This is a genomic window from Gordonia sp. NPDC127522 (genome assembly GCF_042672305.1).
GTDB classification, from domain to species: domain Bacteria; phylum Actinomycetota; class Actinomycetes; order Mycobacteriales; family Mycobacteriaceae; genus Gordonia; species Gordonia hongkongensis.
The window spans coordinates 1-54,073 of sequence record NZ_JBHXVK010000009.1; the positions used below are offsets into that span (position 1 = coordinate 1).

59 protein-coding genes and 3 pseudogenes (1 of these 62 cut by a window edge) are annotated in these 54,073 nt (G+C 65.6%); 22 read left to right on the forward strand and 40 right to left on the reverse strand.

Annotated features, from left to right (window positions below; all coding sequences use genetic code 11):
- The 3 genes and pseudogenes from ACFVHY_RS15270 to yidC form a co-directional block, all read right to left on the reverse strand.
- A pseudogene (locus tag ACFVHY_RS15270) lies at positions 1-968 on the reverse strand (Fe-S oxidoreductase); the annotation flags it as partial.
- Positions 965-1,477, reverse strand: a complete 513-nt coding sequence (locus ACFVHY_RS15275; RefSeq protein ID WP_390273251.1) for a TetR/AcrR family transcriptional regulator — start codon at positions 1,475-1,477, stop codon at positions 965-967. The gene ACFVHY_RS15275 and the pseudogene ACFVHY_RS15270, both read right to left, overlap by 4 nt.
- Positions 1,478-1,574: 97 nt before the next feature.
- Positions 1,575-2,504: pseudogene (gene yidC / locus ACFVHY_RS15280) on the reverse strand (membrane protein insertase YidC); the annotation flags it as partial.
- Between the two features lie 908 nt (positions 2,505-3,412).
- On the opposite strand from yidC, the gene ACFVHY_RS15285 reads away from it, so the two are divergent.
- Positions 3,413-4,117 (forward strand): class I SAM-dependent DNA methyltransferase, encoded by a 705-nt coding sequence (locus tag ACFVHY_RS15285; RefSeq protein ID WP_390273560.1) that lies wholly within the window; start codon positions 3,413-3,415, stop codon positions 4,115-4,117.
- Complete coding sequence (locus tag ACFVHY_RS15290; RefSeq protein WP_390273254.1) at positions 4,102-4,698, forward strand: DinB family protein; 597 nt, start codon at positions 4,102-4,104, stop codon at positions 4,696-4,698. Before ACFVHY_RS15285 ends, ACFVHY_RS15290 begins: the two co-directional genes overlap by 16 nt.
- 207 nt (positions 4,699-4,905) lie before the next feature.
- Here ACFVHY_RS15290 and ACFVHY_RS15295 read toward each other — a convergent pair whose 3' ends face one another.
- Positions 4,906-5,991, reverse strand: coding sequence for a diacylglycerol kinase (locus ACFVHY_RS15295; RefSeq protein ID WP_390273256.1), 1,086 nt, complete (start codon positions 5,989-5,991; stop codon positions 4,906-4,908).
- Positions 5,992-6,125: 134 nt separating this feature from the next.
- On the opposite strand from ACFVHY_RS15295, the gene ACFVHY_RS15300 reads away from it, so the two are divergent.
- Complete coding sequence (locus ACFVHY_RS15300; protein ID WP_055475422.1) at positions 6,126-6,860, forward strand: glucose 1-dehydrogenase; 735 nt, start codon at positions 6,126-6,128, stop codon at positions 6,858-6,860.
- On the opposite strand, the gene ACFVHY_RS15305 is transcribed toward ACFVHY_RS15300, so the two are convergent.
- Complete coding sequence (locus tag ACFVHY_RS15305; RefSeq protein ID WP_390273562.1) at positions 6,835-7,848, reverse strand: arsenic resistance protein; 1,014 nt, start codon at positions 7,846-7,848, stop codon at positions 6,835-6,837. The genes ACFVHY_RS15300 and ACFVHY_RS15305 overlap by 26 nt on opposite strands.
- 25 nt (positions 7,849-7,873) lie before the next feature.
- Between ACFVHY_RS15305 and ACFVHY_RS15310 the strand changes: the two genes are divergently transcribed.
- Positions 7,874-8,584, forward strand: a complete 711-nt coding sequence (locus ACFVHY_RS15310) for a CPBP family intramembrane glutamic endopeptidase (RefSeq protein ID WP_390273259.1) — start codon at positions 7,874-7,876, stop codon at positions 8,582-8,584.
- Between the two features lie 238 nt (positions 8,585-8,822).
- Here the strand turns inward: ACFVHY_RS15310 and upp are convergent, their stop codons facing one another.
- The 5 genes from upp to ACFVHY_RS15335 all read right to left on the reverse strand — a co-directional run bounded on the left by upp (position 8,823) and on the right by ACFVHY_RS15335 (position 14,922).
- The gene (gene upp, locus ACFVHY_RS15315; protein WP_390273261.1) at positions 8,823-9,452 is read right to left on the reverse strand and encodes a uracil phosphoribosyltransferase; all 630 of its coding nucleotides are present in this window, start codon (positions 9,450-9,452) and stop codon (positions 8,823-8,825) included.
- A gap of 25 nt (positions 9,453-9,477) precedes the next feature.
- Positions 9,478-10,722, reverse strand: a complete 1,245-nt coding sequence (locus tag ACFVHY_RS15320; RefSeq protein ID WP_390273263.1) for a URC4/urg3 family protein — start codon at positions 10,720-10,722, stop codon at positions 9,478-9,480.
- Complete coding sequence (locus ACFVHY_RS15325) at positions 10,722-11,969, reverse strand: GTP cyclohydrolase II (RefSeq protein ID WP_390273266.1); 1,248 nt, start codon at positions 11,967-11,969, stop codon at positions 10,722-10,724. Before ACFVHY_RS15325 ends, ACFVHY_RS15320 begins: the two co-directional genes overlap by 1 nt.
- Before the next feature lie 168 nt (positions 11,970-12,137).
- Complete coding sequence (katG, locus tag ACFVHY_RS15330; RefSeq protein ID WP_390273269.1) at positions 12,138-14,381, reverse strand: catalase/peroxidase HPI; 2,244 nt, start codon at positions 14,379-14,381, stop codon at positions 12,138-12,140.
- An 82-nt stretch (positions 14,382-14,463) separates the two neighbouring features.
- On the reverse strand, positions 14,464-14,922 hold the full coding sequence (locus ACFVHY_RS15335; protein ID WP_390273565.1) for a Fur family transcriptional regulator: 459 nt from the start codon (positions 14,920-14,922) through the stop codon (positions 14,464-14,466).
- A 127-nt stretch (positions 14,923-15,049) separates the two neighbouring features.
- Here ACFVHY_RS15335 and ACFVHY_RS15340 point away from each other — a divergent pair, with 127 nt between their 5' ends.
- The gene (locus ACFVHY_RS15340) at positions 15,050-15,967 is read left to right on the forward strand and encodes a hypothetical protein (RefSeq protein WP_390273271.1); all 918 of its coding nucleotides are present in this window, start codon (positions 15,050-15,052) and stop codon (positions 15,965-15,967) included.
- A gap of 54 nt (positions 15,968-16,021) precedes the next feature.
- Here the strand turns inward: ACFVHY_RS15340 and ACFVHY_RS15345 are convergent, their stop codons facing one another.
- Both ACFVHY_RS15345 and ACFVHY_RS15350 read right to left on the reverse strand, forming a co-directional pair.
- Positions 16,022-16,435 carry a hypothetical protein gene (locus tag ACFVHY_RS15345; protein WP_390273273.1) on the reverse strand — a complete coding sequence of 138 codons (414 nt, stop codon included), beginning with the start codon at positions 16,433-16,435 and terminating at the stop codon, positions 16,022-16,024.
- Positions 16,436-16,522: 87 nt separating this feature from the next.
- The gene (locus tag ACFVHY_RS15350; protein ID WP_390273274.1) at positions 16,523-17,083 is read right to left on the reverse strand and encodes a GXWXG domain-containing protein; all 561 of its coding nucleotides are present in this window, start codon (positions 17,081-17,083) and stop codon (positions 16,523-16,525) included.
- 121 nt (positions 17,084-17,204) lie between these two features.
- On the opposite strand from ACFVHY_RS15350, the gene ACFVHY_RS15355 reads away from it, so the two are divergent.
- Entirely contained in the window at positions 17,205-17,636 is a 432-nt protein-coding gene (locus tag ACFVHY_RS15355; RefSeq protein ID WP_269554829.1) for a PPOX class F420-dependent oxidoreductase, read from the forward strand.
- A gap of 52 nt (positions 17,637-17,688) precedes the next feature.
- The gene (locus ACFVHY_RS15360; protein ID WP_390273277.1) at positions 17,689-18,126 is read left to right on the forward strand and encodes a VOC family protein; all 438 of its coding nucleotides are present in this window, start codon (positions 17,689-17,691) and stop codon (positions 18,124-18,126) included.
- A 23-nt stretch (positions 18,127-18,149) separates the two neighbouring features.
- Here ACFVHY_RS15360 and ACFVHY_RS15365 read toward each other — a convergent pair whose 3' ends face one another.
- Positions 18,150-19,793, reverse strand: coding sequence for an alkaline phosphatase D family protein (locus ACFVHY_RS15365; protein ID WP_390273280.1), 1,644 nt, complete (start codon positions 19,791-19,793; stop codon positions 18,150-18,152).
- A gap of 160 nt (positions 19,794-19,953) precedes the next feature.
- Here ACFVHY_RS15365 and ACFVHY_RS15370 point away from each other — a divergent pair, with 160 nt between their 5' ends.
- Both ACFVHY_RS15370 and ACFVHY_RS15375 read left to right on the forward strand, forming a co-directional pair.
- Positions 19,954-20,253 carry a putative quinol monooxygenase gene (locus tag ACFVHY_RS15370; protein WP_390273283.1) on the forward strand — a complete coding sequence of 100 codons (300 nt, stop codon included), beginning with the start codon at positions 19,954-19,956 and terminating at the stop codon, positions 20,251-20,253.
- A gap of 63 nt (positions 20,254-20,316) precedes the next feature.
- Entirely contained in the window at positions 20,317-21,000 is a 684-nt protein-coding gene (locus tag ACFVHY_RS15375) for a DNA alkylation repair protein (RefSeq protein WP_390273286.1), read from the forward strand.
- A gap of 28 nt (positions 21,001-21,028) precedes the next feature.
- Here ACFVHY_RS15375 and ACFVHY_RS15380 read toward each other — a convergent pair whose 3' ends face one another.
- The 4 genes from ACFVHY_RS15380 to ACFVHY_RS15395 all read right to left on the reverse strand — a co-directional run bounded on the left by ACFVHY_RS15380 (position 21,029) and on the right by ACFVHY_RS15395 (position 24,509).
- On the reverse strand, positions 21,029-21,514 hold the full coding sequence (locus ACFVHY_RS15380; RefSeq protein WP_390273288.1) for a hypothetical protein: 486 nt from the start codon (positions 21,512-21,514) through the stop codon (positions 21,029-21,031).
- A 48-nt stretch (positions 21,515-21,562) separates the two neighbouring features.
- Positions 21,563-22,645: a MerR family transcriptional regulator gene (locus ACFVHY_RS15385; RefSeq protein ID WP_390273291.1), complete on the reverse strand. Its 1,083-nt coding sequence runs from the start codon at positions 22,643-22,645 to the stop codon at positions 21,563-21,565.
- Positions 22,646-22,710: 65 nt separating this feature from the next.
- Positions 22,711-24,066: an NADP-specific glutamate dehydrogenase gene (gdhA, locus tag ACFVHY_RS15390; RefSeq protein ID WP_065631644.1), complete on the reverse strand. Its 1,356-nt coding sequence runs from the start codon at positions 24,064-24,066 to the stop codon at positions 22,711-22,713.
- 185 nt (positions 24,067-24,251) lie between these two features.
- Positions 24,252-24,509 carry a hypothetical protein gene (locus ACFVHY_RS15395; RefSeq protein WP_390273293.1) on the reverse strand — a complete coding sequence of 86 codons (258 nt, stop codon included), beginning with the start codon at positions 24,507-24,509 and terminating at the stop codon, positions 24,252-24,254.
- 779 nt (positions 24,510-25,288) lie between these two features.
- Between ACFVHY_RS15395 and ACFVHY_RS15400 the strand changes: the two genes are divergently transcribed.
- Positions 25,289-26,665: an NAD-dependent succinate-semialdehyde dehydrogenase gene (locus ACFVHY_RS15400; protein WP_390273295.1), complete on the forward strand. Its 1,377-nt coding sequence runs from the start codon at positions 25,289-25,291 to the stop codon at positions 26,663-26,665.
- A gap of 94 nt (positions 26,666-26,759) precedes the next feature.
- Here the strand turns inward: ACFVHY_RS15400 and ACFVHY_RS15405 are convergent, their stop codons facing one another.
- The 3 genes from ACFVHY_RS15405 to ACFVHY_RS15415 form a co-directional block, all read right to left on the reverse strand.
- Positions 26,760-27,506, reverse strand: coding sequence for an MBL fold metallo-hydrolase (locus ACFVHY_RS15405; protein ID WP_390273298.1), 747 nt, complete (start codon positions 27,504-27,506; stop codon positions 26,760-26,762).
- Between the two features lie 187 nt (positions 27,507-27,693).
- On the reverse strand, positions 27,694-28,200 hold the full coding sequence (locus ACFVHY_RS15410) for a putative immunity protein (protein ID WP_390273301.1): 507 nt from the start codon (positions 28,198-28,200) through the stop codon (positions 27,694-27,696).
- A 24-nt stretch (positions 28,201-28,224) separates the two neighbouring features.
- Positions 28,225-28,698, reverse strand: coding sequence for a winged helix-turn-helix transcriptional regulator (locus ACFVHY_RS15415; protein WP_390273304.1), 474 nt, complete (start codon positions 28,696-28,698; stop codon positions 28,225-28,227).
- 124 nt (positions 28,699-28,822) lie between these two features.
- Here ACFVHY_RS15415 and ACFVHY_RS15420 point away from each other — a divergent pair, with 124 nt between their 5' ends.
- Positions 28,823-29,995 (forward strand): acetyl-CoA C-acyltransferase, encoded by a 1,173-nt coding sequence (locus ACFVHY_RS15420; protein ID WP_390273306.1) that lies wholly within the window; start codon positions 28,823-28,825, stop codon positions 29,993-29,995.
- 131 nt (positions 29,996-30,126) lie between these two features.
- On the forward strand, positions 30,127-30,675 hold the full coding sequence (locus ACFVHY_RS15425) for an ester cyclase (protein ID WP_390273309.1): 549 nt from the start codon (positions 30,127-30,129) through the stop codon (positions 30,673-30,675).
- A 12-nt stretch (positions 30,676-30,687) separates the two neighbouring features.
- Here the strand turns inward: ACFVHY_RS15425 and ACFVHY_RS15430 are convergent, their stop codons facing one another.
- Both ACFVHY_RS15430 and ACFVHY_RS15435 read right to left on the reverse strand, forming a co-directional pair.
- Positions 30,688-32,388: a plasmid pRiA4b ORF-3 family protein gene (locus ACFVHY_RS15430; protein WP_390273310.1), complete on the reverse strand. Its 1,701-nt coding sequence runs from the start codon at positions 32,386-32,388 to the stop codon at positions 30,688-30,690.
- A 122-nt stretch (positions 32,389-32,510) separates the two neighbouring features.
- Positions 32,511-34,616 carry an MMPL family transporter gene (locus ACFVHY_RS15435; RefSeq protein ID WP_390273312.1) on the reverse strand — a complete coding sequence of 702 codons (2,106 nt, stop codon included), beginning with the start codon at positions 34,614-34,616 and terminating at the stop codon, positions 32,511-32,513.
- A gap of 77 nt (positions 34,617-34,693) precedes the next feature.
- Between ACFVHY_RS15435 and ACFVHY_RS15440 the strand changes: the two genes are divergently transcribed.
- Entirely contained in the window at positions 34,694-35,209 is a 516-nt protein-coding gene (locus ACFVHY_RS15440; protein WP_390273567.1) for a MarR family winged helix-turn-helix transcriptional regulator, read from the forward strand.
- A 14-nt stretch (positions 35,210-35,223) separates the two neighbouring features.
- On the opposite strand, the gene ACFVHY_RS15445 is transcribed toward ACFVHY_RS15440, so the two are convergent.
- Positions 35,224-35,517, reverse strand: a complete 294-nt coding sequence (locus tag ACFVHY_RS15445) for a hypothetical protein (protein ID WP_101822705.1) — start codon at positions 35,515-35,517, stop codon at positions 35,224-35,226.
- Between the two features lie 167 nt (positions 35,518-35,684).
- On the opposite strand from ACFVHY_RS15445, the gene ACFVHY_RS15450 reads away from it, so the two are divergent.
- Positions 35,685-36,134, forward strand: a complete 450-nt coding sequence (locus tag ACFVHY_RS15450; RefSeq protein ID WP_390273314.1) for a GNAT family N-acetyltransferase — start codon at positions 35,685-35,687, stop codon at positions 36,132-36,134.
- Positions 36,135-36,240: 106 nt separating this feature from the next.
- Here the strand turns inward: ACFVHY_RS15450 and ACFVHY_RS15455 are convergent, their stop codons facing one another.
- From ACFVHY_RS15455 to ACFVHY_RS15475, 5 genes and pseudogenes are all read right to left on the reverse strand, one after another.
- On the reverse strand, positions 36,241-36,852 hold the full coding sequence (locus ACFVHY_RS15455; RefSeq protein WP_390273316.1) for an AAA family ATPase: 612 nt from the start codon (positions 36,850-36,852) through the stop codon (positions 36,241-36,243).
- A 116-nt stretch (positions 36,853-36,968) separates the two neighbouring features.
- A pseudogene (locus ACFVHY_RS15460) lies at positions 36,969-37,193 on the reverse strand (hypothetical protein); the annotation flags it as partial.
- A 101-nt stretch (positions 37,194-37,294) separates the two neighbouring features.
- Positions 37,295-37,993 carry a PE-PPE domain-containing protein gene (locus tag ACFVHY_RS15465; protein WP_390273319.1) on the reverse strand — a complete coding sequence of 233 codons (699 nt, stop codon included), beginning with the start codon at positions 37,991-37,993 and terminating at the stop codon, positions 37,295-37,297.
- A 278-nt stretch (positions 37,994-38,271) separates the two neighbouring features.
- Positions 38,272-38,916 carry an SRPBCC domain-containing protein gene (locus ACFVHY_RS15470; RefSeq protein WP_390273321.1) on the reverse strand — a complete coding sequence of 215 codons (645 nt, stop codon included), beginning with the start codon at positions 38,914-38,916 and terminating at the stop codon, positions 38,272-38,274.
- Position 38,917: 1 nt separating this feature from the next.
- Positions 38,918-39,322: an ArsR/SmtB family transcription factor gene (locus ACFVHY_RS15475; RefSeq protein WP_390273323.1), complete on the reverse strand. Its 405-nt coding sequence runs from the start codon at positions 39,320-39,322 to the stop codon at positions 38,918-38,920.
- A 242-nt stretch (positions 39,323-39,564) separates the two neighbouring features.
- On the opposite strand from ACFVHY_RS15475, the gene ACFVHY_RS15480 reads away from it, so the two are divergent.
- Positions 39,565-40,452, forward strand: a complete 888-nt coding sequence (locus ACFVHY_RS15480; protein WP_390273325.1) for a DUF5996 family protein — start codon at positions 39,565-39,567, stop codon at positions 40,450-40,452.
- A 151-nt stretch (positions 40,453-40,603) separates the two neighbouring features.
- Here ACFVHY_RS15480 and ACFVHY_RS15485 read toward each other — a convergent pair whose 3' ends face one another.
- Complete coding sequence (locus tag ACFVHY_RS15485; RefSeq protein ID WP_390273327.1) at positions 40,604-40,987, reverse strand: SRPBCC domain-containing protein; 384 nt, start codon at positions 40,985-40,987, stop codon at positions 40,604-40,606.
- Between the two features lie 344 nt (positions 40,988-41,331).
- On the opposite strand from ACFVHY_RS15485, the gene ACFVHY_RS15490 reads away from it, so the two are divergent.
- Positions 41,332-41,736, forward strand: a complete 405-nt coding sequence (locus tag ACFVHY_RS15490; protein WP_390273329.1) for a DUF1801 domain-containing protein — start codon at positions 41,332-41,334, stop codon at positions 41,734-41,736.
- 25 nt (positions 41,737-41,761) lie between these two features.
- Here the strand turns inward: ACFVHY_RS15490 and ACFVHY_RS15495 are convergent, their stop codons facing one another.
- The 6 genes from ACFVHY_RS15495 to ACFVHY_RS15520 form a co-directional block, all read right to left on the reverse strand.
- Positions 41,762-42,064, reverse strand: a complete 303-nt coding sequence (locus tag ACFVHY_RS15495; protein WP_390273332.1) for a hypothetical protein — start codon at positions 42,062-42,064, stop codon at positions 41,762-41,764.
- A 77-nt stretch (positions 42,065-42,141) separates the two neighbouring features.
- A complete protein-coding gene (locus ACFVHY_RS15500) occupies positions 42,142-42,444 on the reverse strand; it encodes a hypothetical protein (RefSeq protein WP_390273335.1) in 303 nt (100 codons plus the stop codon).
- A 67-nt stretch (positions 42,445-42,511) separates the two neighbouring features.
- Entirely contained in the window at positions 42,512-43,306 is a 795-nt protein-coding gene (locus tag ACFVHY_RS15505) for a helix-turn-helix domain-containing protein (protein WP_390273338.1), read from the reverse strand.
- 78 nt (positions 43,307-43,384) lie between these two features.
- On the reverse strand, positions 43,385-44,344 hold the full coding sequence (locus ACFVHY_RS15510; protein WP_390273341.1) for a helix-turn-helix domain-containing protein: 960 nt from the start codon (positions 44,342-44,344) through the stop codon (positions 43,385-43,387).
- A 67-nt stretch (positions 44,345-44,411) separates the two neighbouring features.
- Entirely contained in the window at positions 44,412-44,648 is a 237-nt protein-coding gene (locus ACFVHY_RS15515) for a helix-turn-helix domain-containing protein (RefSeq protein ID WP_390273343.1), read from the reverse strand.
- Between the two features lie 533 nt (positions 44,649-45,181).
- A complete protein-coding gene (locus tag ACFVHY_RS15520) occupies positions 45,182-45,460 on the reverse strand; it encodes a hypothetical protein (protein ID WP_390273345.1) in 279 nt (92 codons plus the stop codon).
- Between the two features lie 310 nt (positions 45,461-45,770).
- Between ACFVHY_RS15520 and ACFVHY_RS15525 the strand changes: the two genes are divergently transcribed.
- Positions 45,771-46,151, forward strand: a complete 381-nt coding sequence (locus ACFVHY_RS15525; RefSeq protein WP_390273348.1) for an SRPBCC family protein — start codon at positions 45,771-45,773, stop codon at positions 46,149-46,151.
- A 409-nt stretch (positions 46,152-46,560) separates the two neighbouring features.
- Here ACFVHY_RS15525 and ACFVHY_RS15530 read toward each other — a convergent pair whose 3' ends face one another.
- Positions 46,561-47,322, reverse strand: coding sequence for a hypothetical protein (locus ACFVHY_RS15530; protein WP_390273351.1), 762 nt, complete (start codon positions 47,320-47,322; stop codon positions 46,561-46,563).
- A gap of 418 nt (positions 47,323-47,740) precedes the next feature.
- Between ACFVHY_RS15530 and ACFVHY_RS15535 the strand changes: the two genes are divergently transcribed.
- The 3 genes from ACFVHY_RS15535 (at position 47,741) to ACFVHY_RS15545 (ending at position 50,471) form a co-directional block, all read left to right on the forward strand.
- Positions 47,741-47,917, forward strand: coding sequence for a hypothetical protein (locus tag ACFVHY_RS15535; RefSeq protein WP_390273353.1), 177 nt, complete (start codon positions 47,741-47,743; stop codon positions 47,915-47,917).
- Positions 47,914-48,534: a TetR family transcriptional regulator gene (locus ACFVHY_RS15540; RefSeq protein WP_390273356.1), complete on the forward strand. Its 621-nt coding sequence runs from the start codon at positions 47,914-47,916 to the stop codon at positions 48,532-48,534. The genes ACFVHY_RS15535 and ACFVHY_RS15540 overlap by 4 nt, the downstream gene beginning before the upstream one ends.
- A 731-nt stretch (positions 48,535-49,265) precedes the next feature.
- The gene (locus ACFVHY_RS15545) at positions 49,266-50,471 is read left to right on the forward strand and encodes an amidase family protein (RefSeq protein ID WP_390273358.1); all 1,206 of its coding nucleotides are present in this window, start codon (positions 49,266-49,268) and stop codon (positions 50,469-50,471) included.
- Between the two features lie 61 nt (positions 50,472-50,532).
- Here the strand turns inward: ACFVHY_RS15545 and ACFVHY_RS15550 are convergent, their stop codons facing one another.
- The gene (locus tag ACFVHY_RS15550; protein ID WP_390273361.1) at positions 50,533-50,817 is read right to left on the reverse strand and encodes a hypothetical protein; all 285 of its coding nucleotides are present in this window, start codon (positions 50,815-50,817) and stop codon (positions 50,533-50,535) included.
- On the opposite strand from ACFVHY_RS15550, the gene ACFVHY_RS15555 reads away from it, so the two are divergent.
- Positions 50,816-51,319 (forward strand): hypothetical protein, encoded by a 504-nt coding sequence (locus tag ACFVHY_RS15555; protein WP_390273363.1) that lies wholly within the window; start codon positions 50,816-50,818, stop codon positions 51,317-51,319. The two genes, ACFVHY_RS15550 and ACFVHY_RS15555, sit on opposite strands and share 2 nt — an antisense overlap.
- A 133-nt stretch (positions 51,320-51,452) precedes the next feature.
- On the opposite strand, the gene ACFVHY_RS15560 is transcribed toward ACFVHY_RS15555, so the two are convergent.
- Entirely contained in the window at positions 51,453-52,397 is a 945-nt protein-coding gene (locus tag ACFVHY_RS15560) for an NADP-dependent oxidoreductase (RefSeq protein WP_390273365.1), read from the reverse strand.
- A gap of 237 nt (positions 52,398-52,634) precedes the next feature.
- Between ACFVHY_RS15560 and ACFVHY_RS15565 the strand changes: the two genes are divergently transcribed.
- Positions 52,635-53,222, forward strand: coding sequence for a hypothetical protein (locus tag ACFVHY_RS15565; RefSeq protein ID WP_390273568.1), 588 nt, complete (start codon positions 52,635-52,637; stop codon positions 53,220-53,222).
- Positions 53,223-53,326: 104 nt separating this feature from the next.
- Here the strand turns inward: ACFVHY_RS15565 and ACFVHY_RS15570 are convergent, their stop codons facing one another.
- Positions 53,327-53,671, reverse strand: a complete 345-nt coding sequence (locus tag ACFVHY_RS15570) for a hypothetical protein (RefSeq protein WP_390273368.1) — start codon at positions 53,669-53,671, stop codon at positions 53,327-53,329.
- A 131-nt stretch (positions 53,672-53,802) separates the two neighbouring features.
- Positions 53,803-54,073, reverse strand: the 3' portion of a protein-coding gene (locus tag ACFVHY_RS15575; RefSeq protein WP_390273371.1) for a hypothetical protein. It continues 107 nt past the right edge of the window; only the last 271 of its 378 coding nucleotides appear in the window; its start codon lies beyond the right edge, outside the window; it ends in the stop codon at positions 53,803-53,805.

Genomic DNA, 54,073 nt, shown 5'->3' on the forward strand with positions numbered 1-54,073 from the left:
TTCGGGCTCAGCGGCTTGCCGGTGTTCCACGCGGGACACTGCGACTGGCAGCGACCACACTCGGTACACGTGGTGAAGTCCAGCCAGCCCTTCCACGAGAAGTCCTCGATCTTGCCGGCGCCGAACGCGTCGACATCGGGATCGGCGGTCTCCATGTCGAGGACCTTGCCCTGGCTCATCATCGGCTTGGCGGCACCGAGAGCGACGCCACCGTCGGCCTCACGCTTGAAGTAGATGTTGGGGAAAGCCGAGAAGCGGTGCCAGGCAACGCCCCAGCTGATGTTCATGCCGACCATCGCCAGCCACACCATCGCCGAAAGCAGTTTCACCACAGCCATCACCGACACCGTCCACTCCGGCGCACCCGCGAACGGGACGGCGATGTAGTGCAGTGTCGGTGAGGCCCACACCGGCGAATTGTCGATCCCGGCAGCGATTCTCAATGTCTTAACGCCGAGCATGCCGAGGCCCTCGATGACCACCACGGCTTCCACGAAATAGGCGGCGGCAAAGTTGGAACCGGAAAACCGCGACAGCCGGTCAGGTACCCGCGGATGGTCGAGTTGACGGATCAGTGCCAACGCCACGCCACCGATCACCGTGCCCCACCCCAGCAACTCCTCAGCCAGCCCATACATCGGCGACGCACCTATGACCGGCCAGTGGAAATGTGGGTCGAATGCCTGCCCATAGGCCTCGAACACGAACACAAACCCGAACAGGAATCCGACCATCACCAACCAATGCGCCCAACCGACGGTGCGGAAATTCACCATCCGAGTGTGACCGGCGAACTCCGCTACCACCCTCGCCACACGCGGCACGACCGGATGACTACGCGACCGTTCGGCTAGCTGACCCAAACCCACGATACGAACCATGCGCACCAGTCCGTACCCGAACGAGCCGAAACCGACTATCGTTGCCGCGCTTACCAGTACCGCCATCCCCGCCAGCGACACACTCACCCTCGACCCTCCAACAACTGCGCTACCAACGGCAACAATGGCTGCCCGGTCGTAACCTCAGCGAACTGAACCCCGGCCAGCAACGCCACCAACTGATCAGCCGACAAACCCACCCGTTCGGCGACACCGGCCTTGCTGGCGTAGGCCGCAAACCGCGCCCGCTGCGACGCTAACGCCGCCGCAACGACCGGTTCACGCACTCCCTCCAGCATCAGTTCCAAGCGCGCCAACGTCTGCTCGCGCCCCTCTCGTGCCCACTGGTCGAACGCGGCTGTCCCGTTCCCCTCAGCTTGCGCGGCATCCAGATCCGCCAGCTCCTGGTCGGCCATCCACTGCACAACACCCTCGATCAATGCAGACCGTGTCCGGAAGCAGTTCGAGGTTGCCCCCTCACTCAGACCCGCCTCAGCATCGACCGCGCGATGGGTCAACCCCCGTAAACCCGCCCGCGCGATCACCCGAACCGCCGCGGCGGCCACCACCGATACGCGCTCGACGTTCTCAACCACGCAGTCAGACTACAGATGTAGTGAGGTGCGCGTAGGGCGTCCTTCGAGATTCATTTCGCGTGCCCGGCCCACCCCTTGACAGGACGGTGGATTGCTACTTCCTGTTCCGTTTCGGGCGGACTCCCGGTCTGGGGGCGTTGGCGTTGAGCTTCTCCTGCTTAAGGAGCTTGGCCTCTTCCTCTTCCTTGGCGATGTGCCCGAAGACGATGTGCTGCTGACCGTAGGTCCAGATGTTGTTGCTCATCCAGTACAGGAGGATGGCGACCGGGAAGAACGGACCGGTCACGAGGATGCCGATCGGGAAGACGTACAGCGCGAGGTTGTTCATCATCCGGGTCTGCGGATTCTCCAGCGCCGCTTCGGGCTGGCGGGCAACCGACGCACGCGAGTTCAGGTGCGTCGCGATCGAGGCGACGATCATCATGGGGATGACGACGAACGCGATCTGCGGGCGCGTGAAGTCGATGGGGGAACCGGGCTCGACGAAGGCCTGGAACTCGGTCGCCGGCTCGACGAGGTACGACGACAACGGAACACCGAAGAGGCGGGCGTCGAGGAAGTTCTGCACCTGTTCGGCACTGAACACGTAGTTCCCCTGGGACCGGGTCTCTGCCGCACTCATGCCGAGCTGACCCATGCCGGTGCCCATACGGTTGAACGACCGCAGCACGTGGAACAGACCGATGAAGACCGGGATCTGCAACAGCATCGGCAGACAACCGAGCATCGGGTTGAACCCGTGCTCCTTCTGCAGCTTCTGCATCTCCTCGGTCATCTTCACCCGGTCCTTGGCGTACTTCTTACGGATCGCCTGGAGCTGCGGTTTGATCTCCTGCATCTTCTTCGTGGTGCGGATCTGCTTCACGAAGGGCTTGTAGAGAATCGCACGCAGGGTGAACACGAGGAACACCACCGACAGGGCCCACGCGACCCCGTTGCCACCCGGGGAGTCGGGTGTGACATGGCTGAAGAGCCAATGCCAGACCCACATGATCCCGGAGACCGGATAATAAATGAAGTCGAGCATGATGAGCTGCCTTCCAAGGAAAGTCGATCGACGAGTGGAATTACATGTGGCCTGGCCAGTTGTGAAGCATGCGACGACTGAGCAAACTCATGAGGGCGACGACTACACCCAAGAGTGGGGTTGAAAGTGTGTGCCAGTCGGTTCAGGCCAGGAGGGCATTGGGAGAGCGATCACCCTGCGCAGCAGTCGCTTTGACACCGGGTGTGTCGACCCCAACCGGGTCTGCGTGCTCAGCGCAGGGTGAGGCGATTGGTAGGAGCGCGTGGCTCGACTACGCAACGGGTCCGGAGCTTCTTCCGGGGGAATCTGAGCAAGTCACGTCGTCTGCGGGGATGGCAAATCCGAACAGCACGATGATGCGTACGGACCGCGCGTTGCAACAGCCGGGCAACCACACTGATGAACGCCTGGTAGACCGTTGTAGCGAGAGTGCTCTGAGCACCGATCCAAACGCCAAGAAGAACCAGCAGGGACACGAACCAGGCCGACATCAGCAGGCTTGGTAGTTCGAGTGGCACAACTGTGATCCATAGAACTGCGAACAGCGCCAGCAGCGGGGAATCGACCCGCCGCCATGGGTACGTAAACGCCATCTACCGGATCACCGCCACCTGTCTCTGTGAACGGTCACTATAGCGATAAATCGCCGAAGCGGAGTGCCTGTACGTCGGCTGCGGCCTGACGCGTGAGAATCCAGAACCCACGCAGCCTTCGAATGCCGAAGGGTCGACAGACACACGGGAACCCTCCTCGGAAACTCGAGGTAGAGTCCTCAACAATCCTGAGAGTTGACCGAAACCGGCTTAGCCCATGCATCCAATCGACGACGTCACGCTCGCGAGCTACCAAGCGCGCGCTGAACGCTACGCTGAACGAACACCCGCGCTCGGGCCGCATCTGGTGCCTACCTGGATTCCTTCACCGCCCTCCTACCGGCCGGTGCGACAGTGCTCGAGGTGGGTAGCGGTCCTGGAAGGGCAGCTACATACCTGGAGTCCAAGCACCTCAGTGTTCGGCGCACGGATGCGACGCCGGCGTTCGTACAGATGATGCATGCCGACGGTCACGACGCCAACGTGCTTGATATACGCACCGATGACCTGGGAGGGCCCTACGATGCGATCCTGGCCATAGCGGTCCTGCTACACCTGTCCCGCCGCGAGTTCGAAACCTTCATGCACCGGGCGCGTGAGGCCATCGCCCCTGGCGGCCTACTTGCCTTCACGATGAAGGAGGGCGACGGATCGGAGTGGACCACCGAAAAGCTGGCTCTGCCACGTCACTTCACCTACTGGCGCGAACGTGACTTGCGTACCCTCATGGCAAGAACCGGGTGGACACCCCTGAGCTTCAGTCAGATCCGCATGAACGAATCGTGGATCTTCGTCATCGCCCGATCCGACACCACCAACGACAGACTGCGTCGAAAGCCCCTCTCCCCGGCCGACAACAGCGCTGAACCCGGCGCCACAACAAAAAACGGGGGCCTGCAACTTGCTCCGCGTCTGAGGAGAGGTTCGAATCGGGTCCGGCGGCAGGCCCCCGGTCCCAGGCCCGGATGGTTAGGTTCTCACGAGGGAGAGGGCAGAGGGCAGACATGGACGAGGAAGTAGCTAGAAAGTCGCTTCACCACTATCTGCGAGAATCCCGTTCAGCGATGGTGTGGAAGCTCGAAGGACTTTCTGACTACGACGTCCGTCGTCCCTTGACTCCCCACGGCACGAACCTACTCGGTCTCGTCAAGCACTTGTCGGGTTGCGAGATCGGCTACTTCGGTGCCGTTTTCGGCCGACCTTTTCCCGATAGCCCTCCGTGGCTGACAAGCACGACACCGAACGTGGACATGTGGGCAGCTGCCGACGAGAGCAGAGTCTCGATCATCGACCTGTACCAACGGGCGTGTACGCACTCAGACCACACGATCGCTGAGCTCCCTCTTGATGCGACCGGCGAGGTGACACCCTGGCCGGCGCAACACCGGGTAGTCACACTGCATCAGATTCTCGTGCACATGATCGCTGAAACCTCACGCCATGCCGGCCACGCCGACATCGTTCGCGAACTCATCGATGAAACGACGGGGCGAACTCCTGGCAATGCTTCACAGTCACCGGTGGCGGACCCCACATACTGGTCCCGGCTTCACGAACAGATCGGAGACGCGGCCCGATCCGCCCGGCACCCGACGACGTAAACTACTGCGTTCATCAAACCGATCGCGCCGACGGCCCGAAGACGAGCCCAAACAGGCCCCATCCTCGCTGAACCGCCTGTTCCATCTCGATGACGAACTGCAAAACTCGGTTGACGGTACGACAGACTTGACTAGTGCAGAGAAGCTGTTCACCCGCCGGTTGGCTGCCTACCTGCCGGTTGAGCCGCCTACCTGCCGGTTGGCCGTCTACCTGCCGGTTGAGCCTGTCGAAACCCCCGGGCCCGTCACCAGCGGAAGGTCGAGTGTGGTGCGAAGTCCCGCGGGCCCGTCGACCACCGCGGGGATGGCGTTCACGATCCGGCCGGCCGCGGCGACGATGGCGGCGTGGTTGTGGTCACCCTTGCGGCTCGTCGGCATGATGTCGACGGTGTACGACGGTTCGCCCGTGATCTCTACGCGGTAACACCCGCCGGGCTGAGCCGGTTGCGCCCAGTCCGGCCGCAGGTCACCTCGAAGCCGCGTCACGTGCTCGATGACGATCACGGGTTCGCCGGCCACCTTGCCGATGATCTCGAAACGCACGGCCGCGCGGGTGCCCGCAGCGATGGGACCGGCCGCGATGTCGAAATCCTCCGGCGCAGGCTCGCTCTCGGAGATCTCCTCGATGTCGTCGACGGTGACGCCGAGACCGGCGGCCAGTTGCCGGATCGTCGTGCCCCATGCCAACCCCAGCACCCCCGGCAGGAACAGCATGGGGGTCTCGTCGAGCGGTTTGCCGAAGCCCATGACGTCGAACATGACGGTCGCCCCGTCGTAGGTCGCGTAGTCGGCGATCTCCATGCAGCGCACCTGCTCGATGTGCTGGCAAGTGCCCGCGAAGACGAACGGGATCAGGTCGTTGGCGAACCCGGGATCGACGCCGGTCACGAACAGGCTGGCGCCGCTGCCCGCGGTGGTCTCGTCGATCTTGTCGATCGCCTTCGCGGGCATTACATCCCAGGGGTATTGGAGCGTGTTGGGGGAGGACCCGACGACGTCGATCCCGGCGGCGAGGATGCGCACCACGTCGTTGAAGGCCTCGACGGGACGCGTGTCACCCATGGCGCAGTACACGACACAATCCGGCTTCGTCGCGATCGCCTCGTCGAGGTCGCCCACCGCCAGGACTCCGGTGGGTGTCTCCAGCCCGGCGAGCGTCGCGGCGTCGACACCGACCTTCTCGGGAGTGGACACGCAGACGGCCACGAGTTCGAACCGCGGGTCCTCGATCAGCTGGGTGAGGCACAACCGGCCGACGTTGCCGGTTCCGACGAGAGCTACCCGGAATGACATGGCGTGGAACTCCTTGTGTTCGATCGGCGCCGGTGGGCGTGGTGTACACCTGTCCGGACGATTGTCTGTTCAGTAGACCATTTTCCGGTGGAACCTGTTCTATTTTCGCGCTCGTCGCGGTAGCGTTGCCGCCCATGGGACGCGTAGACGACAAGGTTGCAGTGATCACCGGTGGTTCGCGGGGCATGGGCGCCGAGCACGCCCGGGCCCTCGTCGCCGAGGGGGCGAAGGTGGTGATCGGCGACATCCTCGACGACGAGGGCAAGGCGCTGGCCGCCGAACTGGGGGACGCGGCGCGCTACGTCCACCTCGATGTCACCTCGCCCGAGGACTGGCAGACGACGGTGTCCACCGCGGTAGACGAGTTCGGCAAGGTCAACGTCCTGGTGAACAATGCCGGCATCGTGAACGGTTCGACGATCCAGAAGTTCCGGTTGGACAAGTGGAAGCAGATCCTGGACGTGAACCTGACGGGCACGTTCCTCGGAATCCAGGCGGTCGCGGACCTGATGATCGACGCCGGCGGTGGCTCGATCATCAACGTCTCGTCGGTGGAGGGCCTGCGCGGAAGTCCCTGGGCGCACGGCTATGTCGCGAGCAAGTGGGGCGTGCGTGGTCTGGCGAAATCGGTTGCGCTCGAACTGGCTCCGCACAACGTGCGGGTGAACTCCATCCACCCGGGTCTCATCCGGACGCCGATGACCGAGGGGATCCCCGACGACATGGTGACCGTGCCGATGGGCCGGGCCGCGGAGTCACGGGAGGTATCGACCTTCGTGGTGTTCCTGGCCAGCGACGAGTCCTCGTACGCGACCGGGGCCGAGTTCGTGATGGACGGCGGCCTCAGCGCCGACGTGCCACACAAGTGAACGCCCACACCAGGACGACCATGCCGATCAGTTCGACGAGCGTCTGCGTGATCACCGTCGCCGCGGCCAGTTCCGCCCCGACCGGCAGCGCCAGCGCGAGCGGCAGGACGACGAGCGAGTTGCGGGTGGCCCCGGAGAAGACGACTGCCGTCGACGGTTCCGGGGCCAGGCTGAACATGCGTGCCACCGCGACACCGGCCGCCACCATGATCGCGAGGAACGCGGCGTAGACCGGGATCACCCCGGTGATTTCGGCAAAACGTGAACCGACCAGGGGCACCTGGGAACTCACGGCGACGAAGAGTACGGCCACCATCAGCGGGACCATCGTCATCGTGGCGCCGGCCGAGGCTCGACGACCCGCCTCGAACCGGTCCGCCCACGCCTGGGTCAGCCACGCGAGTGCCAGCGGGCAGAGGATGAGGACAGCGAACGCCCAGAGGAACGGATCCGGCTCGATCACCGACCGTCCGTCACCGAGCAGCATCACCAAGTACAGCGGTGTGAGCAGCATCTGGGCGAGGAGCAGCAGCGGCGTCGCGGCAAGGAGTCGTCGGGCGTCCCCGCCGCCGAGCCCGGCGAACACGACGACGTAGTCGACGCACGGACACAGCAGCACCAGTAGCGCGCCGAGACGGATCGCGTCGTCGGCGGGCAGCGCTGAGGACAACACGACCACCACAAGAGGCGTTACGACGAAGTTCAGGAACAGCACCGCGACCAGGAACCGCCGGTCACGCAGCGATTCCAGGAGATCGGACCGGCGGATCTGCAGAAAGGTGACATAGAGCAGCGCGGCGAGCAGCGGCGTGATCGCCGACTCGAGGCCCTCGGCGGGACCGGGTGCGGCCAGTCCCGCACACAGTCCGGCGAGTATCGCGCCGAGGTAGAGGGCGACCTGGTGACGTTCGAGGCGGTCGACGACGGTCGCGGGTCTTGGCACCGAATCATTCTGCGACACCGCGGCCGCGTTCACCGACACCGCCATGGCGCGGTACGGCAGACTCGACCGGGTGATCACCCCGTCCCGGCGCACCGACGTCGCGCTACTGGTCGTGGTGATCGTGTTCCTCGTCGCGGTGAACATCGGTGCGCATCTCGCGGACGGCCCGCTGTCGGTGGCGATCGTCCCGGTTGCCGCCGTCGTGGCCGTGGGCATCGCCCGCCTGGCCGGCCTCGGCTGGCGGGACCTCGGCCTGAGCCGTGCGGAATTGCGCGCCGGCATCCCGGTCGCCGCGGCCGCCGTCCTCGTGGTCGCGGCTGTGGTCTCGACAGCGGTCGCGATCCCGGCGACGCGTGAGTTCTTCCTGTCCGACCGCTACGACGACACCTCCGAGGCCCTCCTGGCGGCGTTCGTGATCATTCCGCTGCAGACGGTTCTTCCGGAGGAGGTCTTGTTCCGCGGTGTGCTGCAAGGGGTTCTGGGCCGGTTGTTCGCCCCGTTGACGACGCTGGTCGTCGGTGCGATCGCCTTCGGTCTGTGGCACATCTTGTCCTCGACCGGTCTCACCGCGGGCAACGAAGGCCTGAGCGGCGTGCTGGGTGACGGGACGGTTGCACAGATCGCCGGCATCGCAGGTGCGGTCGTGGCAACCGGGGCCGCGGGTTTCGTGCTCGGGTGGTTACGGCAACGCACCACGAGCCTCCTCGCACCCATCGCCTTGCACTGGGCACTGAACGCCACCGGGGCGATCGGTGCCGCGGTGGCCTGGCAGGTGTCGTAGACCGAACACCTCTGATATGCGCGCCAAAGCACCACCAACCCCTGCTCCCTAATCCGAAAGAAGTCCATAACCCCTGCTCCCTGAGGAGCGCCCGGAGCCTGCGGAGGGCGCGTCACGAAGGGTCTCCACTCATCTCACCAAGACCCTTCGTGACGCTCGCAAGCTCGCTCCTCAGGGAGCGGAATGACGCTCGCAAGCTCGCTCGCTCCTCAGGGAGCGGGTCCTTCCGTTCTCGAGATCACGCGGTTCCGAAGATGCGATCGCCGGCGTCACCGAGTCCGGGACGGATGAAGCCGTTGTCGTCGAGTTCGCGGTCCACCGCCGCGGTGAAGATCGGTACGTCGGGGTGTGAGCGGTGCAGCACCTCGATGCCCTCCGGGCAGGCGAGCAGGCAGACGAACTTGATGGACTTCGGACCGTACTCCTTGATCCGGTCGATCGCGGCGACCGCCGAATGGCCGGTCGCCAGAAGCGGATCGACGATCACCACATCACGCTCGGACAGCTCCGACGGCATCTTGAAGTAGTACTCGACGACGACCATGGTCTTCGGGTCGCGGTAGAGACCGATGTGTCCGACGCGCGCGTCGGGAACCACGGTCAGCATGCCGTCGGCGATACCGGCACCGGCCCGCAGAACCGCGGCGAACACCAGCTTCTTGCCGTCGATGACCCGGGCGGTGGTGGTCTCGAGCGGAGTGTCGATGGTGATCTCGTGCATCGGGATGTCACGCAGGACGTCGTACGCCATCAGGATCGAGATCTCGTCGAGCAGACGGCGGAAGTCATTGGTGGACGTCTCCTTGCGACGCATCAGGGTCAGTTTGTGTTGGACCAGCGGATGGTCGATGACGGCGACGCTGCCCATGGGTTCCTCTCGGTCGGCGGTCGGCTCAGAAAACGGTGCCGGTACTGCGTATCGTCAACGGCGGCAACCCATCGCGAAGTCGGCTCGCGAGCACGCGGCCGGCTGCCCAGGTGCCACCCTCGAGCACGCAGGCCAGGGGCATCGAGGCTGCATCGGCGTCGAGGCGATCGCGTACGAGGTCGGCGATCTCGTCGAGAAGGGCGACGGTGAGTGCCCGCCATTCGACGACGAGCTCGTCGTCGACTTCCCATTCCCGGCCCGCCCAGGTCTCCTCACGCAGCGCGAGCACACCCGAGTCGAGGAGAAGGCCACCGTTGCGGTATTCGGGGAGGCCGGTCAGCTCGTCGAGTCCGGTCACCGGGACACCGGCCCAGCGAAACGGTTCGAGAAGCGAATAGGTCAGCCACTGCGACAGTTTGTGGAACGGCACCCAGCCGGCGGTGAGGCCTGGGCCGGCGACGGCGTCGTGATGCCAGCAGTCGCCCAGTGGATGGGTGTCGATCGTGTTGTCCGACGGCCAGATCGGGCCCAGATATTCGAGGACCCCGCTCAGGATGTCGACCGCGGGCACCTCCGCACGACCACCGCGGGTGAGGTGATCGAACAGGCCGCCCGGACGTGCGTCCGGTCCGAAGATCTCGGGGCGGCTCGACAACACCTCGCCCAGGCGACGCAGGAGATCGACCCGCCCGGGCAGGCCCGTGAGCGGGTTGTCGGGACCCACCTGGAAGGCCGCGCCGAGAGTGTCCGCCGTGACGCGGCTCAGACCGGTGGCGTCGACCCGCAGGGGATCGGCCGGGTCGCTCGAGAACACCCCATCGCAGAACGCCTCCCAGCTCGCGACGCCGAGCCCCTCGGACCGGGTGAGAACCAGGTCGCCCGACCGTTCCCGAAACGACCACTCGGGTCCGGCGCCGGCATCGAGGAGGACGCTGACCAGCACGACGTCGATGAGCGCGCGGGTTCGCTCGGAGGAGCCGGCCGGGGGCAAGGCGGCGTCGAGGGCGCCGAGGCGGTCGACACCGCCTGCCTCGAAGTGTCGCCACCTGCTGTGAAAGGGGATGTCTCCGTCGGGATAACGGGACCGGGTCGTTTCCACGACGATGCTTGCTGCCGCGTCCCGGGCATCGTCGTGGACGATGAACCACGACGACTCGCCGGCCCGCGCGCGTTCGAGGAGTTGTCGCGACCGGCTGCGGACGGCGGCGGTGGAGCGCAGCAGCCGGGCGGCCTGTGAGGCGGAGAGCTCCACCTCTGGTGCTCCGGTCATCACAAGCCCCGGCCCTTGACCTGTCGCAGCTGTTCGGCATCGGGCACGGGTCCGGGCGTGAAGTAACCGGCAGCCATCTTCGCGTCGATCTCGACGCGGGCGTCGGCGGGGATCAGTTCGTCGGGGATGTTGACCCGTTCGCCGACCTCGATACCCGAGCCGGTGATCGCGTCGTACTTCATGTTCGACATCGACACCAGGTGATGGATCCTGGTGATCCCGAACCAGTGCAGGATGTCGGGCATGAGCTCCTGGAACCGCATGTCCTGTACGCCCGCAACGCATTCGGTGCGGGCGAAGTACTGGTCCGCGGTGTCACCGCCGAGTTGGCGTTTGCGGGCGTTGTACACCAGGAACTTGGTGACCTCGCCGAGCGCGCGGCCCTCCTTACGGGAATAGGCCACCAGGCCGACGCCGCCGCGCTGGGTGCCGCGGATGCACTCCTCGATTGCATGCGTCAGATATGGACGGCACGTACAGATGTCGGAGCCGAACACGTCGGAGCCGTTGCACTCGTCGTGCACGCGTGCGGTGAGTTCCACCGAGGGGTCGGCGAGGTCGCGGGCGTTGCCGAAGATGTAGACCGTCTGCCCGCCGATCGGTGGGAGGAACACCTCGAGATCCGAACGCGTCACGAGTTCGGGATACATGCCGCCGGTCTCCTCGAACAGCACCCGGCGCAGCTCGGCCTCGGAGCAGCCGAACCGCTCGGCGACGCCGGGGAGATGCCACACCGGTTCCACGGCCGCCTTGGTGACCAGAGCCGCGCCACTCGGCAGCAGGACCTCGCCGTCGGGCACCAGACGGCCCTTCTCGATCGCCTCGGCGATCTCGGGAAGGATGACGTGCGCCTTGGTCACCGCGATGGTCGGCCGGATGTCGTAACCGCGAGCGATCTCGTCGGGGAAACTCTCGGCGACCGTCGCACCCCAGGGATCCAGCGAGACGATCGCGCGCGGATCGCCCCACTGTGGATACGGTCCGATGTGGTCGGTGGGCGAGGTGTTGGTGAGATCGGCTCGGTGCTCTCGTGCAAGGGCGCCGGCGGCGACGGCCAGTGCGCGATAGACGCTGTAGGAGCCGCTGTGGGTGCCGATGACATTGCGATGCGCACGTGTGCCCGTCGTCCCGATGACGGGACCGCGTTCCGCCGCGGTGGCCGCCCCCCAGCGGATGGGCGGAGCGTCGACCCCGCCGCTGTGTGAGGTCAGTCGGATGTGGCCCAGGGACCTGTGTTCGCCGGACATCGTCGTCGTCCTCACCTTCGTCTCGAGGCGGTCACCCGCCACGGAGGGAAAGCGCCAGCATAGTTCCGGATGCCCGTGTGCGCCGGGTGATGCGGAAGGCCACGGCGGCGGCACCCCACGAAGGGTGCCGCCGCCGTATCTGAGTGGTTCGACGATGAACCGATTTGCTCAGAGTTCGAACCGGTCCAGGTTCATCACCTTGTCCCAGGCCGCGACGAAGTCGTTCACGAACTTCTCGACCGCGTCGTCGGCCGCGTAGACCTCGGCCAGGGCGCGCAACTGCGAGTTCGACGTGAACGCCAGATCGGCGCGAGTGCCGGTCAAGGTCTGCTCGCCGGTGGCGCGATCGCGCCCGACGTACAGGTTCTCGTCTTCCGACGCCGACCAGGCTGTCGACATGTCCAGCAGATTCACGAAGAAGTCGTTCGTGAGGACGCCGGGACGGTCGGTCAGGACGCCGGCCGCCGAGCCGCCGAAGTTGTTGCCCAGCACCCGGAGTCCACCCACCAGCACCGTCATCTCGGGGGCGCTGAGAGTCAGCAGCGAGGCCTTGTCGACGAGGGTGAACTCGGCCGGGAGACCACTGGTCTTGCCGACGTAGTTGCGGAACCCGTCGGCAGTGGGCTCGAGATGCGCCATCGAATCGGCGTCCGTCTCCTCCTGGGTGGCGTCGGTACGTCCCGGGGTGAACGGCACCGTGATCTCGACTCCGGCATCCCGCGCCGCCTTCTCGACTGCTGCCGTGCCGCCGAGGACCACCAGGTCGGCGAAGGAGACCTTCGCGCCGGCCTCACCGGTGAACGAGTCCTGGACACCTTCGAGGGTGCGGATCACGGTGGCCAACTCGTCGGGCTCGTTGACCTCCCACGATGCCTGCGGCTGCAGCCGGATCCGGCCGCCGTTGGCGCCGCCGCGCTTGTCGCTGCCACGGAAGCTCGACGCCGCCGCCCACGCGGTCTTCACGAGTTGCGCGACAGTCAGTCCCGAGTCGAGGAGCGTCGACTTCAAGGCTGCCACGTCGGCATCGGTGACGAGTGGGCCCTCGTGCGCCGGGACATTGTCCTGCCACAGGTATGTCTCGGTCGGAACAAGCGGACCCCGATACCGGACGGCGGGTCCCATGTCGCGGTGCAGGAGCTTGAACCAGGCCTTGGCGAACTCGTGCGCCAGTTCCTCGGGGTGGTCCAGCCAGCGGCGGGTGATCTGCCCGAAGCCGGGGTCGTACCGCATCGCGAGATCGGTGGTCAGCATTGACGGGTGGGTCTTCTCGTCGCCGAATGCCGTGGGGACGGTACCGGTCCCGGCGCCGTCCTTCGGACGCCACTGGTTGGCTCCGGCCGGACTCTTGTAGAGCTCCCACTCGTAGCCGTAGAGAGTCTCGAGGAAAGCGTTGTCCCATCGGGTCGGGGTCGGATTCCAGATCACCTCGAGGCCGCTGGTGATCGTGTCCGCGCCCTTCCCGGAGCCGTGCGAGCTGGCCCAGCCGAGACCGGCGTCCTCGACGGCGGCGGCCTCGGGTTCGGGGCCCACCAGGCCGGCGTCACCCGCGCCATGGGTCTTGCCGAAGGTGTGGCCCCCGACGATCAGGGCCGCGGTCTCGACGTCGTTCATCGCCATCCGCGCGAACGTCTCGCGGATGTCGACCGCGGACGCGAGGATGTCCGGATTGCCGTTCGGTCCTTCCGGATTCACATAGATGAGCCCCATTTGCACTGCCGCAAGCGGTGTCTCGAGCTCGCGGTCGCCCGAGTACCGCTGATCGGCCAGCCACTCGAGTTCGGGGCCCCAGTACACCTCGTCGGGCTCCCACTCGTCCACGCGCCCGAAGGCGAAGCCGACGGTGGTGAACCCCATCGACTCCAGCGCGACGTTCCCGGCGAAGACCAGGAGGTCCGCCCAGGACAGTGACTTGCCGTACTTCTTCTTGATCGGCCACAGGAGGCGACGCGCCTTGTCCAGGTTGGCGTTGTCCGGCCAGCTGTTGAGCGGGGCGAATCGCTGCATCCCGGCTCCGGCGCCACCGCGTCCGTCCTGCATCCGGTAGGTACCCGCGGCATGCCAGGACATGCGGACGAACAGACCTCCGTAGTGGCCGAAGTCGGCGGGCCACCAGTCCTGCGAATCGGTCATCAGGGCGGTCAGGTCGGCGCGCAGGGCCTCGACGTCGAGACCCTCGAGCGCCGAGTCGTAGTCGAAGTCGGCGTCCATCGGATTCGCGACGTCCGGATTGTGCTGGAGCACCTTCAGATTCAGTTGGTTGGGCCACCAGTCGCGGTTGCCGCCGCCCTGGGTGGGCGGGGTGAGCCGACCGTGCGCGACCGGGCAACCGCCCGCGGCGGGCTCGGTGTTCGCCTCGGCGATGGGAGGATGTTCCGTCGCGTCGCGGACGGGCTCGTGGTCTTGCTGCGCCATGCGGGATTTCCTTTCGGGCACGGTGAGAACTGCGGTCGCCGGGTCGGTGATCGCAGGGGAGAAAGGCGTCGTGGTCGGGGGTCTATCGGTCGGGGCCGGCGCCCGGAGCGGGCCGGTTGGGTTCGGGGATGCAGTCGGGGCAATGACCCCAGTAGATGACCTCGGCTTCGTCGATGACGAAACCCCGGTCGTCGGACGGGGTCAGGCACGGGGCCTCGCCGACTGCGCAGTCGACGTCCCCGATGGATCCGCATGTACGGCATATCACGTGGTGATGGTTGTCCCCGACGCGTGACTCATATCGAGACACGTGGCCGGACGGCTGGATGCGTCGCACGAGGCCGGCCGAAGTCAGTACGCCCAGAACGTCGTACACCGTCTGTTGCGAGACCTCCGGCAGTCGCTCGCGAGCGGTTCGGAGGACCTCGTCGGTGTCGACATGAGGATGTGCTCGGACGGCTTGCATGACCGCGATGCGCGGGCGGGTCACCCGCAGTCCGGCGGCGCGCAGGCGCCGGGCGCAGTCCTCGTCGGTGAGCATGGTGACCATCGTGCAGCCTTATCTGGAATGATTCAAGTTAAGAAAGCGAAGTGAGGTGGCCGTCACGGGCGCCGTCGTAGTATCTGCTCATGCGGACAGCGACGCCGACCACCGCTCGGGCGGCCCCATGACCCCGTACGACGAGATCGTCGACGAGCTGTACGGTCTGGCGCCGGCGGCGTTCGTGACACGCCGGAACGAACTCGCTCGGGAGATCAAAGCGAACGGCGACCGTGACCTGGCGGGGCGGATCGCGAAGTTGCGGCGGCCCACGCAAGCTGCGTGGGCCATCAATCAGTGGGTTCGCGCGCACCCCGACGACAGCGCCCTCATCGCTGGGTTGGCGTCGGATTTGACTGCGGCCCAGCGCCGCTCGGCTGTCGACAAGATGAAGACGTTGTCGCGACGTCGTCAGGATCTGATCAACGATTCGGTGACCGCGGTCGCCGCCACGGCCGCAGATCTGCGAGTGACGCTGGCAGACAGTGCCATTCGCGAGGTCACGCAGACATTGCGAGCCGCGGTGGCCGACCCGGAAGTGCTCGAGCAGGTGTTGCGGGGAAACCTCACCGCATCCGCCGAATACAGTGGCTTCGGGCCCGCCGGCGTGTTCGTCGTCCCGGAGCCGTTGCAGGAACCAGACGCGGACGAGTCCGAGGCAAGCGGCGCGGACACAGACGGTGCCGACGAAGAGGGTGCCGAGAGGGATGACGCCGACGACTCGGAACACACAGCGTCTGACGAAGCGGAGCGTCGTCGACGGGACCTCGAAGCCCGACTGGCCGAGGCCGAGACGGGGGAGCGAACGGCCCGATCCGACCTCGACGCCGCCTCCCGAACTGTGGACGGGTCTTCGTCGGAGGTCGACGAGATCGTCGGGCGGGCTCAGGAGTTGCGGGCCGAGCTGGCTCGTTGCGAAGAATCGCTGCGGTTCGCGCGGCAACGACTCTCGACTGCGGAACAGGGCCGGGCCGAGGCGCGGATCGCGCTCCGTGAAGCCGTCGCGGTCACCAACGAGATCCGCTCGGCGCTCGCCGAGCTGTGAGCCGACGAAGGGGTCGAACCCGAAGTCTCCACCATGGTTGCCCGTCTCCCGCGGTCAGCGCGTCAAGTGAAAGCGCAGCAACTCGGTGGTGCCGTTCAGCACGCGGCCCCAGTAACCGCCGCGGCCGTCGACTCGGAGCTCGTCACGCACGAATCCCACGGCGGTTCCCGAGTAGTCGACGATGATGACCGGTGCACCGTCCTGCACGGAACGCCCGGGGTACACCGCGCCGGGGAAGGCCCACCCGATCGCGGTGTTGTTGACGACTCGCGAACCCGTGAAGTTCTTGCCGAACCACACCGTGTCGGCGATCGGGGCGCTGGTGACGTCGCCGCGGTAATACCCGGACGGCATCGGCGGTGCAGCCTGGGCGGTCCCGGGTGCGGCCAGTGTCACGGCGCCCGCGAGGGCGCCCGCGGCGACCGCGACGGCACCCCGGCGGAGGTGGGACGTGGGTGAGGTGTCCATCTACCCATTGAACGCCTCCGCCGGCTCGCCGGCTCGTGGTTCGTCGGCGTCGTCCCCGCGGCGCCGAGGATCGGTGGCCGACGAGGATCAGTGGCCGACGAGGCGGAGTGAGTCGTCGCGGCGGAGCACGAAGAAGTACGGCTTCGGCGACCCCTTCAGGTCCATGGCACCCAGGACGGCATCATCGGAGATCCGGTGGAAGACGTCGTTGATCGGCAGCTGGTCGTACGACATGGTCGCGGTGTCCGTGCCGCGGTACCGGGTGGTGCGCAGCCGGGCCCGTGCTCGTCGGGTCTGACTGAGAAGGCGGGTCGCGGCGATCGGCGTCCCCAACGACAACGACTTGACCCCGGGCGCCTTCTCGGCGATCCCCAAACCGCCGAAAGCGATCGCCGGGTTCATGGCCCACAGTGCCGAACCGTCGCGTGTCGGAAAGAGCAGGGGGTGGACGGTCTCGGCGTCGACGAATTGCTTGCCCCACCAGCCGCTGGCCGCGAGGAAGCCGTCCAACGGGTGGTGGGTGGGCAACTCGGCGCCGCGCCAGGTGCCGATCATGAAGTCCGGTTCGATCGCGGGGGCGGAGTCGAACAGGTCGAGGGCCTCGGCGGTCGTCGTCGGCGTGGTGGTCAGGATCTCGCGCACATGCATGTCGACGATCGTACGTGTAAAGACACAAGATCTGAAGAATGTCGCAACGGATCGCGGAGCCATGCCCCGGGGTGTGCGGCCCGTCCGGAATAGCCTGTACGCACGCCGGGTTGCCGCAGACATGAACCAACCCGCGTATGACCCTCGTGATCTTCTCGCCGAAGGCGGAGTCGGTGTCCTCGCCACGATCAAGTCCTCGGGATTACCCCAGCTGTCCCCGGTGACCCCCTTCTACGACCGCGACGCCGGGACCATCTACGTTTCGATGACCGAGGGCCGGGCCAAGACCGCCAACCTCCGACGCGATCCGCGCGCCGCGTTGGAGATCACCGGGCCCGATCGCTACACGTGGGCGACCGCCGAGGGCACTGTGACGTTGATCGGCCCGGGCGCTGAACCGGACGGGCCCGAGGTCGAGGCGCTGGTCGACTACTACCGCAAGGCGGCAGGCGAGCACCCGGACTGGGACGAATACCGCAGGGTCATGGTCGCCGATCGCCGCGTCCTGATGGTCATGTCCGTGGACCGGGTGTACGGCGAACGTCTGCGCTGATTTCTCACGATCGAGGACTCGAGCTGTCCTCGTCGTGTCGCACAGTGGACTCATGACAACCGACTTTCAACTGACCTTCGACTGTGGTGACCCGGCTGCGCTGTCCGCATTCTGGGCCGAGGTGCTCGGTTACCGACTCCAGGACCCGCCTACCGGATTCGACAGCTGGGAGGCGGCGCTCGACGCATTCGGTGTGCCGCCGGAACGCCGGAACGACGCCTCGGCCGTGATCGACCCGGAGGAGCGCAGGCCACGATTGTTCTTCCAACGCGTACCCGAGGGCAAGACCGCGAAGAACCGGGTGCACCTCGACGTCCGTGCTGCCCCTGGTCTGAGTGGCGACCACCGGATGCGCGCACTCGAGGCCGAAGCCGACCGGCTCGTCGGACTCGGTGCGACCCGGGTCGAACGACACGACCCCGCACCTCCGCTCGGCGAGGGGCACATCGTGATGCACGACCCCGAGGGCAACGAGTTCTGTCTGGACTAGGGATTTCGTAGCGACAATGCGCGCTATGTGCGCTCTGTTGCTACGAATTCCGGTGTCAGGCAGATGTTTCCGGCTCTACCCAGCGTCCCGTCCAGGTCGGGCTGCTCGAAAGTGACCTCGGCGAAGCGTCCCTGAACCGAGAGCGTCGCGATGGTGTTGCCGAACAGCGGGCCGAGGGTGTTTCGCCAGGCGACGGGCAGTTCAGGCGAGCCCCCACGACGCGCCCAACGCCGGACGACGGCGGCGAGCCGATTCGACCACCCCAGCCGGAACACCACCTTGATGTACGGCGGGATCGCGTTGTGCACCGGCGAACACACGAGCTGGTGAACGTCGGCGCTCGTCGTGTCCGGGAAGGCCGCACGCGCGGCATAGCTGTGGTGGACGTCGCCGGACAGCACGCTGACCGTCGCGGGCCCGGGGTCGCGCGCCGCAACCTGCCGGATCATCTCACTGAGCCGGACGAAGGAATCGAAGAAGGCCGGCCAGTGCTCGAGGTCGGCACCCTGCCGGATCTTCTCGGCCAGCTGTCCACGACGCCCCGGCCGCCGGGCGCCGATCTCATTGACGGTTTCTGCATCACCGATGACCGGCGGGAGCAACCACGGCAGTGATGAGCCGAGGACCAGGTGGTCGAGTCGCTCGATGTCGTCGTCGACCTGGCTCTCTACCCAATCGAATTCGTTGTCACTCACCATCTTTCGTGTTCCTTCGGACAGGATGCGACCGTTGCGGGAGTCGATCATGACCAGCCTGGTGTTGCCCAGGTTCCACCGGAAACTGAACCGGACACCCTTGGTTCCGTCGGTTTCCCGGTCGGCGCGATCCGCGACCTCGACCAGGTGGGGCCAGCAGTCACCGTCGATCTCGCGGACGCGGCGGTAGTCCTCGGACTCGGCGAGTTCAGCGGGGGAGAGGTTGCCGAGGTGCTGATACACCCAGTACGACGCGAGGCCGGCGCGGATCCGGTCCTGCCACCACGGCTTCTCACTCATCTGCCGGCGCCAGGTGTCCGAGGTGTTCCAGTCATCACGGATGTCGTGATCGTCGAAGATCATGGCCGTCGGCACGGTCGAGAGGATCCATCGGATCTCGGGGTCTCCCCAGGTGTGCCGATACAGTCCCTCGTACTCCTCGAAGTCGACGACCTCGTCGGACGGTCCGGCGGTCGAGGCCCGGCTCGACTCCAGCGACTCCTTCACCTGCGGAGTCAGCTCGTCCGCGTACACCTGATCGCCGAGCAAAATGAGGGTGTCCGGCCACTCCTCCACCGGGAGGTGGCGCATCCGGACCGCGTAGCAGTCCAATGCGTCGAGTCCGAGCTTCTCGTCGAGCTTGGGGTCCTCGGCCCGCGGATACCGGCAGGACCCGAAGACGAACCGGTGCCGGTCCGCGGTGTCCGGTCCCCGGGTCCGGATGATGCTGGGCGGGAACTCGGTGTCCGGGAGGGGCCACTCGAGGGCGCCGTTGACGCGGACCTGATACTCGCAGACCGTGTCGGGCACCAAGCCGCTGACCTCGACCAGCGCGTAGTGGTGACCGGACACCTCGAACGTCCGGGTCGCACAGCCGAGGACTTCGACCTCGCCGGGTTCGTCGGTCTGCACCCAGATCAGCGCGGAGGTTTCGTCGACGTGCCGGAGGATCGGACCCAGAACCAAAGCCATTCGATCAGAGTAGGCCGTGGCGCGGCGTCGCGCGGCCACGTCGATCGTGAGCGATGAGTTCGCCGGGTCGTGCCGGTCTGCACTCCTGTCGCCCTCACCGCAGCGGTGACGTCTCGTGCCGGGACACCGGTGCACCGGAGTATCGATGGAGGAGCACCCAATGGTGATCGTTGCCGGCAGTCTGCGAGTGGACCCGGACCAGCGCGCGGCGTACATCGCCGGGTGCGACGAGGTGGTCGGTGCCGCCCGTCGGGCACCGGGGTGTCTCGATTTCGCGATCTCCGCGGACTCGATGGACCCCGGCCGGATCAACATCTTCGAGCGCTGGGACTCGCAGTCGGCGGTCGAGGCTTTCCGTGGCGACGGGGTCGGCGATGACCAGTCACGGGCGATCCGGTCGGCGTCCGTTGCCGAGTACGACGTCGCCGACGTGCGGATACTGGCGGGCCCTCCGGATTGATGAGCACACAACCCGCGGCGACATCGGTCGTCGTAGGCTGTGTGCGCACTTCCAGAGGGGATCATGACCGGAATGCCCGACATCCAACAGACTCTCGCCGACGTCCTCGGCGAGCTCCGCAGTCTCGACGACCCACGGGTCCGAGCGGTCAACGAGAAGCACGGCGACGACCACGGGGTCAATCTCACGAAGCTCAGGGCGATCGCGAAACGACTGCGAACGCAGCCCGAACTGTCCGCGGAGCTGTGGGCGACGGGCGACACCGCGCCGCGCCTGCTCGCACTGTTGATCTGTCGCCCGCGGGCGTTCGACGCCGCGGACCTCGACACGATGATCCGCGAGGCCGACCGGCCGAAGGTCCATGATTGGCTCGTCAACTACGTCGTCAAGAAGAGTCCGCATGCCGAGGAGTTGCGGAGGTCGTGGATGGCCGACGCCGAGCCCGGTGTCGGCGCGGCGGGATGGGCCCTGACCGCTGATCGAGTGGTCAAGAAGCCCGGTGACCTCGACATGGCCGGGTTGCTCGACACCATCGAGTCCGACATGGGGAACGCACCGCCACGCCTGCAGTGGGCGATGAACACATGCCTGGCGGCCATCGGCATCGAGAATCCCGACTTCCGTTCCCGTGCAATCGACATCGGTGAGCGGTTGCGAGTGCTGGAGGATTACCCGACCTCCCCGGGCTGTACTTCGCCGTATGCGCCGGTCTGGATCGCCGAGATGGTACGGCGTCGATCGTCCTGACCTGAGCGGCTGCTCGTTGCCCCGTCGCTCAGGCGTCGGATCCCGACACGCCCGGATGTGAGTTCCGTGCGGTGGTGTCGCGTCGCTCGACCGCGGTGGCGATGTCCTCGATCAGTTCTCGGATCATGGTGCCGTACGGCCCCTTCGGAAGGTCGCCGGCCGCTTGCCGCGCCGCATCGAGATGCCGCCGCGCGGCGTCGAACGATCCGAGCCGTCGATGGTCGTCAGCGAGATTGAGATGCAGGGAAGGATAGAAGCCCGCCACCGAGAGGTCGGCGTGGTGAGCCTGTGCGCGCCGATCCGACAGTGCGTCGGCGGCGTCGAGCGCGCGGACATCCCAGGTGAGCGACTCCGCGGGCTCGCTGTACAGGTCGGCGAGATGATGCGCGAGCGTGCAGCGGTGAAGCGAGTCTCCCTCGACGCCGATCGTCTCCCACAGAGCGAGGAGCCTGTCACGGGCCAGGGCTGTCTCGCCGCTGCGTCCGAGGGTCACCGCCTGGCTGAGTGCGTGCATCGTTGGGTCCGTGCCGACGTCGATCAAATCAACCAAATCCTCTGCTGCTCAGTCATTGTGGCGGCTGTGGGAAACCGGCATGACGACCGTGGTGAGGTCGCCGCCGTCTGCGGACCGAATCGTCATCGGGAGGTCCCGATTGCGGACGTCGATCATCATCTCGGCCCCGATCGACACATGGACCGCGGGGTAGAGCGTCGAGACCTCGAACCACAGTGCGATCGGGGGGCCGCAGGTCTCGGCTGGCACGACGGCGAGTTGTGCCGACGAGGCGTCGCTCAGTGTGAGGGCCGCCGACGTGAAGTCCAGTTGCACTCGGTCGGTTGCACAGCGCTCCAACGACTGCAACACCGCGGATTTCGCGACACTCGCACGCATGGTCACCGTGGGCAGGGCCTCGATCATCGCCTGGTGGGCGGGAAACGGCCCGTCGAGCACGCGGCACCATAGGTCGTCCCGGCCGTCGAGACAGAACCGAACTGCGCCGGCCGCGGCGTCGATGTCGACGACGCCGCCCCGTGCCAGGTCGGACAGACCATCACGGAGGTCGGCCGCACACAGCGTTCCCGACCACCGGGTGCCGCACGGTTCGACGGTCGGTAGCGACCGGGAAGAGAGCCGGTAGCGGTCTGTCGAGGTCAGGGTCACGGCCCCGTCTTCCAGCCGGAGCTCGACAGCGTCCAGGACAGGATGGGCCGCGTCACGGGCGGCCGCGGTGAGCACCTGGCCGAGCGCTGCTGCCAGGATCGGACCACGCACAGTGGCGAGCATGGTTGTCGACTCCGCGGCGATCGTCATCTTGATCGTCCTGGCCTCGCGCCGAACCCGATCCGCATCGGCAGCGACGGTCCGCACGTGTTCGTCGATCAGGCGGCCGGCGGTACCCGGCTCGGCGGCGAGGACCGTGCGGATGTCGGCAAGCGACATCCCGATCTCGCGGAGTCGCCGGAGTGCGATCGCGTGCCGCTCCTGCGACACGCTGTACTGGCGATATCCGGTCGACGCGTCCACGGCGGCCGGGGTGAGCAACCCCGAGTCGTCGTAGAACCGCAGTGCGGACGCGGTCAAGCCGGTGCGTTGCGCGAACGCGCCGATCGGGACGAGTTCGCTGACTTCGGGAACGGACGGCATATCGCAGATCATCCGGCTTCGACCTACCTGAAGGTCAAATGGAACCGTGTCGGCGTCCGTTCGAGTCAGATGAGACCGAGTGCGAGCATCGCATCGGCCACGCGAGTGAACGCCGCGATGTTGGCGCCGGTCGCGTAGTTGCCCGGTGCCCCGTATTCGTCTGCCGTGTGCAGGCAGTGGTCATGGATGGCCGTCATGATCTCCGACAATCGGTCCTCGGTGTGCGCGAACGTCCACGAATCCCGAGAAGCGTTCTGCTGCATCTCGAGTGCGCTCGTGGCGACGCCGCCCGCGTTCGCGGCCTTACCCGGGGCGAAGCCGACGCCGGCGTCGGCGAAGATGCGCACCGCCTCGGGAGTGCTGGGCATGTTCGCGCCCTCGGCGACGATGCGACATCCGTTCTTCGCCAGTTGAGTGGCGTCGACCCCGTTCAGTTCGTTCTGTGTTGCGCAGGGGATGGCGATGTCGGTGGGCACACTCCACATCGACCCGGTGTCGACGTGACGGGCGGACCCGCGGCGGGCGTCGGCGTAATCCGAGATACGGCCGCGTCGAACGTTTTTGATTTCCTTGAGCAGTTCGAGGTCGATACCGGCATCATCGACGACGTAACCCCCGGAGTCCGAGCACGCGATCACGCGACCGCCGAGTTGTTGCACCTTCTCGATGGCGTAGATCGCCACATTGCCCGAGCCCGAGACCACCACGGTCTTGCCGTCGAGATCATCACCGGCTGCGGCCAGCATCTCGCGGACGAAGAACACCACGCCGTACCCGGTCGCCTCGGTGCGGACCTGCGATCCACCCCAGGCAAGCCCCTTGCCGGTGAGCACGCCGGACTCGTAACGGTTGGTGATGCGCTTGTACTGGCCGAAGAGATAACCGATCTCGCGACCGCCGACGCCGGTGTCACCCGCGGGCACATCGGTGTACTCACCGATGTGGCGGTAGAGCTCGGTCATGAACGACTGGCAGAACCGCATGATCTCCGCGTCGGATCGTCCCTTGGGATCGAAGTCGGCGCCGCCTTTGCCGCCGCCGATCGGGAGCCCGGTCAGTGCGTTCTTGAAGATCTGCTCGAACCCGAGGAACTTGACGACCCCCAGGTAGACGCTGGGGTGAAAGCGCAACCCGCCCTTGTAGGGACCGAGTGCGGAATTGAACTCGACCCGGAACCCGCGGTTGATCTGCACCTGTCCCTGGTCGTCGACCCACGGCACTCGGAAGATGATCTGGCGCTCGGGCTCCGTCAGTCTCTTGATGATCCCGGCGTCCGCGTAGTGGGGGTGTTTCGCCAAGACCGGACCAAGACTGTCGAAGACCTCCCGGACGGCCTGGTGGAACTCGGCCTCCCCGGGGTTTCGAGCAACAACCTGCGCGTACAGATCGCTGATCTTCTCGTCGAGCACGATGGCGACCACTTCCTTTCCCGTAGGTGTGGGACGGCGACCTGCCCAGATGGGCACGCCGCCATCCGCACCCTATCGAGTGACAGGAATTCGACCGCAAACCGGTCCGTCGGACGACGACCGCGGTGTGTCCGCAGTGAGGTGGTCGGACCCGCTCACCCTGCGGAGCAGTTCGGTCGGGCACCGCGATGCGCGGATCACGCGCGGGCGAGAACAGGTCGTCGCACCTGGAGCGACGGATGTCGGGTCACGATCTCATGCCTGGACGTCGGATCGGCACCAGTGGCGAGCGTCAGGATCCAAGGCACCGACTCGGTGTCGTCGGACACCCACGGATCCAGTTCGAGGTGGGCCAGGATGTCGCGTGACAGGCTCTCGAGTCTCGCGACGGTCAGTCGTCTGGACGAGTCCGCGAAACCGAAGCGCACATCCCGACCCTCCGGTACTCCGAACACGTCCACGTCGTTCTCGCGGTGGCGTTGCCGTCGGAGCAGCAACGAGTCCGACTCCTCGACGACAACCGAACACCTGGCGGGGTGGCAAAAGGCGTCGTGCGCGCGAGTCGACGCTTGCTCGACGAATTCTCTGATCCGACCGGGGGAACCACACACGCGTATTCGGCACTCCATCACAACCGATTTCACGGCCACTCTGCCTGTCGCTGCTGTCGGCCATCTGCGACCGGTGCCATGGACTCGAGCCCGGGAGAAAATAGAAGCCATTCCGGCGGATTTCGCAGGCGCACAGTAGATGAAACGTACTGTGTGACAACGCATGGTGTCGGCATGTCAGCACCAGATCGGACGGGCTGGACTTCTGTCATTTCCGGGCTATGGTCACGAAGGAGAGCGGGATCTACCCGATGTAGACCACCACTGATTCGAGGAAAAATGGCGGAAAAGAATTCGAGCTCGAGAAACCGTCGGCAAGAACTCACGGAACGTCGTGAGCGAAAACGGGCACTCGAGGATGTCTCGTTGATTCGGAAGAGGAAAAGTGCGCGTTGACGCCGGCGCTCGCGTCAGCCCGCGCTACTCAGCGCCCGGGCGATCGTTGGCCAGGCTGGGTGCAGGCCCGATTCCGGTAACGCGTGGGGACCGGCACGACCAACGTGAAGACTTCCACCGCGGCGCGGGCCGCAGCTGGGTGTTTGGGCCCACGGGACCCGGGTACCCGAAACCACCCGGGCTGTGAACAGTCGGGATTCACACGACAGAGGAAGGTAGGTGCTCTGGTGGGCACATATGTCACCGCGAATCCGACCACCGGTACGACCGATCGGGAATTTCCCGGACTGAAGGACGACGAGGTGGCCGGCGTGGCCGAACGGTCACTCGCGGCATACCAGGAGTGGCGAGCGACCGAGGCATCCGAACGGGCCGCAATCCTTTCCCGGACCGCTGACGAGTACGAGAAGCGAGCCGATCAGCTCGCGGCCGTCATCACGACCGAGATGGGCAAACCCGCCAAGGAGGCGGCGGGAGAGGTCCAGCTGGCCGCGGACATCTATCGCTGGTACGCCGAGCACGGACCGGATCTGCTCGAGACCGAGGCCCTCGACCCGCAGGGCGCGGACGCGTCGATCGTGCAGGTCGCGCCGATCGGACCACTGGTGGGCGTGATGCCGTGGAACTACCCCTACTACCAGGTCGCACGTTTCGTCGCGCCGAACCTGTTGGCCGGCAACACAGTCATTCTCAAGCATGCGTCGATCTGCGCGGCGTCGTCCGCGTTGATGGCAGAGATCCTGCACGACGCGGGTGTCCCTGCCGACGCGTACATCAACGTGTACGCAAGCAGTGATCAGATCGCAGACCTGCTCGCGCACAACGCGATACGAGGTGTATCGCTCACCGGGAGTGAGAAGGCGGGTGCAGCCGTGGCGAAGGTTGCGGCGGAGAACCTGAAGAAGTCCGTGCTCGAGCTCGGCGGTTCGGACCCGTTCATCCTGCTCGACTCCGCCGACATGGAACGCACGACGAAGATCGCGGCGGGCGCACGGCTGTCGAACGCGGGCCAGGCATGCAACTCGCCGAAACGGTTCATCGTTCTCGACGAGCTGTACGACGACTTCGTCGACGGTGTGGTCAAGCAGTTCGAGTCGACCGTGGTCGGTGATCCGTCCGACGATTCCACTCAGATGGGTCCGCTGTCGTCCCTGTCGGCGCGCGACACGGTGGCCGAACAGGTCGAGACCGCGGTGAAACAGGGCGCCACACTGCGGACGGGTGGGAAGCCGCTGGAGCGCGACGGAGCCTTCTTCGAACCCACCGTGCTGACCGACATCACCCCGGGCATGGACGCCTACTCCGAGGAGATCTTCGGGCCCGTCGCGATGGTCTACAAGGTGTCCTCCCCGGAGGACGCCGTGGCGCTCGCCAACGATGTCGAGTTCGGATTGAGCGGATCGGTGTGGAGCGGTGACATCGGCAAGGCCGAGGAGGTCGCCGATCAGCTGGAAGTCGGCATGGCGTACGTCAACGAACACGGCACCACGCTGCCCGGCCTTCCGTTCGGTGGGGTGAAACGGTCCGGCTACGGTCGCGAACTCGGGCGTTGGGGCATGGGCGAGTTCGTCAACACCAAGCTGCGTCGCACCGCCTCCGAGTAGCCGAACGATCGGCGATGGCCGGACGGGCCGATGCGGAAAGCGTCGGCCCGTCCCGTTGTCCGGCTCGTGATCCGACGGCCGGCCGTCCGACGTGTCAGCCGTTGGTCTGACGCGCCCGGTCGACCGCGACGGCCACCCCGTGATGCCACGGCACCCCGTGCCCGGGAAGCAGAGACTTCGCGTCCGTCGCTGCCAGCGCGTCGAGCGACGCCCGATTGCGATCGAGGTCGGCGGTTGCGGAGCCGGCGATCATGCGCGGGCCGGTCGCCGCGGTGTACGGATCGAGGGTGACGAGCGCGTCGCCGGCGATGACCGCGTCGCGTAACGGAAAGTGCAGCGACACATGGCCGTAGGTGTGACCGGGAGTCGGCACCACCTGCGCGCCACCGGGGAGCAGGGCATCATCGCCGAAAGGCGTCACATCCAGGTGATCGACGCCGCGCACCGTGAACGCACCGGCCGCCGCCATGCGTCCGAGCAGGCGTAGCGAACGCGGATGACGAAGGGGCACTCCGAATCTGGTCGCGTTCTGATGCGCGTAGCGGTAGGGATGGGACGCCAGCCACGCATCGTCGCGATGGACGTGGACCGGGAGCCGCCACTCGCGCGCCAGGCGGCGCGCGGTGCCGACGTGATCGAAATGACCGTGCGTGATGATCAGGTCGGACACGGCATCGGTGTCACGGCCGAGTTCCCGGATGGCCTTGACGAGGGGTTCGTACGAACGGGGGAGTCCACAGTCGACGAGGATCAGCCGATCCTGGTCCTCGATCAGGTACTGATTCGTGTAGGCGTACTCGAGCCAGTGGATGCCGGGGACGACGTCGCGATGGAAGGTCATGTCGAGACGCGTACCCGGTGGTCGTGGCAGCAAACCGGGACGACCGTCGAAGTTTGGACAAGACCGGGGGTTTCTGTAATCACCCCGGCCTCTGGCTCGACATGCGGGTTACAGCACCGCAGGAGCGTGACTGCGACAGTAACAGGAACACCCCGGTGAACGCGAATCACCGATCGCCGACCTGATGTCAATCGTCGGCGAAGACCTGCCAGCACAGGTCATTACGGGCACGTTGGTCGTCGAGCACCAACTCGCGTACCCGATCAGGGAGATGTACTCGCTGCCAACCGCATTCGCGTCTGCCCGCGTCGACCCCGTGTGCGGACCGGACCGCCTTGATCGCGTACGCCGCGGCACCGAGGTCGTGCGATGCGACGTGCGCGGTCACCGCCGCTTGCCCGGCGGCGTAGGCGGCGAACCGCGGTGCGCCACGTAGATCGCGGGCGGCACCCATGGCGTGTCCGCCGGCGGCGCGCGACTCCATCATCGCCAGCTCGCCCCGGGTCCACGCGCGGACCGCTGCGATGGCTTTCCTCGGACGCGCGTCGTCGGGACGTGCCGACTCGAACAAGGGCAGAACGTGCTCGGCACACCGTGCCGCCCAGAGCGCCAGCAAGTGGTGATCGGTGTCGGTGAGCGTCCCGCCACGACGGATGGTGACCAGGCGGGGGTCGAACACTGTGGGGAGGATCATCGCGACCTCTCTGCCTGCACGGACTCAGCGGCGGCGCCGGGCGATTCGCACCTCGACGTCCTCGGGCGTGAGAACCTCGGTGGGTTCGGCGACGACGCCCACGCGTACGGGCGCCTGCGCCCGGTCGGTGACGGTGAGCGGCGGGCCGTCGGGCTGCAGATGGTCGTTGCCCCACTGCATCAACGACATCACCACGGGAAACAGATCGCGGCCCATGTCGGTGAGCTGATACTCGAACCGTTCGCGCTGCCCGTCTTCGCGGTAGGGGACCTTGGTGAAGATCCCGGCCTCGGTGAGTTCGCGCAGGCGGACCGACGCGACCGCGTCGCTGATTTTGACCCGCCGGCTGAACTGATCGAACCTGGTGGCGCCGTAGAAGGCCTCCCGCAGGATGAGGATCGCCGACCGGGTGCCCACCAGGTCGATCGCCTTCGCGATCGAGCAGTCGCTCGCCTCCCAGCTGTCGCGTTCGGCCAGCGGGCCCTTCAGGTGCATCATGCCCCCAGCCTACCCTGACTTGACAAGACCATAGCCAGAGCGTAGACCTGACTTTGGCAGACAAAAGTCAGCCTTCATCCGGATCGGGTTGCGTTCCGATCCGCACACTGACGGAGGATCAGTCATGAGATCTGCGGTCATCGTCGACGCTGTTCGCACACCCATCGGTAAGGGCAAGCCCACCGGCGCCCTCCATGACGTTCATCCCGTCGACCTCCTCGCGCACAGCCTCCGAGCAGTCGTGGACCGTTCGGGTGTCGATCCCGAACTCGTCGACGACGTGATCACCGGTGTCGTCAGTCAGGTGGGGGAGCAGAGTTTCAACATCGCGCGGCGCGCGCTCCTGGCCGCCGGCTACCCCGAATCCGTGCCGGGGGTCTCCGTCGACCGCCAATGCGGAAGCGGGCAACAGGCCATCGCGTTCGCCGCGCAGGGCATCATCGCGGGCACGTACGACATCGCGGTCGCCGCGGGTGTCGAATCGATGTCCCGTATCCCGATGGGCTCGGCCGTTGCCGGTACCGCCGATCTCAACGGACGGGCGTTCGGCGAACGATACCCGCAGGGCCTCGTGGGTCAGGGGATCTCGGCGGAACTGATCGCCGCCCGCTGGGACATCTCGCGACGCGAGATCGACGAATTCTCGTTGCGGTCACACGATCTCGCCGCCACCGCCACCAAAAACGGACTCTTCGACGACGAACTCGCGCCCATCGCGGGGCTGACGTCGGACGAGGGAATTCGTCTCGGGGGCAGCCTTGACGACCTCGCCCGACTGCGACCGGCGTACTACGACGAGGTGATCGCGCGTCGTTTCCCCGAGATCGACTGGCGGATCACCGCGGCGAGTGCGAGTCAGATCAGCGACGGGTCGTCGGCGGTGCTGCTGATGAGCGAGGAGAAGGCCGTCGAACTCGGCTTGCGTCCGCGCGCACGGGTGCACACCATCGCCGTCGCCGGCGACGACCCACTCCTGATGCTCACCGGCATCATCCCGGCAACGCGGAAGGCATTGTCACGCAGTGGATTGCGAGTCGAGGACATCGACCTGTTCGAGGTGAACGAGGCGTTCGCGCCGGTTGTTCTCGCGTGGTCCCGGGAGTTCGGGGTGGACGTGGATCGAGTCAACGTCAACGGCGGCGCCATCGCGCTAGGACATCCGCTGGGTGCCAGCGGTGCCCGCCTCGCGACCACAGGACTCAACGCGCTGGAACAGCGCGGCGGTCGTTACCTCCTGCAAACGATGTGCGAGGCAGGCGGATTGGCCAACGCGACGATCTACGAGCGACTCGGCTGAGCCGTCGGCGGTCCCGGGCGGACGTGCTCGTCGTCCATTCGGAGTATCTCGGTCGCACACGTTGCGTCCGCCCGGTACCGTGATTGCGCATACCCGCTGTTCGGAGCGGGGCCGATGACTGTGGGGACCTCATGAACCCAACCGACCCGAATGCAGCAGCGCTTGTCGCGACGCGGGAGGCCACCGTTCTGGCGCATCTCGAGGCCGAGAATCGGCACGACGTCGGTGCCACGCTGGCGACGTTCAAAGACGGCGCGGCACGTACCGAGTTGCCCGGTGAGATCGCCGATGGCCACGACGCGGTGTCGGCCTCGTATCACGAACTGTTCACCGCATTGCCGGACATGCATTTCGATGTCGACCCCGAGACGCTGTGCCATCACGACGATCGAGTCATCTGTGAGACGCGAGTTCGCGGAACACATCTGGGCCCATACCGCGGACTCGCCCCGACGGGTCGGTCTCTCGACCTGCCCATCGTCGCGGTGTTCACCTTCGCGGGCTCAGATCTGGTTGCGGAGCGCGCCTACTTCGACCGTCTGGAAATGTTCATGCAGCTCGGGGTCGCGCGGGATCCGAACACCCTCGCCGGCCGGATCGCCACGCTGCTCAACCACCCGATCACGGTCATCGGCGCTGCTGTCCGTCGTCGAACATCCCGGTCCGCCGCGTCGGTCTGACGCCGCTGAGGATCACACGCCCAGTCGGCGCCTGACCACATCGATGTCGAAAGACGTCGGGTCGAAGACCGAACCAGGTGTCAGACCCGCCCACTCGCGTAGTTCCAAGTGGCGCGGGTGCGTCTGATCGTTGACGGCCTCGATGAAGTCCACCCATCCGGGCACTCCGCCCACATCCTCGAACGGGGCGGTTCCGCCGCCGGCGACGATCGCCACCGGCGGTTCGCCGTCATTCATCGGGGTGAATGCCTCGACGACAATGCTCACTTCCCAGCCGTCCCCGAAGTCGTACTCGTAGGACAGCACGTCGCCGGGCTCGTCGACCAGCTCACCCAGGGTCGAGTCGAAGACAGACTCCGTGTACCTGCCGGCCCGTGCGGTGCCCATCGCTTCGTCTGACAGATACCGGTGCTCGTGGTCGACGCATGGCGTCGTGAACGCGTAGAGATGCGCATCGTTCCAGCCGAAAGCAACTTGGAGCACGTCGTGTAGTTCGTTCAACGGAACCAGGGAGAACACGCGAATCCGTCGCCAAACTCTGGGACGGACGCCGGCGAGTTCGAGCCGCAACGTGATCATGGTCGCCGCGCGTCCGAACTCCGGAGTGAATGCGTCGGGAACTCCGTCCCACACCGCGGGACGTAAACCTTCGGGAACGACGTAATCCCCGTCACGATCGATGACGAGCCACCCGTCCTCGATGATGTGTTGGATGCGAGACAGGGCCTTGGTCGTCGTCGGTGACTGTAGGTCGCCATCGTACGGCGAGGCGAAGCGATCGGCGGCGAACGGCATGATGGTCAGGCCGTGATACACGACGCGAGCGACGATTCTGTCGACCAACTGTGCCATGGCACCAGATTCGGAGGTCAACGCCCTGCCGACGGCCGCAGCCAGCGTGCTGCGTCGCGTCGTCAACGCCTCTGGTCCACGCCAGGACGCGGCCGCCGGGCCCGGGTAGACATGGGATGGCGTGATCACGATCAATTGAACATCCCGGGCGAGTTCCCAGGTCTCGGCAAGAATGCGGTGATGTTTCATCGCCTTGAGTGCGACAGTCGGTTGCTCGATCTGAAGGGCTTGCAGTAGGTCCGGAAGCAGTGCTGGCTTGAGCCACCCACTTGGCGTCACCGGCCGCTTGTAGCCGATCCAGTCCATCAACACATCGAGTCGGTGCAGAATGCTCACGCTGGACAGAGCGTCGTGCTCGTCGGAGGTCTGGATTCCGGTGACGTCGACCTGCAGCCCTCCGAGTGAGTCCAGCAGGTAGCGTTCGCAGGCCCCCATCACGATGTCCGCGCTGATTGTTCCTGCCCACCGGGACGTCTTGGAGAGAAAATCGACAAACATCCGCAGCGCGAAGACCGCAATGCTTGCCGGAAAGGCGTCGTCCTCTTCCTCTTCCATGTACTCGGCGAAGTCGATTGCCGCATCGACCTCCTCGAGCGACCATTCGGTGGGCCGATGGTCTGGCAATGCGTAGCCGACGGCAAAGTCCAGCGCTCTGACGGCGTCGACGATGGCTGCCTGCTTGTCCGGATCGTCTTCGAATTCCGCGCTGGGCAGCCAACGTTCGAACTCGCGTATCAGCATGTCGATCTCCGAGGTGTCGCGACCGCGAATCGGGATCACATTGCTGCTTCGGCGCGCGGCCCGCTTCTTCGTCTTCTCGGTTCGCTTGGCGCCGCGGGACTGCTTGTTCTTCCGGCTCATCGGACTCGATCCTAGGCGCTGGCGCGACCGACAGCCAGATTGATTTCGGGTCCCGATAGCACGTCGAACGGTCCCGGCTCCTGAGGTGCCGGGACCGTTCGATTCAGAGATTCCAGAGGTCTTCAGCGCTCACGCGGTCCGTGCTCGACCAGTTCCCTCTCTTCCGGCACGTCCTCCTTCTTTGCCAGCGCGCTGGGCCACCACACGGGACGGCCGATGTCGTAGACGAGCGCCGGGACGAGCAGGGTCCGGACGATCAACGCGTCGAGGAGGACGCCGAAGGCGACGATGAACGCAATCTGCGCCAAGAAGATCAGCGGGATGACCGCCAGGGCGGAGAACGTCGCCGCGAGGACCACGCCGGCCGAGGTGATGACTCCGCCGGTGACCGTGAGCCCACGGAGAACACCTCGGCGCGTACCGATCTGCAGTGCTTCCTCGCGGACGCGGGTCATCAGGAAGATGTTGTAGTCGATGCCCAGCGCGACCAGGAAGACGAACGCGAACAGCGGCACGACCGGGTCGGCGCCGGGGAATCCGAGGATGTGGTTGAACACGATCGACGAAATCCCCAGGGTGGCCGCGAAACTCAGGATGACGGTGGCCATCAGGAGGATCGGGGCGACGATCGCCCGGAGCAGCGCGCACAGGATGAGCAGCACAACGATGCTGACGATCGGGATGATCAGGTTCCGGTCGTGGATGGCCGTCGTCTTGGTGTCGAGGTCGACCGCGGTCGGACCGCCGACGAGCGCGTCGGCGCCGTTGACGTTCCCCACCGCGTCGCGAAGACGTTCGATGGTCTCCTCGGCGGCCAGGGAATCGGCCGGATCGGTCAGGGTCGCCTGCAGAGCGACTCGTCCGTCGACGGTCTTGGGGGCGCCACCCGGATCGGTGACCGGGACGACCTCGGCGACGCCGTCGACATCCGCCGCCGTGTTCTGCACCTGCTGCAGCGATGCGGCGTCGGCGATGATGACCGCGGGTGAACCGTCCCCGGCGTCGAAGTGGGCGGTGAGGACTTCTTGGCCCTCCTGCGACTCCACCGCTACGAGAAAGGTGTCGGACTGCGCGACGCCGTCGGCCCTGAACTGGGGGAGGAACAACGCGAAGAGCACGAGGAGCAATGTCGTTGCCACCCAGAAGCGGCGGGGGTGCCGTCCGATCCGGTTCGCCAGGGCGCCCCAGAAGCGATGATTGCTGCTGTCCTCACGCTGCGCCGACGCCGGGTCGACGACCGGTCGCTTCGGCCAGAAGGCACTGCGTCCGAGCAGGGTCAGCGCCGCGGGGAGGAATGTCATCGACGCCAGGAACGATGCCGCGATACCGATCGCGGCAACGGGGCCGAGACCGCGGTTGGAGTTCAGATCCGACAGCAGGAGGCACAGCACACCGGCGATGACCGTGCCGGCGGAGGCGGCGACCGGTTCGAGGGTCGCGCGCCACGCGGCCCGCATGGCGTCGTACTTGTCGGCGGTGAGTCGCAGTTCTTCTCGATAGCGGGACACCAGGAGCAGGGCGTAGTCCGTCGCCGCTCCGAACACGAGGATGAAGAGGATGCCCTGGCTCTGGCCGTTGAGGGTGAGCACGTCGTTCGACGCGAGGGCGTAGACCAGCAGGCTGGCGAGCCCCAGCGCGAAGACGGCGGACACGATCACGACGAACGGAAGGATAGGACTGCGGTACACCACGATGAGGATCAGGATGACGACCGCGCCGGCAACCAGTAGCAGCAGGCCGTCGATCCCGCCGAACGCCTCGGTGAGGTCGCCCGCGATGCCTGCGGGTCCGGTCACGTACACCGACAGTCCCTCGGGCGGGCCGTTCGCGAGTTCCGCACGCAGGGCCTCGATGCTCTCCGAGATCTCGCCGGAGGAATCGACGGGCACGATCATCTGAATGGCCTGACCGTCCTGTGAGCGGATCGGCGGAGACGTTCGCTCGGAGATCCCGTCCGTGCCGGCGACCTTGCCGACCGCCTCGGACACGAATGCAAGGTCGGCGTCGGTGATGCCGCTCGTACGTTCGGCCACCACGACGGCCGGGATCTCGGAGGAGTCCACGAAGTCGGCTTCCAGGCGGGAGACCTCGGTGGCCTCCGCGGACGCGGGCAGGAACGACGTGTTGTCGTTCGCCTGTACGTCGCCGAGTTTGCCGGCGAACGGTCCGCCGACAGAACCCAGGGCCAGCCATCCGATGACCAAGAGGGCTGGCAGAATCCATCGCATGCGACTGACTCGTCCAGCAGAGGTGGGTGGGTTCACGGGCTTCCGTTCGTCGGTTGCGGGTGGAGTGCGTGAGCACCATGATGTTCAGCAGGCTGAACAATTGCAAGTCTGCGGGGTGTGACGAAGAGAATCGGCAGGACAAGGTGGACGACGGGAACGACGGGATGCACGGGTGGCCGACCGGTCGGCTGCTGTCGGTGGCGGCACGGCTCGTCGAGCACGCCTGGGAGGCGGTACTGCGGGAGTACGACATCTCGAGCGCCGGACTCGTCGTCCTCCATGTGGTGAGCACGGGACCGGCCACCCAGCGCGAGATCGCCAAGAAGGCCAGGGTGACCGATCAAACCGCGAGCCGCACCATCGAGCGACTGGAACGGATGGGTTACGTACGGCGTCAGGTCGATCCCGACGATGAGCGGCGAAAGCATGTGAGCGCGACTCCGGCCGGTGCCGAGGTCTACCGCGCATTGCTCGAACGGGAGCGAACCGACCCGGCGCTGATCGCGTCCATCGGCGCGTCGGAACCGGAACTCCGTCGATTGTTGCTCGAATTGATTCGCGTGCAACAGGATCGGAGCTCGGGGCCGTCATAGCGTCGGGTCGGTGCTCAACCCGCGTCCCGGGCCGCTTCGAGTCCGGCGACGAGCGCGTCGACCTTCGCCCGGTTCTCCGCCGACGTCATCAGCCCGACGAACGGCGGGCGCGAGAAGGTGAGGGTCACCTGGAGGAGCTGTTCGCGTTCGCCGCCGAACAGCTTCTTCCGTCGGTCGGTCTCGGTGACCTCCGCGGAGACGAACGATGCCGCCGGTAACCGGGTCTTGGACGTGCCGCCGCGGAGTTTCTCGAACCACTCGCCATCGAGCACGACCGTTTCATTCGACAGACCATGGATCTCGAGCACGTGCTACCCCTCGCCCTGTGGATTGTGTCGTGATCACGATATCCGCCGAGAACGGCGATGCCGGGGTTTGCGGCAGATCACAACACCGTTGCCCTTCGACGCCGCGCGCACTACTGTGCCGATCGTGCATACACCGACCTGCTGGGCCAACACTCGTTCGGCGACCCGTGGCTGAGGTGAGACTTCGGCAGGCCTACGACGCCGACACGGACCGCCTTGTGGCCGTGTGGCGTTCGGCGGTCGAGGCTACTCACCATTTCCTGACTCCCGCTGACATCGACGGCTTCGCGGATCGACTCGCACGTGACTTCTTTCCGGCGGTCGAGTTGGTCGTCGCGGAGGCCGACGGAGTGGTCGTCGGCTTCAGCGGAACCGCAGAGAATCGGCTCGAGATGCTGTTCGTCGATTCGGCCGCCCACGGGCGGGGCATCGGCACGGTGCTTCTCGATCACGCGGTCACGCACGGCGGCGTCGACGAACTCGACGTCAACGAACAGAACCCGGACGCTGTGGAGTTCTATCGGCGCAGGGGGTTCGAGCAGGTGGGCCGCTCGCCGGTGGATTCCGACGGCCGGCCGTTCCCGTTGCTGCACTTTCGGCGCGCCGGGGTCTCGTGAGACGTAGGGTCACGCCGCAGTGCCGCGGTGAATCGCGGGTGCAGAACTTGTTCACCGTCACCACTGCCATTCGAGGCCTCTAGAAGTCTCGCGTACGAGTGTCGGCTCACGTTCGGATGTGTCGAACTGCGACTGCTGCCCTACGCAGCTGATAACGCGCCGAAGACAAACGGGGACGGGAGAGTTCGAGTCCGGCATCGTCGGCGATGTGCTCGACCACCTGGTCGACACTGCGTTCGTCTGCTGGCACATGGCTTGCGAATCGGTCCTCGCCAAGCCGGGCGACGCACCTTTCAGTCTGTTTCATCGCCCAGGTCTCGTCGGCGCCGAGGATGGGGCCGAGACGGTGAGCAAGGCGGGCTCTGAGACGTCGATGGATCACTTCGACGGAAGCGGTCAGGGTGTAGTGCCTGACATCGACGCCATGCTCTCTGAGTCCACCGACGATCTCGTCGAAGTACTCAGCGTCGACGAGCGTCATGGGAACTATCACCGGGGAGCCGCTTGTTTGTTCGGCATCCACGAGGGTTTGGGTGACGCCCGTGCGCCACTGCGGTAGGTCCTGAAAATCGTCGCGCCGGGCGGGCGGCAGCATCTTGTGCATCGCGAATCCGAGGAGTTCGGGATCGGCCACGTGCGACGCAGTCAGCCGGCGGTGAAGCTCGTGTGCGGTCTGTGTCTTACCGACGCCGAAGGCGCCGTTGATCCAGATCAACATGACGTGAGGTTACCGACAGGTTGGCAGCGCCTCCGGTGAAGCGGTCAGGGGCGATGTCGGTCCGCCGGTCAGGATTTGTGCCTCCGGTCTTTCTTGGTCTGACGGCGCGCGCCGGCGGCGTTCCGGGCATTTGCTGCTTTCGCACTCCCGCGGCCGCCTTTGGCCTTGACTTTCTCAGCACCCGCACGGCGGTACAGGGTGACGTGCTTGTTTCGTGCGCGCCGGATTCGCGAGTGTAGATCGATCAGTCCGTCCTCGTCCAGGCCGGCCATCTGTGATTTCTTGGTCTCGCGGACGAGTACATATTCGCTTTCGGACAGGGAATTCAGGGTCTTTTTCATGCCGGTCCTCGCTCGTCATGCCGTCACGTTGCAGTCCTGATGTTAGGTGCCGGCGCGCGCTCGAACTTCGGTTCTGTCCGATTCGGGTCAGATGGGCCGGCTCAGGTGCCCGAGGGGGCCGGCGGCGAACCCATCGGCCGGTCGTAGGCTTTCTCGACCTCCGGACGAAGTCGTGCGTCCTCTCCGGCCTTGCGGGCGGCAGTCGTCCACATCTGGGTGACCATGGGCAGGTAATAGGTCGCCGGGGCGCCGAGAATGTAGGTGGCGTTGCCTTCGACGAACGTCTTGTTGGCCGGATCGTCGAGCCCGATCATGCTGTAGTCGTTGTGTACCGGGCGGCCTTCACCACGTCCGCCGACCGAATTCGACGCACTGTGGTTTCGTCGGGCGGCGTCGTTCATGAGATCGCGGTTGGGTGCATCGGCCCAGTAATCGTACTGTCGCGCAACTATCTTGACGGTGTATCGGGTGTCATCGGGAAAGTTGTTGCCGCCGTAGTCCGCGCGGCATCCTCCCTGGTTGGCGCAACCGTTGTATTTCGATTCGAGATCACCGGTCAGGACGAACGTCACTGTTGCAGGGTCGATGTCGCTGGTGGGACCGTAGGTGCGCAGCCAATCATCCTGTACCTGCGCGCCTTGACTGTGTCCGACGACGATCTTCCGCCCGGTGATCTCGTGCAGCATCTCGTTCAACTTGTCGCGTCCGCGGTGGGTGTTCGTCGCGCCGGGGAAGTTGTTGTACGGCACCTTCACGACTCGATTGGGTGGTGCGAACAACTCTCCGCGGAGCCAGTTCATCGGAAGCGACCGAAAGGCCGGGTCCAAAGTCAGGACCGTCGCGCCACCTGGGCCCGGTGCTGCAGCCGCGACTGTCGGTGCCCATTGCCCGATCCCGATTGCCACAAAGAGCACCAGGACAATTCGCAGATATTGCTTCATTCTTCGCCGCCTCAGAAGTCTGACGACTGTCTACCACATCGCAAATCTCACCGGGTAAATCCGAGGAAATGGGACGGCGGTCCGCCGATACAGTCTTCGCTGTTGTTCGTCGATCTGTATCGCGAATCGACCCTGAATCACACCGAATCGGGTGCGTAGAACTTCGCGGTGGCCGCGGCCGCGGCCTCGACCTGCGCGGGTTCACCTCCGGCCGCGAGGTGTGCCTCTCCCCAGGCCGCCGCGCTACGGCGGATGAACTCACGTCCCTCAGGAGACTTCTCGATTGCTGCGTGGTCAGCGGTTTCGCCATCGACGAGCAGCCGGGTCAGACCGAGGAGCAATAGATCCCAACCGACCCCGCCGGCTCCGGGTCCGTACGTCGGGAACAAGGGTTCTCCGACGAATGCTGCATGGATGAGCTCCAACTCGGTGTCCCCTGCCTGGCCGGGGGAGAGGCGCACCCGCACTTCACTGGTGCCAGGCCACTTGTCGGCGTCGGGACCGTAGAGCCAGGTCACCGTGAGGAGGTGCGGGGGATCGCAGACGAGTATCTCGCCGTGCTCGCCTCCGTCCAGCTCGAATTTCCCGCCGAGTCGAAGGTCACCGGTGACCGCCTTCAGCCATCGCCGCAGTCGCTCTGGGTTGGTGATCGCGTCCCAGACGTCGTCGACGTCCGCGTGATAGGTGCGCCGTAGCTCGATGGTGTACGCGTCCCCGGCGGGCAAGCTGCCCTCGCCCATTGCTCGTTGTGTGGCGGTGAGCTCGTCCAGAATGTCCTTCACGTCAGTCTCCTGTGGTTCTTGAATCGGTGTGTTCCGTACTTGCAATCGACTTCGCACTGCTGGGGTCTCGATCGTGCGGTTGCCGCTTCGCACGCCTGCCTCGGGCCAGTTCGGTCTCCAGGGCATCGAGGCGTTGATCCCAGAACCGGCGGAAGCCGGCCAGCCATTCGTCGACTTCACGCAATGGACCGGATTCGACGGCATAGAACCGGCGGGTCCCCTCCGAGCGCACCGATGCGAAACCGTTGTCGCGCAGAACACGCAGATGCTGCGAGACACCTGGCTGTGAGAGTCCGAACTCGAACCGGATCACCTCGGTGATCGCACCCGACGTCTGCTCGCCGTCGGAGAGGAGCTCGAGGATTCGCCGACGGACCGGGTCGCCGAGGATGTCGAAGGCGTGCACGGAGGAACAATACCGCATCGCACTTATATAAGTAGACAATTAAATACTGGGTGGTCGACCCACGAGTCGCCGCCACCCGAGCTTCCGCCAGAGGAATCGGAGCCGCCGTCGCCTGACCATCCGCCATCGAAACCGAACCAACTCGACGACGAGTCGGAGCCGCCCGCGCGACGACGCTGCGGCGGCCGGGCCCGACCCGGCTCGCGGCGCCTCGGGTTGACGCGTCCGGGATCATTGGCCACATGGAAACCAAATACGAGGCTTGGCCCGCACTACCGGTGGATTCGTGGGTCGACACAAGGGACACCGTGCAGTTGTGGAGCCAGATCGTCGGCAAGACACGTCTCGCTCTCGGACCCGAGGTCAACCACTGGTGGGGCGTACCGCTGTATGTGGACGCCCGCGGCCTGACCACGTCCCTGATGGCCGTCGGAGACCGCGGCCTCGAGATCCGCTTCGACTTTCTGGACCACCAGTTGCTCTTCCTCGTCACCGATGGCAGCACCCGTCAGATGAAGCTGGAACCGCGGACGGTTGCCGATTTCTACGCGGAGTACACCGCCCACCTCGCCGACCTCGGTTTCGACATCGCCATCGTCGGTACTCCCGTCGAACTGCCCGATGCGACCCCGTTCGCCGAGGACACCGCCCACTCGTCATACGACGCCGACGCCGTGTCTCGGTTCTGGCGGTCTCTCGTCAGTGCGCATCGCGTGCTGTCGGAATTCCGCGGCGGCTTCCGCGGCAAGTCGTCACCCGTCCACTTCTTCTGGGGCGCTTTCGATCTGGCCGTCACGCGGTTCTCGGGACGCAGTGCACCCCAGCATCCGGGTGGGGTGCCGAATTGCCCCGACTGGGTGATGCACGAGGCCTACAGCGACGAGGTGTCGAGCGCGGGCTACTGGCCGGGTGGTGCCGAGGAGGGGGCCTTCTACGCCTACGCCTACCCGCATCCGGAGGGGTACGACACGCATCCGGCGGTCGAGGCTCCGGCGAGATGGGATGCCGCACTGGGCGAGTACATCCTGCCGTATCACCTTGTGCGGCAGGCGCCGGACCCGGACGCGGTGGTGCTGAAGTTCCTCGAACAGACTCATCGTGCGGCGGCGGAGACGGCGGGCTGGGACTAGACGCGAGCCGACGGCGGACGTTTCCGACGTCCAGACGTCACCTCGTCGATGCGACTATGATCGAAGTCGTATCGACGAGGTCTGTTCGTCGTTCGTCCTGGCCGGTTGCGATCTCGGTCAGCGGCGCCGCTCGCCACCGAACCCCCCGTGCCTATCCGGCGAGCAGAGCGTCCAGCGCTTCGAACGCCGCACGCCGGCCGGCGGCCGCGTACTCGTACTGCTCGTCGGTGAGGTTGCCGCCGGTTTGGCTGAAACGGATCTCGGTGTCAGCGGCGACTGCCTTGAAGTCCGCGGTGAGGAGTTCACGTTCATCACCCGGCCCGTCGGTCAACGTCAGTACGAGTCTGTTCGGCCGTCGGACGTCGACGTACTCACCGCGCCAATTGAATTCGGGGATATCGTCCCCGACGATCATTGTTGCTGTCCAGGTGCCCCCGGGTCGGGCGTCGAGCGATACCGATTCGACGGGGACCTGGTTCGCGCTGCCGCCGAAGAATGCGGCGAACTGAGCCGGCGTCGTCCACGCGTCGAACACGGCGGCGGGAGAAGCGTTCAGTGTGTAGGTGAGGTTGCCCCGGTTGCGTCCGTCATGGTGTCACTGCCTTCTGGTCGTCGATGTCGGCCGACATCGATGTTTCGCCGCCGACGGCTCGGTCCGCAGGAGGGCAGACTCTCGTTGCTCGCAGAACTCATCGGGCTCACGGCGGGGAGGGTGCTGACCTGGGTGCGGTTGGGCAGGGACAGTCGGGCGAGTCCTGATCGGTTCCGACCCACCGGCCAGGTCTGCTAGTTTCTCGACGACGTGCCTTTCCAGGCGAACAGAACCGGTGGGTATCGATTGTGAACAAAGAACCGCGAGCCGGCGGCAAGGCGCCCGCGATGAGGCCGTCCGAGGCGCCGATCGAGGAAGTGCTCGACCGAGCAGTCGGTCCACGTCGGGACGAGGCCGATGAACTGGTCGCCCTGCTCGGTGAGATCTCCGGACACCGGCCCGTCGTCTGGGCCGGCCGTATGATCGGCTTCGGCGAGTACGAGTACCGCTACGCCAGCGGGCGTGGCGGTCGGGCGCCGGAACTCGCTTTCGCGCCCGGCCCGAAGAATTACACCATCTATCTGGTCAGCGACTTCGCCACGCAGTGGCCAGATCTCACCGACCGGCTGGGAAAGTGTCGCGTCGCCAAGTCGTGCCTCCACGTCACTCGGCTCCGAGATGTCGATCATGCAGTGCTGACAACGCTTCTCGAACGATCGTTGGCGCAGACACGCTCGTCCCACGGGGGTTGAGATCACCGCGGGTCCGGTATCCCGGTCAATCGAGATATCCGGTCTCGGGGTTGATGTTCGAGAGGAAATCCCTGATCGACTCGCGGTGGTCGCGAATCGTCGGCAGGGGGAGTGGCAGCGGGGCGGGCGGGAGCCCGTCGGCGCTCTGCCACGCGACTCGCGGCCCGCTGGAGCCGAAGCCGTACCCAGGGTTCGGGCCCGACGTCCACTTGCTCGAATACCCATCGTCGGCACGGATTGTGACTTGAAACAGTTCTCCGTCGACGACCAGATCGACCGGGCCGTCGGCCGGCGTCGGGCGCCAGTCATCGCTCTGTTGCGCAATCATTCGTGGGACGTCAGAGACTCACGACGACACTCGCACGGCAATTTCCCGCAGACGGGGGACGTGACTCCGAGTGGTGATCAGTCGCCGGGGAAGTGATCCGGCCCGATGGTCATCCGCGGCCACGGTGGTTGCCGCAGGACCGCAGCCGATCCCAGCGCGGCCGCGACGAGGCCGGTGATCACGCCGATGAGTGCCACCCGGCCCCCGTCGACTGCCGGGGACCAGGTCGTTGCGCCGTCGGTCACCGTGTACGCGCCGATGGCCACCGACCGGTCGCGGAACCCGCGGCGAGACACCAGGATCGTCGTGGTGCGTTCGTCGATGACGATCGGTTCTTCGAAGTACGTGCCGCGCCTTGAGGTGGATTCGTTGTTCGACATCAGTTCTCCTTGCGTTCGGCGGGTGATCACGAGGTGGAGGTGCCGTGTGGCCCGGGGCCGATTGTCGTCACGAGTCCAGATTGGCGCGCCGCCACTGTGACGGGGTCACCCCGAACGCGGCTCGGAACCGCTTGGTGAAATGCGTTGGGTCGCTGAACCCATGAGCACGGGCGATGGCCGGGACGGTCAGATATCGACGGGTGATCATGGCGTCGCGTGCACGGTCGAGTCGGCGTCGGATGATGTGATCCGTGAGCCGGCCGTCGGAACTGGGCCAGTCGGCGTACAACTTTCGGGTCGACACGTTGTGGGCCGCGGCGATCGTATCGGCCGACAGGTCGGTGTCGGTCAGGTGCTCGTCGATGTAGGCCTTCACCCGAACGATCAGGTCATCGACCGGATCGCGTGCTTCGGTCTGCGCCGACGTGAGCAGCAGCGAGCGCACTATGTCGGTACTCGCGGACGCCAACTCCGGCAGGACCCCCGGGTGGTGTTCGGCTATACGCCCGAGGTGGACGAGGTGATTGCGGACGAACATGGTGAGCGGATTGGAGTCGTCCAGGTTTCTGATCCCGAGGCGGACGGTCTCGGCCGGAAGAATGAGCCACGACTGTGGGAGGTGAAGCGCGACAATCGTCCCCGGTTCGCGGGTTCGGAAGTCGAATGACGTCGACTGATCGACGACCGCGAGTTCGGTCCTGCGCCGGGAATCCTCCGTGGTCCCGAGCCGAAGATGCCACGAGTCCCCACCTGGAACGGCGACGAAGAGTCGTGGCGCCACTGGTGCACCGCCGCGTTCACCGGCACCCGTTGCCGACACCCCGTGATGTCGGACCGACATCAGCCACATCTCGTCGCCCATCGGCCATGATCGGACGACCGGAGCGTGGTTAGCGTTGGAGCCGTGCGCCGAGAGGGTGATCGCGTGTGCGCGCACGGATCAGTCGTCCGAGTCGAGGGCGAGCCGACGCCAGGCGCGCGGCGTCATCCCGTACACCTCGCGGAACCGGCGGCTGACGAACGACGGGTTGACGAGTCCCCAGCGGCGTGCGACCTGCGCGACCGATTGGTGTCGGCTCGCCGACCGGGCGAGTTCGTCGCGGACACCCTCGAGCCGGGACGCGAGGATCCACTGTTCGAGACTGATGTCGGCATCGGCGCAGAGCCGGAACAGCTTTCGTACGGAGATGTCGTGAGCGTCGGCGATCATCCCCGCAGACAGTTCCGGATCGCCCAGGTGACGCCGCACGTAGCCACGAATCCGGGAGAGCAGGACGTCATCTATCGCCGCGCGGCCGTAATCGAGATCGTAGGCGGATGCGAGCAGAGCCCGCGTCAACTCGATGGTGGCAGTTCCGACCGCATCTGCCGCGACGTCATCGGCGGACAGTCGATCTCCGTCGTCGGTCATCTCGTTGATGTGACTGCGCAGCAACGAATACAACGGACTCGCCGGCAGACGACGCGACGCTCCGCGGATGACCTCTTTCGACAATCCCAGGTCTTCCAGCGGCACGTAGAGCGCCCTCGATGCCCCACGGCCACTCCATGCATAGCCGTACGACGTGTTCATGTCGTTGATCATCAGGTCGCCCTTCTGCACGAGGCGTTGCTCGCCGTACATCTCGTGGCGCCCGACGCTGCGCTCCTGCACGGCGACGGCGAGGACGTCGGCGGGACTGGCCCGGACCTGTTCCATGGAGCGCACGAGTCGCATTCCTCCCATCTGCGCCCGGAAGATGCTCGCGCGGCCATATGAGAACACCTCGATGACGGCGTCGTCGGCGGTCGGCTCGTCGAGTGCGACGGTCGTAGGCCAGGACTGCTCGAGAAAGGCCGCGCGCGTGAATTCCTCACGGTCGGCCTCCGCCAGGTCGGCGGAACGATAGACGATCCCCATGTCCCTCCTCAGCGCCGTCGACTATCGCGACCACAGCGTCGTGAGCAGGAAGGATAACGTGAATCGATCAGCATTCATGGCGGATCTCCCACCATGTGCGCGGGGTGAGCCCATATAGGTCGCGAAATGATGCTTCGAAGGTGGCGAGGTCGGCGAAACCGTGAGCGCGGGCAAAAGCGGCGTCGGGTCCGGTTCGGCGTCGGCGGAGATCCGTGTGAGCTCGATGGAGACGTTTCGCGGTGATCCATCGCGGCACGTCCACCCCTGCTAGCGCGGCGAGGCGGGTGACCTCGCTCACCGGCATCTCTTCGTCGGCAACTCACCGGCGAGCCGTTCCGCGTCACCGAGGCCGCCTCGGTTACCACGGCGCCATCGGGCCGCGATGCTGCCGACCATCTCGACAATCGCGGGCGGCACCAGTGGCACCGGTCGGGTGATCATGGCGGGGTCACGCCGGTGAGCCGCTTGGAAACGCACGCATGCCCCAGAGAAAGAATCTGGAGCGGCTTCACCCAACGCCCATCTGGTCGCTTCGGAGATGAAATTGTCGAATTGGTCGCGCCGTACCGGGGCGCTGCGCCGAATTGAATCCGCGTCGGCGACATCGATGTCGTACAGCAATCGTTCGACCACGCGACCCTCGACACCCAGGATGTACACCGCGTCGAACTTACCCAGAACAGGTGAATGGACTCCTGTGCTGCCGGCGTTGATCGGTGTGCCGTGGGCGATCGTCGACTCGATTGCTTCGTCCGGCTCCGAACGTCTTCTGATGTCTACCGGCAGCCGTGAAGCGACATCTCGGCAAGTGCCGCCAGTCCCGAAAGCCCTCGCAGATCATGATCCGGACGTTGCGCAGGACGGCCTTCGCCAAAGCCACAGTCGCCAAATGGCCGCGCCGAGGATCGGAACGATCCATACGATGCACAACCACATCATGCTGCGCTGCGGGCCGAGGTGACGACTGGCGACATCGACGGTTGCGAACATCGACAGGGTGAGCCACACGGAGAACAGGACGAGCGCAGCGAAAGCGATGTAGAAGGGTCGATTGAACTCTGCGCTGCATGCCGCGTCGCGCGCACATTCGGACAGTCCGGCCTCGGAGAGCAGCACCACTACAAACTACTCGTCCGCAACTCCGGTCAGCCGACAGTGCTAGTCCGTGTCGGTGCAACGCTCAGACGTGCAGTGATTCGACAGATCAGGTCTGGGCCCCGACGGGCCGGCCATTGTTTTGCGACGATGATTCGATGGTGCAGATCACGTTGGACTACGACAAGCAGGTATCACCGGGGTGGCGACGATTCTCGCGAGGCCACGAGCGGGCGCGGGAACTGCCCAGTCAGGCCGAATCGTGAGACGCCCCGCGACGTCCTCATCATTGTGGTCGACGCTGCGCGTTCGCACCACGTTCCGAAATGGCATGCCGACGACCGAATTGCGCACAAACCTGCCACCCGAAGCGGTATGGGCAACCATCACCGATGTGAACGCCTGGCCGGAATGGGGGCCAACAGTTTTCGGGGCACGTATGGACGGCGACGTCGAGTTGATGTTTGGGACACGCGGAACGATCACGACTGTCGCGGGGGTTCCGGTGCCGTTCGAGATCACCGAGTTCGTCGACGGACGATTGTGGGCCTGGAAGGTGGCAGGGGTGAATGCGACGCGCCACGAGGTGATCCCGGTGGCGGGTGGCTGCATTCTCAGCTTCGGTGCGCCGGTCTGGGCGGTGGCGTATCTGCCTGTACTGGCCATTGCGTTGCCGCGGATCGAACGGATCGCATCAGGTCTCGGAAGCTGACCTCGAAAGACGCCGCTGCGTCGGCGATGTGATCACACCAGCCCGCCGCGTCAGTCGATCGCCGCTGCCGGCGGCCCAAGGCGTCGCGCTGAACGAAGATACCGACAACGACACCGACGATTGTCAAGAGCACGACCAGGGCTATCCCCGGAATCACATACCCGATCCCGTCGGGGCAGACCCACACCTGCTGCCCATCGATCGTGGTCGGGGAACAGCCCAGGTGCAGTAAGGACTCGGACAGATAGATCAGCGGCCACGCCAAAGCGACCGCCGTCGGTACCGCGACCGCAACACTGACCAGGAGGATTCCGATCAGTGTCGACAGTGAGCGCAGAAGCCGCGAGTCCGTCATCGCCTCACTGTACGAGCGACCGTCGCCCAATATCAGTGCCCCGGACTGACGCCATCATGAGAGCGGTCCACTGGGTGTCACGGCCGCCCACCGGCCACCGTTGGGTGGTAGGTCTTTCCACCCGCGGGAGTGGGCACGGTCGCAGATGATGCGTTCGCATCGTGGCCGATCGGCGGGAGAGGTGTGCCATCGTTCGACGGCGGCGGCGATTGTGGGGAGCACGGTCACGTGTGGACCCATCGTTGGGTGGCGGGATTCCGCGGCGTATATGTCGCTCCAGATATGACCCCCTACGACGGGGTGGACAAAACCATCACCGATTCGGGCCGACATCATCTTGGTGTAGGCGCGCGTGCCCGCTGCATGGACTCCGTCGCCGTGGTCGCCGCCGAGGGCGAACATCAACTCTTCACCGAGCTGCTGCTGGCGAACGGTTGTGATCGAATGCCCTTCGATGACCGGCTCGCCGGGTTCTCGGCGGCGAAATCCGGACATGATGTCGGCGACCGTGGCGGCGATCTCCGGTGGGATCAGCGGTGGGACAGGATTCGCCGGCTCGTCACTGGTGAGGGCGAGGTACCGAAGGCTCTCTCCGACGAACGTGTCCCAGGTTCCCTCCACGATTGAGTACTGGGTGGCGGAATAGATGAAATGGTCGAATACGTCACGGGCAAACGGGACGCTCCGGCGTAGCAGGTCGACCTGGGCGAGAGGTACAGCACGATGCAAGCGGGATTCGAGGAGACGGTCCTCGTGGTACAGACTCACTTTGGTCCTCATGCACTCGGCAAACCGACGGACGACGCCGTCGGGCATGAGGTCACCTGTCACCAGTAGAACACGGAAACCACCAGGATGTGATCGGTCAGCCTGCACGTCTTCAGAGCTGGACAGCAGTTTCTGGCCAACCGGCCAATACAGCCTGACGTATTACTCTGCACGACAAACGTTCTCGTGGTGGACGCTGTTGGTGTAAAGGTGATAGTCGAGGTTCGAGATGTGCATTTGAGACCCACCCGGTAGGGGAGACACGCCACCCGAATAGCCGGCCTAGATCGCGAGGTAGCAGTCGTCGGAGCTGCGCGTCGCCACAGCCAGGGCTCTGTACGTCCGGGCAACGATGGCGTGGTCGCCGCCTGCGTAGAAGGGGGGAACGCCGCCGCATGGCTCCATTCGTGCAGCGCGTGCTACCGTACTGAAACAGTCGTTTCAGTGAGCTTATTCGGAGGTCGCGATGAGCGTCGATTTCGCCAGGCGAGCGGGTTATGAGCGGATGGAACTCTGGACGGTCGACTCCCTGACTTCGGCTCGTCGCGTCTATATTGACGCCGGATTCGCGCTGGACACCGAGTCGTCGAGCCGCCTGTTCGGAAAAGATCTGGTCGAACAGACCTGGTCACGAACTCTGTGAGCGCGCCTCGGCCTGAGCTGGCGACAGGCTCTGCCCGTCGAGTCCAGCTCCTCGACGCCGCATACGCCTACATCGTCGACAACGGGGCAGCGGCCCTGTCGCTACGACCGTTGGCGACCGCGATCGGGTCCAGTCCGCGCGTGCTGCTGTACTTGTTCGGCAGCAAGGATGGACTCATCGAGGCACTGCTGCAGCACGCTCGCGCCGACCAGATGGAATCGATAGCGGGGCGTGTAGTCGTCGCGAAACAGCCTGCTGTAGGCGATATCTTCGCTGTTGCACGAGCGGTGTGGGAATGGCTGTCCACGCCTTCGCAACGACCGGTACTGGCATTGTGGGTCGAGGCGTACGGTCGAGCGCTCACCGACCCCGACGGCCCGTGGAGCCTGTTCGCGCAGGGGACTGTCGACGACTGGCTGACGATGCTCGCCGAGGCGCAACCGATAGGCGTCCGGCACACGTCGACGGCCGAAAGTGAACGGACGGCTGTTCTCGCCGTCCTCCGTGGCGGTCTCCTCGACCTGCTGGCAACCGGCGACGTCCGACGAACCACGACCGCTGTCCACATGGCTCTGGACTCTCTGGCTGAGCGAGTCGTGCCCAAGGGCCCGCAGTAGTGGATGATCGGCGCGGGTTGTTACATCAGATGGGTGTGTAACCATCTACTTGACATAATGCATCTTATCGGCACCGCGGCCGGGTGGGTGCATGTCACAGCGCGTGGCGTTCTTGGCTCCAAGAACTCGCGGGTCGCTGTGTCCCGTCTCCGGCTACGTGGCCGTTTTTATCAACCGTCCAGGCCGCTGTCTGTTCCGACCGCACCGCGCCGTCCGCTCGAGCCAACGAGTACGTCGTGGCAAATGAGACGCCCCGGTCGTTCAGCGATGTGCGGCGGGCGTCGACCGGAGCCGGTGCTGAGTTCGCGGTCGGCGGCGCCCCTTCCTCGTACCGGCCTGCGTAAGCACGCGCTGGCGGCAATATGTCACGTGACGAATCATGCTTTCAATGGCTCAATGGCCGCCGGAACCTTCATCGCAGCGATGACACCTATAGCGCTCGTTGCATACTCACCGTTGGGCTAACGCTTCTCGAGAACGCGACGAATCACATGTGCTCCAGGTGACCGACTGATCGCCGGCGCTCGCCCACTTCTCCGGTCGCCGATTACCCTTAGATCGCCTAACATTCGTACGACTCGAGGGTTTACACTGCGCGACTGCTCTGTGGTCGGCGCCCCTCGCGTGACAATGCGGTTGGGACAAGGGGGGGCGAATAGCTGATGCGCGATATGTCGAGGCGAGGCTTCTTCGGGGTTGCTGGTGTCTGCATGGTGGGCGCGGCGGGCCTCGTGACGACCCAATCCGCCTCTGCAGCGCCACTTCCCGGAAACAACTCGATACCCGTCGATCCGACGATCTGGCGCGAGCGCGGCGAACCGTTGGTACGCGCAACGGGAGTCGGTATCCTCGCGGGCAAATCCATTGCAGTGAAGGATCTCTACGCGATCCAAGGTCATCGCGTGGGTGCAGGCAACGAGGAGTGGCTGAGGCGGTCACGGCCTGAGCGGAGTACGGCACCCTCGGTCGCCGCATTGCTCGCCGCCGGTGCTTCGATCGCCGGTATCAGTCGCACCGACGAATTCGCTTACAGCCTGGCCGGCACGAACGGGCACTACGGATCTCCGCCGAATCCCAAAGCGCCGGACAGGGTTCCAGGAGGGTCATCGTCGGGGTCGGCGAGTGCTGTCGCCCTGGGCCAAGCGACCATCGGGCTGGGTACCGACACCGGCGGTTCGATCCGTATCCCGTCGTCCTACCAGGGTCTGTACGGGATCCGGACCACCCACGGCTCCGTATCCCGTGACGGCTTGCTCCCGCTCGCCCCGTCATTCGACACCGTGGGATGGATGACCCGATCGCGCGCCGATCTAATCGCCACCACAGGCGTTCTCGTGCCCGGTCTTCCCGCTTCAGTGGACCTCTCGCTGATTTACTCGGAGGACATCATCCAGCTCGCGAGTCCTGATGTGGCCGCGGCTATTCGCGCCGGGATCAGACAACTGGGTGCTCAGGTGCCGCTACGCAAGATCGCATTTGATACCGGTGTCCTGCCGCTGTGGGTCAAGGCTTTTCAGGCTCGCCAGGGATGGGAGGCGTGGCAAGCACACGGGGCCTGGGTTTCGCGACATTGGGATTCCCTCAATTCCGATGTGCGCTCGAGGTTCGAGACGGCATCGAAGGTCACCTCAGCAGACCTCGCCGTGGCCGACAGGGTTCTCACCACGGCGCGCGGCCGGATCAACGATTCGCTCGGTGATGCCATCCTTCTCCTGCCGTCGGCATCGTCGACCGCTCCCACGCGAACGAGCGCGGCCCTCGGAGGGTCTGTCATCGAAGACACTCGAGCACGGACATTCCAACTGACGTGCCTTGCCGGCATCACCGGCCGTCCTGCGGTGAGCAGTCCGTTGCCGGTGTCCGGCCCGCCGGTGGGTCTGTGTGCAGTCGGACCGCGCGGGTCGGACGTCACCCTGGCGTCGCTTCCCGTCGCCTGATTGTAGGGAGATCGCTGGGTACGGAGGGCTCGGTCGCGGTTGGGCTAGGCAACTGGTCGCCTCATCGAATTGTGTAGACCAGTCCCAGACCCTCGTCAGCGAGGGCGACCATGAATTCCTGCGTCCGGCGGAGAAACTCATTGGCGTAGTCTGCGCTCGAGTACGGCACTGCCTCGATGATGTCGGTCTCGGCGATCGGCTCGACCATGACAATGTCTTCCGTAACCTCTTTGGCCACGTCGGAAGGTAGTACGTGAACGAACCCGACGTGACCACCGTACTGGCCCACTGGGGTTGCGTTTCCTTTGACGAGCTCCAGAGAGACATAAAGGGAGAGTTGTTCCATGCCTCACAACCAGTCACGCTCACGGTCCGAGCGGTCGCCGATAGCGGACAAGGTCGTGCAGACCACCGCGGAAGCCATCCGCGCGGCGCGCGCCCACGACTCCGAGGAGTTCGGTGCCGCGACCGACCTTCTCGCGTTGCACCCCGAGTCGCGGGAAGTGCATGCGCTCATGCTGCGCGAACTTCTCGAGACCGTGTTCCCAGATGGGCTGACCGGCGATGATGTGTCCGAGGTGATGACCAGCACCAGCCGTGCCGCCGCCTCATGGACTCCCGCCGTCAGCCCCGCAGCGGTAGCCCTCGTGCTGACCGGCGCGTTGGGAGTGGGCGACACCGCCGACGCCGATGCGCTGCCGTCCGCTGGCCTACCGGATGCGGAGACCACCGCCGCTGCCCTGGTGGTCATCGCCGACCTCACGGCACGTGTCGAGGTCGACCCGATGGAGTACGTGACCCGGGCTGTGGACGAGATTCGTCGCGCCCAGACGATGGAGATGCCTTGATCGGTGGTCGCACGGTGACCGCGATCCGCCGGTCGCCTTGGACGACGGCTTCGCGCGTGACCGACTGCGAGCGCCCGGCGAGGTCGAACCCATCTGCCGGCAACTGCGAACCTCGACTAGATGACCCGTGCTGTCATTCGCTCGCGACGCGTATGACGACCTTGCCGCGCACGTGACCGGACTGGCTCCGCTCGTGCGCGTCGGAGGCATCAGCGAGATCGAACACTTCGGCGATCTCCGGCGTGAGATCGCCTGCGTCGGCGAGTCGGGCGAGTTCAGCAAGATCCGCGGCGTCGGGACGCACCCACACGTAGTGGCCGGCGAACTCGTCGCGCGCCCGCGCGTCGGTGATCGAGGCGACCGTGCCGCCGGCGCGCAACACGTGCTCGACCGAGTCGAGTGCGTCGCCGCCCACGTAGTCGAGGATGACGTCGACACCCTGCGGCTCGAGTGCTCGTACTCGGTCGGCGAGGCCCTCGCCATACGTCGTGGGCTCGGCGCCCAGACTGCGGAGATAGTCGTGGTTCGACTCCGAGGCCGTCCCGATCACGCGTGCGCCCAGGGACCGGGCGATCTGCACGGCGAACGATCCGACTCCGCCCGCGGCGGCGTGAACCAGCACGGTGTTTCCGGACTGAACTCCTGCCCGGCGGATGGTCTGCAGAGCGGTGAGACCGGCCAGCGGGAGCGCTGCAGCCTCTTCGAACGACCAGTTCGACGGCTTGTGTGCCAGGGTGCGCACCGGAGCGGCGACGAACTCGGCGAACGTCCCGCCCGCCACTTCCCCACCGACGACGTCCTTGCGGACGTAACCGAACACTTCGTCGCCGACCTGGAACTCAGGTGTGTCCAGGCCGACCTGCTCGACCACTCCCGCGACGTCCCAGCCCGGGACCACCGGGAAGACGGTGTCCATGATCTCGGCGAGATAGCCCTCGCGAACCTTCCAGTCCACGGGATTCACACTGGAGGCGCGGACGCGCACCAGCACGGAGTCGGGTCCGACCTTGGGCGTGGGCAGGTCGGTCAGTTCCAGGACGTCGGGACCGCCGAATCGGTCATAAGTGATTGCTCGCATGGTGGCACCAACGGGTCGCTACACGGAATGATTCCAACAGCTCTGCGATGCCCGCCGACGTCCCATCGTCGTGATGCGTACCGAACGCGTTGTTATCCGGCAGGCCGGGACGTGGTCCATCGCGGGAACAACCAGCGCAATCCCGGCCCGAGCCTGCTTGACTAAGCCCGGTCGCAGAATGAAAAACATTGTGCCGTAGTGTTTTCACCCGTGAATTTCGCTGCTGCCGACGCCACCGTGACCGACTCCACTACCCACGCCTGCGTGTGGTGCTCATCCGGCGACGACATCGCCGAACTCCGCGGCGAACCGCGGTGCGGGCGCTGCCGCGCGGCAGAACAGACCATAGCGGCGGCCCGCGAGTTCGTGGGCTTCTATGGTCTGCGCCCCTTGGGCGCGTCGATGACGTCGGACGACGACGAAGAACGCGAGCACCGGGTGGCGGCCCGTGACGCCTGGGCAGTGCTGAATCGGACCCGCACACAGCCCCCAGTGCGCGTCCGGTCCGGCCAGCGCGGTGTGACACGGTCCGCGTCCCCCACCACGAACAAAGACGGCAGCAGAACTGCTCGCAAAGCCACGAACGTCGGGTCCGGAAGCGCCCGGCCTGCGGACGTCTCCCGACCCGACCATGAGGAGCTCATGAGCCGCGCGCAGTCCTTGCTGGCGCAGCTCGCCGAGATCGAGGAACGGCTGGCAGTCGCGCAGACGGACTCCGGCCTGAGCGGCAAGGCCAAGGCGAGCGACTTGACCGCCAAGCGCGATTCGGTGCTGCGTACGCTCGCCGCTCTGGAAAAGGCCAAGCGGGCCCTGGAGCCGGCCTGATTCTCCGGGAAAGGACGGTTGTGATCCGAAAGGCGATCAACCGTCACCCGATCCTCCTCACGGAGTAGCGAACGGGGATTGTGCGGTCCACAGCGATTCCACTGTCACCGTGACAGCGACACGATCAGGACGAGGATGAGCAGCTTCAGGACCCAATCTCCGAGGTGTACAGCTGCCGCGGACAGAGCCGTTCCCTCGTGGAAGACCGCGCCCGCGAACAGTACCAACGGGATGAGGAACAGCCCCGCGGCAAGCAGAAGTGCACCGGTGACATCCGGATCGAGTTGCGCGACCAGACCGGCGACGAGGAGTACGAGCAGAGCGTTGCGGAGAGTTCGACAACCGGCGTCGCCCAGGCGGGTCGATGTACTTCCGCCGCGGCGGGCGCGCCCACGACGCCGTAGTACATACCGCTCACCAGGAACGCGGCGACCGCTGCGGCCACGCACGCCAGTACGTTCACGCTGCCCAATGTCTCATCCGATCGGTGGTAGGTGCAGGGTCTGACACCACCCCGATACAAAACTCATCGGCAGCGGACGTATTTTCTCGACCGAACGCATACGCGAGCGGTGTGTTCTCAGTCGGCGGACACGCCGGCGAAGAAGGTCCGGATGGCGACATCGGCGGCGCGGCGGCGCGACATCTCCCCGCCGCTGATCGACACCGCGCCGACGAAGCAGAGTGAATAGAACACCCCCACCAGCCATCTCGTTTCGAGATCAGCGGCGATGGCACCGTCTTTCTGGGCCCGGGTGAGGATCTCGGGGAGCATCTGGTCTTCGTCCTCAGACCATTCCGGGTTGCCCTCGAATCGGTTCGGGTCGGAGAACAGGAACATGATGATCTCG

Excerpts from the sequence above, each read along its gene's own strand:
- ACFVHY_RS15435 (WP_390273312.1), bottom strand. The coding sequence starts at position 34,616 with ATGCGATGGATTCTGCCAGCCCTCTTGGTCATCGGATGGCTGGCCCTG.
- ACFVHY_RS15420 (WP_390273306.1), top strand. The coding sequence starts at position 28,823 with ATGAGATCTGCGGTCATCGTCGACGCTGTTCGCACACCCATCGGTAAG.
- ACFVHY_RS15430 (WP_390273310.1), bottom strand. The coding sequence starts at position 32,388 with ATGAGCCGGAAGAACAAGCAGTCCCGCGGCGCCAAGCGAACCGAGAAG.
- ACFVHY_RS15490 (WP_390273329.1), top strand. The coding sequence starts at position 41,332 with ATGAGGCCGTCCGAGGCGCCGATCGAGGAAGTGCTCGACCGAGCAGTC.
- ACFVHY_RS15510 (WP_390273341.1), bottom strand. The coding sequence starts at position 44,344 with ATGGGGATCGTCTATCGTTCCGCCGACCTGGCGGAGGCCGACCGTGAG.
- ACFVHY_RS15345 (WP_390273273.1), bottom strand. The coding sequence starts at position 16,435 with ATGGACACCTCACCCACGTCCCACCTCCGCCGGGGTGCCGTCGCGGTC.
- ACFVHY_RS15325 (WP_390273266.1), bottom strand. The coding sequence starts at position 11,969 with ATGTCCGGCGAACACAGGTCCCTGGGCCACATCCGACTGACCTCACAC.
- ACFVHY_RS15495 (WP_390273332.1), bottom strand. The coding sequence starts at position 42,064 with ATGATTGCGCAACAGAGCGATGACTGGCGCCCGACGCCGGCCGACGGC.
- ACFVHY_RS15465 (WP_390273319.1), bottom strand. The coding sequence starts at position 37,993 with ATGAACTGGCTCCGCGGAGAGTTGTTCGCACCACCCAATCGAGTCGTG.
- ACFVHY_RS15440 (WP_390273567.1), top strand. The coding sequence starts at position 34,694 with ATGATGTTCAGCAGGCTGAACAATTGCAAGTCTGCGGGGTGTGACGAA.
- katG (WP_390273269.1), bottom strand. The coding sequence starts at position 14,381 with ATGGCGCAGCAAGACCACGAGCCCGTCCGCGACGCGACGGAACATCCT.
- ACFVHY_RS15385 (WP_390273291.1), bottom strand. The coding sequence starts at position 22,645 with ATGCCGTCCGTTCCCGAAGTCAGCGAACTCGTCCCGATCGGCGCGTTC.
- ACFVHY_RS15425 (WP_390273309.1), top strand. The coding sequence starts at position 30,127 with ATGAACCCAACCGACCCGAATGCAGCAGCGCTTGTCGCGACGCGGGAG.
- ACFVHY_RS15530 (WP_390273351.1), bottom strand. The coding sequence starts at position 47,322 with ATGCCCGACGGCGTCGTCCGTCGGTTTGCCGAGTGCATGAGGACCAAA.
- ACFVHY_RS15350 (WP_390273274.1), bottom strand. The coding sequence starts at position 17,083 with ATGCATGTGCGCGAGATCCTGACCACCACGCCGACGACGACCGCCGAG.
- ACFVHY_RS15555 (WP_390273363.1), top strand. The coding sequence starts at position 50,816 with ATGCCTCACAACCAGTCACGCTCACGGTCCGAGCGGTCGCCGATAGCG.
- ACFVHY_RS15380 (WP_390273288.1), bottom strand. The coding sequence starts at position 21,514 with ATGCACGCACTCAGCCAGGCGGTGACCCTCGGACGCAGCGGCGAGACA.
- ACFVHY_RS15365 (WP_390273280.1), bottom strand. The coding sequence starts at position 19,793 with ATGGCTTTGGTTCTGGGTCCGATCCTCCGGCACGTCGACGAAACCTCC.
- ACFVHY_RS15480 (WP_390273325.1), top strand. The coding sequence starts at position 39,565 with ATGGAAACCAAATACGAGGCTTGGCCCGCACTACCGGTGGATTCGTGG.
- ACFVHY_RS15370 (WP_390273283.1), top strand. The coding sequence starts at position 19,954 with ATGGTGATCGTTGCCGGCAGTCTGCGAGTGGACCCGGACCAGCGCGCG.
- ACFVHY_RS15560 (WP_390273365.1), bottom strand. The coding sequence starts at position 52,397 with ATGCGAGCAATCACTTATGACCGATTCGGCGGTCCCGACGTCCTGGAA.
- ACFVHY_RS15360 (WP_390273277.1), top strand. The coding sequence starts at position 17,689 with ATGACAACCGACTTTCAACTGACCTTCGACTGTGGTGACCCGGCTGCG.
- ACFVHY_RS15335 (WP_390273565.1), bottom strand. The coding sequence starts at position 14,922 with ATGCTCACCGACGAGGACTGCGCCCGGCGCCTGCGCGCCGCCGGACTG.
- ACFVHY_RS15295 (WP_390273256.1), bottom strand. The coding sequence starts at position 5,991 with ATGTCATTCCGGGTAGCTCTCGTCGGAACCGGCAACGTCGGCCGGTTG.
- ACFVHY_RS15525 (WP_390273348.1), top strand. The coding sequence starts at position 45,771 with ATGCCGACGACCGAATTGCGCACAAACCTGCCACCCGAAGCGGTATGG.
- ACFVHY_RS15415 (WP_390273304.1), bottom strand. The coding sequence starts at position 28,698 with ATGATGCACCTGAAGGGCCCGCTGGCCGAACGCGACAGCTGGGAGGCG.
- ACFVHY_RS15500 (WP_390273335.1), bottom strand. The coding sequence starts at position 42,444 with ATGTCGAACAACGAATCCACCTCAAGGCGCGGCACGTACTTCGAAGAA.
- ACFVHY_RS15305 (WP_390273562.1), bottom strand. The coding sequence starts at position 7,848 with ATGGCGGTGTCGGTGAACGCGGCCGCGGTGTCGCAGAATGATTCGGTG.
- ACFVHY_RS15375 (WP_390273286.1), top strand. The coding sequence starts at position 20,317 with ATGACCGGAATGCCCGACATCCAACAGACTCTCGCCGACGTCCTCGGC.
- ACFVHY_RS15505 (WP_390273338.1), bottom strand. The coding sequence starts at position 43,306 with ATGGGCGACGAGATGTGGCTGATGTCGGTCCGACATCACGGGGTGTCG.
- ACFVHY_RS15290 (WP_390273254.1), top strand. The coding sequence starts at position 4,102 with ATGGACGAGGAAGTAGCTAGAAAGTCGCTTCACCACTATCTGCGAGAA.
- ACFVHY_RS15550 (WP_390273361.1), bottom strand. The coding sequence starts at position 50,817 with ATGGAACAACTCTCCCTTTATGTCTCTCTGGAGCTCGTCAAAGGAAAC.
- ACFVHY_RS15410 (WP_390273301.1), bottom strand. The coding sequence starts at position 28,200 with ATGATCCTCCCCACAGTGTTCGACCCCCGCCTGGTCACCATCCGTCGT.
- ACFVHY_RS15455 (WP_390273316.1), bottom strand. The coding sequence starts at position 36,852 with ATGTTGATCTGGATCAACGGCGCCTTCGGCGTCGGTAAGACACAGACC.
- upp (WP_390273261.1), bottom strand. The coding sequence starts at position 9,452 with ATGGGCAGCGTCGCCGTCATCGACCATCCGCTGGTCCAACACAAACTG.
- ACFVHY_RS15320 (WP_390273263.1), bottom strand. The coding sequence starts at position 10,722 with ATGACCGGAGCACCAGAGGTGGAGCTCTCCGCCTCACAGGCCGCCCGG.
- ACFVHY_RS15515 (WP_390273343.1), bottom strand. The coding sequence starts at position 44,648 with ATGCCGGTGAGCGAGGTCACCCGCCTCGCCGCGCTAGCAGGGGTGGAC.
- ACFVHY_RS15535 (WP_390273353.1), top strand. The coding sequence starts at position 47,741 with ATGAGCGTCGATTTCGCCAGGCGAGCGGGTTATGAGCGGATGGAACTC.
- ACFVHY_RS15340 (WP_390273271.1), top strand. The coding sequence starts at position 15,050 with ATGACCCCGTACGACGAGATCGTCGACGAGCTGTACGGTCTGGCGCCG.
- ACFVHY_RS15300 (WP_055475422.1), top strand. The coding sequence starts at position 6,126 with ATGGGACGCGTAGACGACAAGGTTGCAGTGATCACCGGTGGTTCGCGG.
- ACFVHY_RS15405 (WP_390273298.1), bottom strand. The coding sequence starts at position 27,506 with ATGACCTTCCATCGCGACGTCGTCCCCGGCATCCACTGGCTCGAGTAC.
- ACFVHY_RS15355 (WP_269554829.1), top strand. The coding sequence starts at position 17,205 with ATGAACCAACCCGCGTATGACCCTCGTGATCTTCTCGCCGAAGGCGGA.